This is a genomic window from Rahnella rivi (assembly GCF_019049655.1).
In the GTDB taxonomy this organism is placed as follows: Bacteria; Pseudomonadota; Gammaproteobacteria; order Enterobacterales; family Enterobacteriaceae; genus Rahnella; species Rahnella rivi.
This window is the reverse complement of the sequence record NZ_JAFMOX010000048.1, coordinates 57,672-115,342: the sequence shown is the minus strand read 5'-3', so window position 1 is coordinate 115,342 and position 57,671 is coordinate 57,672. Positions and strand designations below refer to the sequence as shown.

The window sequence follows — 57,671 nt, the reverse complement described above, 5'->3', positions numbered from 1 at the left end:
ATTTTCTTACCACGGAACAGGCCGACAAAACCGGAGCCCAGATTCTGACGGGTTTTGACCAGACTGCGTTTGAGACGGGCGAAGAAGCCTTCTTTGGTCGGGCGTTCCTGCTCGGTTTCACCGGCGGGCAGCACAACGATCGGCTCCAGCGCCACAAGCGGTTCATCGTCAACCGCCACGCTGTCGTCGATGGCATCAAGAACGTCTTCGCGGGCGTCTTCTGCCATCTCGGCGGCTGACTCGACGAAGTCGTCTTCGACAATCTGCGATTCCTGCACCACCGGCTCTTCCACCACCGGCGCGGCAATGATGATCGGCTCTTCGATTTCAGCTTCAATGACGACCGGCTCAGGGACGGCGGTTTCTTCGGCCACCACCGGCTTAGCAGCAACCTGTTCGGTGATGTGAACGATGTCGTCTGCCAGTTCCTCAGCGGCGGCTAAAGGTTCAGGCTCCCTGACCTCGGGCTCAGGTTCTTTAAGAGGTTCAGGCTCGATAACCGGCTCGGGTTCAGTGACCGGCTCCGGTTCAACGGGGACGCCGGGCTCTTCGACAACCGGCAGTTCTTCGCGTGTTTCTTCTTTCTGCTGCTCTTCTTCCTGACGGCCACGGCCAAACCAGGAGAAGAAACCGCGTTTTTTGTCTTTTGCCATTTTACAACTTCACTCCTCGCCGCTAATGATTGGCGAACGGATTATTAATAGGGTTATGATCGGGCAGTCTATCACTTTCCCCTTCCGGCAACACGCCCGCGTGTTGAATTCCGCTGGTTTTTCAATCGCCAATGTTAAACATTTGCCCATTGCCCGCACACCGGTAGAATAGCCCTCCAAACGATATGCAACGAAGCCCGACGGCTTCGGATTACTGAAGTGAACTATGGCAAAGAAACCTAACACGCCCGCAGCAGGCCAGATACGCATTATTGGCGGCCTGTGGCGCGGACGCAAACTTCCGGTTCCACACAGCCCGGGGCTACGTCCGACCACCGATCGCGTGCGCGAAACGCTGTTCAACTGGCTCGCACCGGTTTTACAGGGCGCGCATTGTCTGGACTGTTTTGCAGGCAGCGGCGCACTGGGTCTGGAAGCGTTGTCACGCTATGCCGCCAGCGCCACCCTGCTCGAGTTTGAACGCCCGGTTGCACAACAGTTAGAGAAGAACCTGGCGCTGCTAAACGCCAGAGATGCGAAAGTATTCAACGTCAACACATTGAACTGGCTGGCAAAAGCCGGGAATGCCTTTGACGTGGTTTTCCTCGATCCGCCTTTTCGCAAAGGCATTCTGCAAGACACCCTGAATCTGCTTGAGCAGAATCAGTGGCTGGCCGATGAGGCCTGGATTTATGTCGAAACAGAAGCCGAGCACGACACTCTCGACGTGCCCGCCAGCTGGCGGTTACACCGTGAGAAAGTCGCCGGACAAGTTGCTTATCGCCTTTACCATCGCGATGTGACGCCTGAAACCGGCTCACCTGAACAGGAGCAGTAAGATGTTGATCAATATTGGTCGGTTGTTGATGTTATGTATCTGGGGGTTTCTGGCGTTTAACCTGATCCACCCGTTCCCGAAGCCGATCAAATATTTTCTGGATGTGGCGATTGTGTTCATGTTTTTCATGCACGGCCTGCAGGTCATGCTGCTGAAAGCCACGCAGGGCAAGGACAAAGACACCATCGGCCCGTGGCTGCAAACGCGTATTTTCCTGTTTGGCGTGTTTGAACTGATGGCATGGCAGAAAAAACAGCCACCGATGCCGGGCAAAAAGTAATGCCTGCTTTTACGGCGTGCTCTGCGCCGTAAACGCTCCCTTCCTAAACCCACGGTCACCAAACCTGCCGTTACGGGGATTTCTGATTGTCGCCGGTGCGCCCTCTCTCCTACACTGAAAGCAAGTACCGGAAAACAGGATGTGTTTTCCCGAAGGCAGACCTTGCATCGGTTTTATGTTCTGTTCTGAAAGATAAAAGGATAAACAATGAGTTGGCCATTCCTCGCTGTATTTTTCTCCGGCTGGTTGTTCGTTGATGCCAGTTACCGCGGCCTGCGCTGGCAACGCTGGGTCTTCAAACCTGTCACCCTGTTGCTGCTGCTGTTACTGGCGTGGCAGGCGCCCACGCTGAATGTTTACAGCTATCTGATCCTGCTGGGTCTGGCGGCAACGCTGGTGGCAGACGGTCTGCTGCTGCTGCCTGAAGAACGCTTTATGTACGCCATCGGGGCGTTCTTCCTGTCGCATCTGCTGTATACGCTGAGTTTCGCCAGCCAGATGACCATTACCTTCTTCTGGCCACTGCCGCTGGCGTTGCTGGTGATCGGCGCAATACTTCTTGCGGTGATCTGGACGCGACTGGCCGAACTCAAATGGGCAGTGACCACTTACATCGCCATGACGCTGCTGATGGTCTGGCTGGCAGGCGAACAGTATTTTGCGCGCAGCACCGACATGGCGTTCTCGCTGTTCTGCGGCACCGTGCTGCTTCTGCTGGGTAATATTTTCTGGCTTGTCAGCCGCTACCGCTTTAAATTCCGCGCCGCCGACGGCCTGGTCGCCGCCTGCTATTTCGGCGGACACTTCCTGATTGTCCGGTCGCTGTATCTTTAAATCCCTTCACCCGCGGAACCGTTCAGGTTCCGCGAGTTAAATACTTCTTGACCTTAGAGCTGACTCCAACGTTTAGACTGGGTGTAATTCCACTCGGTTTGAAACCGGAGGCTCTATGATCCCCCTTAAAAGAACGAACATGTGTCAGTGCGGTTGCCAGGGCAAACATACCCCGGCGTTGCATATCACTAAAATCAGCACCCTTTCCCCTGCGGGCACTTCCCCTGCCGGATGTTGCAGTGAAAGCGCCCCGCTGGCGGCCTCTGCCGGCAGCTGCTGCACGCCTAAAACAGCGGAACACGCACACTGTTCTGACGACAGCGGCACGGAAAGTTCGCCGGGTGAAGATGATCCCAGCGCGCCTCTTCCGGGTAACCAGCAATACAGCTGGCGCGTCGAAGGCATGGACTGCCCGGCCTGTGCACGCAAAATTGAAAATGCCGTTTCCGGCCTGAAGGGCGTCAGCCATGCGAAAGTGCTGTTTGCCACCGAAAAACTGGTGATTGACGCCAGCCACGACATCTCGCAAAACGTGCTGCAAGCCGTCACCGGCGCAGGGTTCACCCTGCAATCTTTGGATAAAAGCCGGAATCCTCCCGCGCAGGACGTCTCATGGCTGAAAGAATATCTGCCGCTGCTGGCGCTTTCGGCGCTGATGCTGCTGAGCTGGATACTCGACAGCGTCAATCCTCAGGCCGGTGAAATTGCGTTTATCGCCACCACGCTGGTCGGCCTGTGGCCGGTGCTGCGTCAGGCGATTCGCCAGACCCGCGCCGGATCGCCGTTTGCCATAGAAACCCTGATGAGCATTGCGGCACTGGGCGCGCTGTTTATTGGCGCGACCGCCGAAGCCGCCATGGTGCTGCTGTTGTTTATGGTCGGCGAACGCCTCGAGTCATTTGCCGCCAGCCGTGCGCGCAGCGGCGTAAAAGCGCTGATGGCGCTGATACCCGATACCGCCGTTCGCGTGACTGAGGGCAAAACGGAATCCGTACCGGTCGCCAGCCTGCGTCCCGGCGATATGATTGAAATCGCCGCAGGCGGACGTCTGCCTGCCGATGCGGTGCTGCACAGCGCGGCCAGTTTTGATGAAAGCGCCCTGACCGGCGAGTCCGTGCCCGTCGAACGTCAGCCCGGCGAGAAAGTCCCGGCGGGCAGCCTGTGCGTTGATCGTCTGGCCCGCCTGGAAGTGGCTTCCGCCCCCGGCAACAGCGCCATTGACCGCATTCTGCAACTTATCGAAGAAGCCGATGAGCGACGCGCGCCGATCGAGCGCTTCCTCGATACCTTCAGCCGCTATTACACACCGGTCATTATGCTGATGTCGCTGCTGGTCATCATCATTCCACCGCTGGCGATGGGGCTTTCCTGGGATACGTGGATTTATCGCGGCCTGACGTTACTGCTGATTGGCTGCCCTTGTGCGCTGGTGATTTCAACACCGGCGGCGATCACCTCCGGGCTGGCTGCGGCGACGCGTCAGGGTGCGCTGATCAAAGGCGGTGCTGCGCTTGAGCAGCTGGCTCTGATCGAAACCGTGGCGCTGGATAAAACCGGTACGCTGACCGAAGGTAAACCGGAAGTGACCCATGTGCAGGTGCTTAACGGCGCCAGCGAAGGCGAAGTGTTAAGCCTCGCGGCGGCGGTGGAAGAAGGCTCCCACCACCCGCTGGCGCAGGCGATTTTAGCGCGTGCGCGAGAACACAATCCGTTGCCGATAACCGCTCAGGACCGCCGTGCGCTGGCGGGTTCCGGTGTGGAAGGCGTTGTCTCAGGCAGAAGGATCCAGGTACTGGCTCCTGTGCGTGTGGCGTCAGGCGTGCTGAGTACGGACGCCACCGCGCAAATTGCGGGCTGGGAATCTGAAGGTAAAACCGTGGTAGTGGTGATGCAGGACGCACAGGCGATCGGTCTGGTGGCGATGCAGGACCGGCTGCGGGAAGATGCTGTTGAGGCGCTGCGCGATCTGCAGGCGCTCGGGGTTTCTGCGGTAATGCTGACCGGCGACAACCCGCGCGCGGCGAAAACTATCGCTGACCGGCTGGGTATCGAATTCCGGGCGGGCCTGCTGCCGGCAGATAAAGTCTCGGCGGTGACCGCGCTGAATGCCGTTAAACCGGTAGCGATGGTCGGTGACGGGATTAACGATGCGCCGGCGATGAAAGCCGCCACTATCGGTATTGCCATGGGCAGCGGCACTGACGTGGCACTGGAAACCGCCGATGCCGCGCTGACGCACAATCGTCTGAGCGGGCTGGCACAGATGATCAGCCTGTCACGCGCCACACGGGCCAATATCCGTCAGAACATCACCATTGCGCTGGGGCTGAAAGCGATATTCCTGGTCACCACCATTATGGGGCTGACCGGATTGTGGCTGGCGGTGCTGGCGGATTCCGGCGCAACGGCACTTGTCACGGCTAACGCCTTACGGCTGTTGCGCAATAAATCACGTTAAGGATGTCGGGCTGGGTTCGGCCTACAGCCCTTTACACAGCAGATAGCGGTATGGCAGGTTTTCGGTATCGGACGCCAGCAACCTGTGCTCCATAAAGCGGCAGAAACCCGGAATATCGCGGGTGGTTGCCGGATCATCGGCGACGATCAGTAGGGTTTCGCCGTCTTTCATGGTACGTATCGCTTTGCGAACCATCATTACAGGTTCCGGGCAACGCAGGCCCAGCGCATCAAGCTGATGGTCCGGGTTGATAAAGGGATCGTTCATTTCGTTTCTCAACATCTGGGTGCAGGAATGCGCGGTTGTCTGGCAAAGGCGAACAGTTTAACCCGCAGAATTTCTGGTGCAACTCACGCGGCTCATTGCGCTAAAATTAACCGTTGGATCTGTTGCGCAAACGGTGCGCAAACAGGTACTATGCGCGCCGCACCGAATTATCGGCGCGAAAAGTCACAATATTCTTGGGTTCCCTCACCCCAATTCACTAAAAAGGTCACATCTATGTACTCTTTTACTGCTCAGCAGCGGTTTTCCGCGCTGATATGGCTTTCGCTATTCCACATCGCCATCATCACCTCCAGTAACTATCTGGTTCAGTTGCCCGTCTCCATTTTTGGTTTCCACACCACCTGGGGCGCGTTCACCTTTCCGTTTATTTTTCTGGCCACCGATCTGACCGTCCGTATTTTTGGTGCTCCGCTGGCGCGGCGAATTATTCTGTCGGTGATGGTGCCGGCACTGGCGATCTCCTACGTGATTTCCGCGCTGTTCTTTGAAGCGCAATGGCAGGGTGCACAAGCGCTCAGCAGCCTGAATATCATGGTCGCGCGCATCGCCACCGCCAGTTTTATGGCGTATGTGCTGGGGCAAATTCTCGACGTTCACGTGTTTAACCGCCTGCGCCAGAACCGCCGCTGGTGGATAGCGCCGGTCGCCTCGATGTTCCTCGGCAACATCAGCGATACGCTGTCGTTTTTCTTTATCGCCTTCTACAAAAGCAGCGATGCGTTTATGGCCCAGCATTGGGTGGAAATCGCGATGGTGGATTACACGTTCAAAGTGCTGATCTGTCTGGTGTTCTTCCTGCCGATGTACGGCATGCTGCTGAACATGCTGCTCAGGCGTTTGTCCGCACAGGGAAATCACAACCACCCGGCCCTGCGCGCGCACTGAAAATTCGCGGGGGCAAATGGCCCCCCGCTCACCTCGCTAAAAACAAAAATCGCGCCATAATCTGACTTGCATTTGTGGCGTGAATAGGTTGCCATAAGGCCGTTAAATCAACATCTCAGCCTGATAAACAGGTCACTTAAGGAAGCCCGATGCGTAACTTCGCTAAAATGATGGGAATGGCAGTACTGATCGCCGGTCTGGCTGCGTGTGACGGGAAGTCCACTGATGCACCGGATGCCAATAAAGCCGCCGCCGCCGCCGCGACAACCGCGCCAGTCAGCCTGCTGGATGGGAAAGTGACTTTCTCCCTGCCGCAGGGAATGAGCGACCAGAGCGGTAAGCTGGGCACGCAGGCAAACAACATGCACGTGTATGCTGACAGCACCGGTCAGAAAGCGGTGATTGTGATCCTCGGCGATAACACCACCGAATCGCTGGAAGTGCTGACTGCCCGTTTGCAGGATCAGCAAAAAGCCCGTGATACCAACTTGCAGGTCGTGACCAACAAATCGATTCAGGTTAACGGACAGACCATGCAGCAGTACGACAGCGTCATCACCTCGGCCGGTCAGAAAGCCTATTCTTCTATCGTGCTGGGTAAAGTGGACAGCCATTTGCTGACGCTGCAAATTACCCTGCCAGCCGACAATCAGCAGCAGGCGCAGGCTGATGCAGAAGCCATTATCAATACGCTGAAAGTGCAGTAAATTCAGGGTCAGTGACACCCTCAGGCGGAGCTCAGGCTCCGCTTTTTTTTATCTTCCTCAGCCACTTTGCTTCCCCGCACGCTCCTCCGTAATAAAAATGTAACAATTCTGTCATAACTCACAGTTCGTTTGCGCGCAAACCGCTAACATGATGTTCGTTTTAGAACACACTTGCTCATGACGAGTCTGACCTGATTTATGCCATCGGAGGCATGTATGCTCAGTATTTTCAAACCCGCACCACACAAAGCTCCCGTGGATGAAAACCACGTCGACCCGCTTTATCGCCGTCTCCGCTGGCAGATTTTCATGGGGATTTTCTTTGGTTACGCCGCCTATTATCTGGTGCGCAAAAACTTCGCACTGGCTATGCCGTACCTTATCGATCAGGGCTTCTCCCGTGGCGATCTCGGTTTTGCGTTATCCGGTATTTCTATTGCGTACGGCATCTCAAAATTCATTATGGGGTCGGTATCAGACCGCTCGAATCCGCGCGTGTTTCTGCCCGCCGGTTTGATTCTGGCTGCGGCTGTGATGCTGTTTATGGGCTTCGTGCCGTGGGCAACCTCAAGCATTGCCATCATGTTTGTTTTGCTGTTCCTGTGTGGCTGGTTCCAGGGAATGGGCTGGCCGCCGTGCGGACGCACCATGGTTCACTGGTGGTCACAGAAAGAACGCGGCGGCGTGGTATCGGTATGGAACTGCGCACATAACGTCGGCGGCGGTATTCCTCCGCTGCTGTTCCTGCTCGGGATGGCATGGTTTAACGACTGGCACGCAGCGCTGTACATGCCTGCCTTCGGCGCGATCCTGCTGGCCGTATTTGCCTTCATGACCATGCGCGATACCCCGCAGTCCTGCGGTTTGCCGCCGATTGAAGAGTACAAAAACGACTATCCGCCGGACTACGTGAAAGAATCCGCTGAGCAGGAACTGACCGCGAAACAGATTTTCATGCAGTACATTTTGCCGAACAAACTGCTGTGGTATATCGCGCTGGCAAACGTATTTGTTTACCTGCTGCGCTACGGCATCCTCGACTGGTCACCGACTTACCTGAAAGAAGTGAAGCATTTCGCGCTGGATAAATCCTCGTGGGCATACTTCCTGTATGAATATGCGGGCATCCCGGGGACGCTGCTGTGCGGCTGGATGTCGGACAAAGTCTTCAAGGGGAATCGCGGCGCAACCGGCGTGTTCTTTATGGTGCTGGTGACCATCGCCACCGTCGTGTACTGGCTGAACCCGGTCGGCAATCCGGGCATTGATATGGCCTGCATGATCACCATCGGCTTCCTGATTTATGGCCCGGTGATGCTGATTGGTTTACACGCGCTGGAGCTGGCACCGAAAAAAGCAGCGGGCACCGCGGCAGGTTTCACCGGTCTGTTTGGCTATCTCGGCGGCTCGGTCGCCGCCAGTGCGATTGTCGGTTACACCGTGGATTACTTCGGCTGGGACGGCGGCTTTATCGTGATGATCGCCGGTTGTGTGCTGGCCGTGCTGCTGCTGGTTCTGACCATGCTCAGTGAAAACAAACACAAAGCGCAGCTGGCTAAAAGTGCCTGATTGAGGATCACCGGCAGCCAAAAGGCACCCCTGGGTGCCTTTTGGTTTTCTACGCCATGTCCTGTGGGATCCGCTTTCCCTGTGCATCAAACAGTAAAATACTGGCGGCATTAAACCCAAACCTGAGGGCGGTATGGCGGGGAAACGAAAGCTGTTTCGACGATTTCATCTTCAGGGCGTGCTCACCAAATGTTGCGTACACCAGCGTCGAATCTCCCTGAAGTTCCGTAAAATCGACCACAACGTCAAACGCATGATCCGTCGCTTCCTCCAGGCGTAACAGCTCGGGGCGGATGGCGAGCGACACCCTTTGTCCGTCCTGCGCCGCCGGGAATTTATCCCCCAGCGCAAACAGCGGCTGCCCGTTAACCCAAAGCTGGCGGCCAACGACCTGCGCCGGGATCACATTGATTTTCGGCGTACCAATAAAACCGGCAACGAAAAGGCTGGCGGGATGGTTATAAAGCTCAACCGGCGTGCCGATTTGCTCAATATTGCCCTGATTAAGCACCACAATCCTGTCCGCCAGCGTCATCGCCTCGACCTGATCGTGGGTCACGTAAATCATGGTATTTTTCAGGCGGCTATGCAGCTGACTGATTTCCTGTCGCATCTGTACGCGCAGCGCAGCGTCAAGATTCGACAACGGCTCATCAAACAAAAACACTTTCGGCTGCTGGACAATAGAGCGGCCAATCGCCACGCGCTGACGTTGTCCCCCGGAAAGATGCTGCGGTAACCGGTCAAGCATCTCGTCGAGACGTAAAATCAGCGCAGCCTCCTGAATGCGTCGCGCGATTTCTTCCGGCGGCGTGCGGATATTCTTCAGGCCAAAAGCCAGATTCTGCCTGACGGTCATGTGCGGATAGAGTGCGTAGGACTGAAATACCATCGACAGTCCGCGTTTTCCGGCAGGCAACCCGGTGACGTCGGTTTCCCCGATGCAGACAGTGCCGGCGCTGAGCTGATCCAGCCCGGCAATCAGGCGCAGCAACGTCGATTTCCCGCAGCCTGAGGGGCCGACCAGCACCAGAAATTCACCGGAACGGATCTCCAGCGACAAATCGGCAATGACGGTGATTTTGTCATAATACTTTTTGATATTCTTGAGCGTTAAGCCTGACATAACGTTGTCCTTTCAAACCAAAGGGAGCGCGATACGAGGAATTACTCCCCTGCCAGCGCCAGCAGTGCCCGGGTACTTTCGGCAAGTAATGCCGTGGAGTGACGGGTTTCAACATTGAGGCGTAAAAGCGGTTCCGTATTGGAAGCGCGCAAATTAAACCGCCACCGTTCGAATTCCATACTCAGCCCGTCAACGACGCTGACCGTCACGGCCTGGCTGGCATAATGCTCACGCACACGGCGGATGGCTTCTGCGGGCTGGCTGACGGTGAGATTTATCTCGCCGGATACCGGGAAAAGCGCTTTACGGGCGGCAATCAGACCGGACATTTTCTGGCCGGATTTGCTGAGATGTTGCAACATCAGCAAGGCGGGGATCATTCCGCTGTCGCAATAGCCAAAATCGCGGAAATAGTGGTGCGCGCTCATCTCGCCGCCGTAGATGGCGTTTTCGCTGCGCATTCTTTCCTTCATAAAGGCATGGCCGGTTTTTGTTTCCACGGCGATACCCTGACGCTCAGCGACAATGTCGCGGGTATTCCAGATCAGGCGGGGATCGTGAATGATCTTCTCGCCGGGCGAGTGTTGCAGAAACTGCGCCGCCAGCATGCCGACGATGTAATAGGCTTCAACGTAGTCCCCCTGCTCATCAAAAATGAAGCAGCGATCAAAATCGCCATCCCATGCAATACCGATATCCGCCTGATGCAGGCGTATGGCAGCCTGAGTCGCGTGGCGGTTTTCAGGCAGCATAGGATTCGGAATACCGTGGGGGAAGGCGCCGTCCGGCTCATGGTGAATTTTAATCAGGGTCAGCGGGATGTTGCGCGCCTGGAAGGCCTGCTCCAGCGCATCCAGCGTCGGACCTGCTGCGCCGTTGCCGGCATTCACCACCACACGCAGGGGGCGCCCAAAAGGCAACGTTAAATAACTGAGCAGGTGATCAAGATACGCGCTGCGGTTTGAACATTGCTGATAAAAACCGGCCTGCGCTGTGCCAGAGAAATGATGATTTTCGGCCAGAGCCTTAATCTCATGCAAACCGTTATCGCTGCTGACCGGCCTGGCATCCCGGCCAACCAGTTTCATGCCGTTATAATTGGCCGGATTATGACTGGCCGTGATCTGGATGCCGCCATCCGCCCGAAAATAGCGGGTGGCAAAATAAACCTCTTCACTGCCGGTCATACCGATATCGATCACGCCGACGCCCTGATCGCGCAGCCCGCACGCGACGGCCAGTTTGAGAGACTGCGAGGTCAGGCGAATATCATGGCCGAGCACCACCCGTTCAGGGTGATAAAAATGGGCAAAGGCGCAACCGATGCGGTAAGCAATATCCTCGTTAAATTCGGCGCCAAGAATGCCGCGTATATCGTAAGCGGTAAAACAGGTTAATAAGGCCATATTTCATCCTGAAAACAGACATAATTACTTTCGTCTTTATGGCCCCGCCGTATATCAGGTAGAGCCACGTATAATTAACGTAAATTCAAGATCGTGGTGAATGTTTTTCTTTCCCTCCAGCAACAGAGTGGCGGCAATCTCTCCTTTTTTAACCGGATCCTGCGCCACGGTAGTGAGCGCAATCTCATTATCTGACCGGGGAATATTATCGAAACCGGTAATAGCGATGTCTTGCGGAATACGTAACCCGGCGTTACGGCAATACTTAATTGCGCCCAGCGCAAAACGATCTGACAGGCAAATCAACGCCGTTATCTTCGGATTATTCTTTAGCAATGTCTCTGCGGCCATTTCTCCAGATTCTTCATGGTGGGCGGTTTCACAAAGAAAACATTTATCCAGATTAATATTCCGGCTCAGAAACTTATCCACACAGGATTTCACCCGGGTGATCATGACGTCATTATCCCCGGTTATCTCTTCACTTAAGGGATTAACGCCCTTGCGCCCCTGCAATGAAGGGAAAGAAATAATCCCAAATTCGCGGTGGCCTTTTTCAAGCAGATGCTGGCAAACCTCCTGCATCGCCTTGTAATTATCAATGGAAACGCTGCTGTGCGGCGGAATTTTAAAATCGGTCGTCACTACAGGCAGATTCTTCGACAACGCCTTGGCGATAATGTGATCGTTATTGTGCGTGGCATTCAGAATATAACCATCCACCGCCGTATTGATCACACCGGCCAGCGCTCCCTGGCCGTTATGCAACGGAATCAATATGATACTGACCCCTTCCCGGTCGCATTTTGCGGCAATTCCCTGCATCAACTGTACGTCATGGCTGTCCGTAAACACATAACTGAGCGTGTCATTAAAAATAATCCCCATGGCATCCGACCTGCCGGTGCGCAATGCGCGCCCGATATTGTCAGGTCCGTAAAAGTTAACAGAATGCGCATAATCTATTATTCTTTTTCTTAATGATTCTGATAACTTCCCCGGATGATTAAATGCATTAGATACCGTGGTGTGCGTGACACCTAATTCTTCGGCAATTGACTTCAATGTTATCTTGCGCAGTTTAAAAACTCCAAAACGCTTTTAATAATGGAACAGAGCCCGGCTCAACCCTATCAATTCGACAATATATACTCACAGAAAAAGTACTTTTGCAACGGACAATGCCAATAAAGTTTAACGTTAAACAAAATCATTTATGTGACCGCTATAACGTTTATTTATTGAATGTCCATGCTAGCGTTTAAATAGAAATCCATCCATAAAATAATAATATGAATACTCTGCAAGTATAATTGTGGATTATTAATTACAACCTAATGGAAACAGGAAATAAATAATGAAAACAATGAAACTGGCTGCGTTTGCGGCTATGGCGTTATTGTTATCAGGTTGCGGGCCTGAAGAGAAAAATCAGCAGAGTATAAAAATGTGGGTTGCGCCCAATGTCACTCAGGAAGTGTATTGGGGAGAAATTGTCAAAGAATGGAACAGTAATCCGGCAAATAGAAAAGTGGAATTCACGCCTATTCCCGCGGCGGGAAGTTCCGAAGAAGCGATTATGAATGCGTTGGCATCCGGTACTGAACCGGATATTTCCACCAATATTTTTATCGGCTTCGCAAGACAGTTAACTGAACTTAAACAGCTCAATGATTATTCCAAAATGCCGGGGTTTCAGGCGCTCGTCGAAACCCGTCACATGGGCAACGCAATGGCTTCGTGGAAGTTCGACGGGCAGCAAAACGTCATTCCAATTTATATCAGCCCGATAGTCTACTGGTGGAGAAGCGACCTTCTGGCTGACTATGGCTTCGATCACGTACCGGTCACTTATGACGAGATTTACACGCTGTCGGAAAGGATGACGCAGAGCCACAAAGGCTACAGCCTGCAAATCACCAGCGGCAAAAACTGGTGGGATCGCTGGTTCGATTTTGTCCCGTTGTATTACGCCGCCTCACAGGGCAGCCCTTACATCCAGAACAACAAAGCCACCTTTAATAACGATGCGGGCCTGCAGACCCTCACTTTCATCAACAAAATGTTCGCTAATAAATGGACCAGCTACGACTTCACCGCCTCTGACGACCCGCTGGCGGCAGGTACCGTGCTCGGCGCCGTGCGCGGACCATGGGATATCGATCGCTATCAGAAACAATTCCCTGAGGTGCTAAAAACCATCCGTATCGGCCAGATGCCGACACTGACCGGCGACGCTGAGGCGGCCACCATGGCTGACAGCAAAGGGATGGTGATGTTCAGCACCTCGAAGGTCCAGCCCGATGCCTGGAAGTTTATTCAATGGGTTTACAGCAATCCGAAAAATGACCTGCGCTGGCTGGAGCTGACCGGGATGCCGCCGGCGCGTGAAGATCTGCAAAGTCATCCTGTCTTTAAAAGCTACCTGCAACAGCATGAGTTAGTGAACGCTATTGCCTCCTTCGTGCCGAAAGCGGTTCCTCCGGCACCGATCACGAAAACGGTCGAAGTCCAGCGGACAATGACCCAGATGATTGAAAAGTTAGTGTTTAAAAACAACCCGATCCCCGAGGTCATTCAGGCGTCTTCCCAAGAGATCGACAACACGCTGGGGCAGTAAAGCGATGATCAAAATGAAAGAGTCATCACTCGGAGGCCTTTTGGCCTCCGGTTACCTGGGATATTCGCTGGTATTCTGGTTTTATCCTTTTATCTGGCTGGCCGTGCTGAGTTTTACTGACTGGAAATTTATTGGCACACCGTCGTTCAACGGCGTAAAAAACATTATTGCCGTTATGCAGAACCCTTTATTCTGGACGTCAATTTTTAATGTCTTTAAGTTTCTCCTTTATTATCTGCCGATAGTGTTTATCTCCTCATTATTATTCGCGTTCGGATTGCGGAAAATTAAATATGGTAAAGCTTTCGTCGCACTGAGTTTTTTACTGGCGAATGTTTCTTCCGGCGTCGCGTATTCTATTGTTTTTTCCAAACTGTTTAGCGAAACCGGACCGGTTAACCATTTCCTGATGTCGTGGTTTGGCATAAATGTGCCGTGGTTTACCCACCCCGACGTGGCAATGTTATCCATCGCGCTCATTGTGACCTGGAAGTTCGTGGGCTATTACGGCCTTATTTTTTACTCCGGGCTTATCACCATCCCGAAAGATATTTATGACGCCGCCGAGCTCGACCGTACGTCCGGCGCTGGAAAAATATGGCATATCACACTTCCTCTGATGAATGCGCAGATCGTGATGGTACTGGTGTTAGCCATTACCGTGGCGTTCAGTATTTTCACCGAGCCTTATCTCATCACCGGCGGCGGTCCGCTGGAGAGCACCACCACGCCGATGGTGGTGATGTACGAAGCCGCATTCCGGCAGATGCAACCCAGCTGGGCGGCCACCATGTCCATCATTGTCGCCCTGTTCAGTTTCTCTTTGATCTGGGTCGTGCGCCGGTGTCTGGAAAAGAAAATCGAGATCGTATGATGAGGACAACCCTGTGGAAACGTTAAATACAGCACTTGCCATAACGCATCGCCAAAAAATAAATATCCGTTCTGTGGTGATCCACCTGTTAATGTTTGCTCTGGCATTAACCTGGTTATATCCCTATTTATGGATGTTGATCGGATCGTTTAAGAAGACATCTGACATTTATACCACAGCACTTTTTTCCGGCCATCTGTCTCTGGATAATTATGCCTTTCTTTTCGATGGTACAAATAAATCGGAAAAACCGTTTCTGCGCACCTTATTTAACTCTGTATTCATCACGCTGACCATTACGATCTGCGTCACATTAACCTCCTCTTTCATTGGTTATGCACTGGCAAAAATGGAATTCAGAGGACGGGATATTTTTAAAAACCTGCTGATTCTGCAAATGGTGTTTCCCGTATTCATGTTTATCATTCCCCACTTTGTATTAATCCGTCAGCTGGGCATGATGAATTCCTACGGCGCACTTATTTTGCCTTTCGTAATGAATGGCTGGGGGATATTTATGATATCCCAGAGTTTTAAAGGCACACCCAATGACTATATTCATGCCGCGAGATTAGATCACGCCAGCCTGATAAAAATTCTGCTCCACGTCATGCTGCCGCTCAACAAATCTATTCTGGCTATCGTCGCGATTTTTACGTTTACCAGCGCCTGGGACAATTTCCTCTGGCCGCTGATTGTCATGCAGGACGTCAACAAAATGCCGCTTTCCGTTCTGCTGGCAACATTCAGTAAGTCGTATGGCATTTACGTCGGGCCGGTGCTGGCGGGGTCAGTGGTGCAAACCCTGCCGATCGTGGTGTTGTTTATTCTCTTCAGGAAGCATTTCCTGGAAGGGATGTCGCTTTCACTTAAATAGCAGGCATGAAGGATGAATAACCTGAAGACATGGCAGGACCGGGTATTTTATCAGGTGTATTTGCCGTCGTTTTGCGACGGCAATGCGGACGGATTGGGCGATTTTCAGGGTCTGATTTCAAAGATCGATTATCTGGCGGATCTGGGCATCGGCGGCATCTGGGTCACGCCGTTCTATCCCTCTCCGCTGGTGGATAATGGCTACGACATCAGCGATCACTGCGCCGTTGACCCGCGCTTTGGCACACTGGCCCTGTTCGATGCGCTTATTTCCGCCTGCCATCAGCGTGATATTTTGCTGGTGATCGACGTGGTGATCAATCACGTCTCCGATCAGCATCCGTGGTTCCAGGCGGCGCTCAGTCACCCCGACAGCCCGTTTCGCGACTTCTTTTTCTTTCGTGAAAAAATCAATAACTGGACCTCGTTCTTCGGCGGTCCGGCCTGGACGCAGGAACCCGGCGGAACCGCCAGTTACTACCATAAATTCTCGCCCCAGCAGGTTTGCCTGAACTGGTCGAATCCTGCCGTTGAGCATGAAATCAAAAAAATCTTCGATTTTTGGATCGCGCGCGGCGTCGATGGCTTCCGTTTTGACGTCATTAATTTTCTCACCACCGACGGCATCGGTGAAGACCATCCGCCCGCCGCACCGGGTGCAGAGCCGCCCCACGACAAGGATATCAATCAGCCCGGCGTGCTGAATGTGGTGAGAAAACTCTGCCAGCACATCCGCGAACAGGGTGAGTTTTTACTGATTGGTGAAGTGGGCAGTGACCTGTTACCGGTGATGGCACCTTATCAGGGGCCAAAACTGCTGGACGTGGTATTCAATTTTAACCTCGGCAGCCAGAAACGCTTCGATATCGCAGCGATCTTCGCCGAAATGAAAGCGATGGAAGCGACACTTTCCGGATTACCGACGCTCTTTTTCTCCAGCCACGATATGTCACGCATGATCAGCCGTTTTGGCGAATCACACCGCGATATTTCGCGCGCCGTGGCCGTTTTCGCCCTGCAAATGACCGCCAGCGGCCTGCCTTTTATCTATCAGGGTGAAGAAATCGGCATGACCGATTTCATCCCGCAGAGCGTGCAGCAAATGCGGGACATTCAGGGCATCACGCAATATCAGGCCGCAATTTCACGGGGCATGGACGAGAAGCAAGCGCTCACTTACGCATTACCCTTCTGCCGCGATGCCTCCCGTTTGCCCGTCCCCTGGACGCCTGCGGATGCCGGTGAGGGACAAATTAACGTTCAAACTGAGAGTAAGCACTCACCATCAATTCTGAATACCTATAAGAAGCTGATTAAATTGAGAAATTCTCATCTCTCTCTTCAGCGTGGCCGCTATGAGTACCTCACACTGTTTAAACAATGCCTGATATTTCGCCGCTTTCTGGCCGGGGAATGTCTGGAAGTGATGATCAATTTTGGCGCGCCGGTCGTCAACGTAGGCTGCGGCGATGGCAACCCCGTCTTATTCGGCACGGATGCACCGCTGCTGGAAAAAAACGCTATTCTTATCAAGAAGGTAAACCATGAAAATGATCCGAAGTGATAAAAACCCGCTGTTAACCCCCGCCGATGTGGTGCCGTCTCAGCCCGGCTGGAAAGTGGATTGCGTGTTTAACGCGGGCGTCTGTGCGTATCAGGGGGAAACCCTGCTGCTGCTTCGCGTGGCGGAAAGCGTGATATCGACCGACGCCAACTGCCTGGAAGTGCCGCTGTTGCTGAATCAGCACAACGTCTGGCAGGCAGGCACCAAACGTTTTTACCGAGATGACCTGGATTATGATTTCAGCGACCCAAGAATGATTGCGCTGAAGGCTGACCCTTCGGTGATCTGGCTGACCTCCATGTCGCATCTGCGTCTGGCGCGCAGTACGAACGGCGAAGATTTTGTGGTGGATGCTCAGCCATTTTTGACCGCCGATACGCAATACGAACAGTTTGGCTGCGAAGACCCGCGCATTACGCTGATCGACGGCATTTTTTACATCAACTATTCGGCCATTTCGCCTTACGGCATTTCCACCGCGCTGGCCACCACCCCTGATTTTGTGACCGTGGAAAAAAAGGGCGTGATTTTCTGCCCGGACAACCGTGATGTCTGTTTCTTCCCGGAAAAAATCAACGGCAAATATCAGGCGCTGACCCGCCCTTCGCCGAAACATTTCGGAAAGCCTGAGATCTGGATGTGTGAGTCTCCGGACATGCTGCACTGGGGCAATCACCGGCATTTATTGGGCAGCGCGTCCGGCGACTGGGATGCGCTGAAACTGGGCGGCGGCGCACCGCTTATCAAAACGGAGCGCGGCTGGTTGCAGATTTACCACGGGGTAGACAAAGATCAGCGTTATTGCCTCGGCGCGATGCTGCTCGACCTGAATAATCCGTTCAACATCCTCGCCAAATCCTCCGTACCCCTCTTACAGCCGGAAGCCATTTACGAAAAAGAGGGATTTTTTGGCAACGTCGTCTTTACCTGCGGCGCGCTGCTGGAACGGGACGTGCTGAAAATCTACTACGGCGCAGCCGATGAATGTATTGCGCTGGCGACCATGCCGCTCGATGCGTTATGGGCGCATCTCGGAATGACGCAGTGAACACGATTGACGCTTTATTGCGGCAATTTCATGACCTGAAATTGCCGCTGCCCGCCGGAGAAAAAATTCGATTTTCCGGTGTGGGTAACCATGATGTCTATAACCTGACCGCACCGTTTCGCTGCGGCGACCTTATGGTCATTGCCGCACGCGTCGAACCAAGACACTCCGAATTATCGCAGATCCGTTTTTTCGAATTTGATGGCTTCCGTCAGTGCACATTACTGCCGGACGCGCCGGTCTTCGCCTTACAGGATCCGTTTTTCACCTGTATCAACGGGGAGTTTATCTTTGGCGGAGTCTGCGTTGAAGCCGATGAAGACACCGGTGAAATTCTGCGCTGGAAAACCCTGCTTTACCGTGGCGCGGATATCTATTCCCTGCGCCTGTTTTTCATCGGGCCGGAGGGCATGAAAGACATCCGTCCGGTGGGTTTACCGGATGGAAAAGTGTTGCTGTTTACCCGCCCGCAGGGGGAAACCGGCGGGCGGGGCACCATCGGTTATATCCTGCTGGATTCGCCCGACGATCTGACCCTGCACAACGTGGCGCAGGCGACGTTATTACACGGGCAGGTGAGTGCCGAAGAATGGTGTGGCGTGAATGCCGCTTACGTTCTTGAGGAGCATCGCGTTGGTGTGCTGGCCCATGTCGCCCGTTTTGATGCGCAAGGGCACCGGCACTATTACGCCTGTTCGTTTATTTTCAACAGCCAGACGCACCACTGTTCAGCCCTGAAAATCATCGCTGAACGCAGCCAGTTCAAACCCGGAGCAACCAAACGCGCCGCTCTGGAAGACGTCATTTTTCCCGGCGGTCTGTGCTTCTCGGCTTCGTCCGCGCCCCGCTTATATTGCGGTACCAGCGATTGTGAAGCGCAATGGACAGAGATTGATGACCCTTTCAGATGACAGGCATGCAGAGAAGTGCCCCGGACAGGGCATAAAGCCTTGTCCGGGGGTGACGCGGATCAGATATCTTCAGACAAATACATCTTGCGCAGGTAATGCGGTACGGCGTCGTCGGCGTTGGAACCGATGATTTCTGCGTCCGGCATGGCGGCTTTCAGACGCGGCAATGAACCGCTCATCAGGCAGCCTTTACCGGCCATTGTCAGCATTTCAAGGTCATTCAGACCATCACCAAAGGCGATGCAGTCTTTCAGCGTATAACCCATCAGTTTTGATACGTACTCCAGCGCATGACCTTTCGAGACGCCGCCCGCCATCACTTCCAGGCAAACCGGCAGTGAGAAGCTGACGTTAACGCGATCGCCCCAGCGTGCGTTGATCGCCTCTTCGAGCGGCAGCAATTTCTCGTGATCTTCACAGGTGAAATACACTTTGCAGATGCCGTCAGTTTCCAGCAGGCCCGGTTCATAGAGCTTGTATTTGAACACTGATTCGCGGAAGAAATCGTCCTGGTCGGCACGGTCGCGGTTCATGTACCAGTCGTCATTGCGATAGACGTTGGTCAGAATATCCGGGTTGTTGTGCATGATACCGAACAGATCTCTGGCGATGTCTTCATCCAGATTGTGCGAAAAAATCAGATCGCCGTCGGTGTTGTGCACGCGCGCACCGTTGGATGTGATCATGTACGCGCTGATGTCGAGATTGTCGCGCATCTGCGCCACATCGATATGGTGACGCCCGGTGGCGAACACGAAGTGCACGTCGCGCTGGGTCAGCAATTTCAGCGTCTCTTTCGCGAACGGGCTCAGGGTATGGTCAGGTGATAGCAGTGTGCCATCTAAATCGGAAGCAACAACATGGTACATAGCGTAGGTTCTAACCTCTGATGGAGTTGTGCGCGGCGAACCGCGGATTAATGCTGTCGCGCAAAAAAGCGCATGATAGCGTCCAGCGCCTGTGCCCGAAGGTCGTCCCGCTCGAACAGGATCTCATGGCGCGCGCCTTCAATGACCAGCGGTTTGTCCCCTTCACAAGGGTGACCCGCCACGGCCATGGCCTGACAAAAAGCAAGGTGCGACCGGTTATCGACCACGCGGTCTTCGCTTGCCTGCAATAAAAGGACCGGGGTGGTGATTTTTTCCGCTTCTTTCAGGATATGCATCCCGGCGTCAATGCCTTCACGCACCCAGTGATAGGTCGGCCCGCCGACCTGCAGTTCCGGATAATCCGCGTAATAACGCAGATTACGACGATAACGCTCGCGGCTGTGGGTCAGGCGATTCACCACAAACGGCAGCGGACGCCAGTGGCCGGTACCGAGCGCATAGCCGTCGCGGCGCACCGGACGGTTTTCCGCCCAGTTGAGGATCCGGCGGGATATCCAGCCCGGCATCGGCAAATAGATGCCGGTCATCGGTGCAAGCAGTGCCGCCGCGTCAAAACTTTGCGGATTTTTCGCCAGATAAAGCGCCAGGATCGCGCCGCCCATGGAGTGTGCCAGTGCGAACTTTTTCGCATACTGACGTGGGGCAATCTCCCGCTGATAAAAGCGTTCGAAATCTTCAACATAATCGTCAAAGTGCTGAACGTGGCCGCAATGCGGATCGTCCAGCATGCGGCCGGAACGCCCCTGCCCGCGATGATCCACAATCATCACATCGTAACCACAGTGGAATAAATCGTAGGCGACTTCGGGGTATTTTACGTAACTTTCGATACGCCCCGGTGACACCATAATGACTTTATCATGATCGGGAGAGCAGAACCGGACGTAGCGGATCGGGACATCGTCAACGCCGTTAAACTCACCTTCCTCACGCTGCCGCCAGAAATCGAGCAACGGCCCGGTAGCAAAGGCGGAAAACTCCTTTTCACGTGTTAACCACCTTGCGTAATTCGCAGACATTCAGTTGATCCAAAATTGTTAGGCAGAGAGGAGAAAAGTGTTATTTGTGAGCTATAGCGCAAAGACAGACAATGGCGTATTGTGCCACAAAACAACATAAAACGTATTCAGGGAGTCTCGCAATGACACTGGACTGGTGGTTAACCTACCTGCTCACTACTTCTATCTTAAGTCTTTCTCCGGGTTCCGGTGCCATCAATACAATGAGCACGGGCATCAGCCATGGCTATCGTGGCGCCGTGGCGTCAATCGCCGGTTTACAGCTGGGATTATCGATCCACATCGTGCTGGTCGGTGTCGGGCTGGGCGCGCTGATCTCATCCTCGCTGCTGGCCTTTGAGTTTCTCAAATGGTTTGGTGCAGCCTACTTAATCTGGCTCGGCATCTGCCAGTGGCGCTCTGCCGGGGCGATTGACCTGAACGCCCTCGCCAGCAGCATGCCGCGCCGCCGTTTATTCAAACGCGCCATTCTGGTGAACCTCACTAACCCCAAAAGCATAGTGTTTCTTGCCGCATTATTCCCACAGTTTATCATTCCTCACCAGCCGCAGGCTGCGCAATACGTGGTACTCGGCGTCACTACGGTCGTGGTCGATATCATTGTGATGATTGGTTACGCCACGCTGGCAACGCGTATTGCCGGTTGGGTTAAAGCGCCGAAACAAATGCAGTTGCTGAACCGCATTTTCGGCTCGCTGTTTATGCTGGTGGGGGTTTTGCTGGCGAGTGCCCGCAAGGTGTAAGTGTTAAGAATACAAAAAGGGTCCGGTGGTAAGCCGGACCCTTTTTGTGCAGAATCGCTGATTAACGGTTCACGATAAGCGCAATACCAAAGCCTGCAAATACCACGCCTGCCACGCCATCAATCCATTTCGCTAAACGCTGATACCCGCGACGCATCGCTGGCAAGGCAAACACCAGCGCGACGAGAGTAAACCAGGCCAGTGTCTCGGCGATGATCAGGATAAACAGACCCCAGCGCTCGCCGCCTGTCACGCTGTCGCCGACAAACATGGAGAATACGCTGCCGAAGTAGATAACGGCTTTCGGGTTGGAAAGATTGGTCAGCAGGCCGCGCATAAAAGTGCGTCCGTTTGCTGGCAACGCCACGGCGGTTTCAACCACTTCCGTTTCGCCCGCCTGTTTTTTAGAGCGCGCTGATTTCAGCAACTGCCAGCCCATCCAGCACAGGTACAGGCCACCGCCGACGGTGATAATCTGGTGCAGCCAGGCCATTTTTTGCAGGATCAGATGCAGACCCATCAGCGCCACTGCCGCCCATACCGCAACGCCGAGCGTAATCCCAATGACACCCATCATGGCTTCTTTACGCGAGCGGCTGGCTGCCGTTTGCGAAACAAAGAAAAAGTCCGGGCCCGGACTCGCCAGCGCGATCATGTGCATCATCGCAACCATCAGGAACAGCATCAGCATGATTTACTCTCTTTATGGTGTGTGGGGAATTCTTGACTGTCAGTCGTCGCCGTTATCAATGTGATCGCGGATCATCGCCATAAATGGCCGCCCGAACTTCTCCAGCTTACGCTGGCCGACGCCAGTGATATCCAGCAAATCGCTCGGGCTTATCGGCAGATGTTCAGCCATTTCCAGCAGCGTGGTGTCGTTAAACACCACGTATGGCGGCACATTATTGTCGTCGGCCAGTGACTTACGCAGCTTGCGCAATTTGGCAAACAGCTTGTGATCGTAATTACCGCCGTACGTTTTCTGGCGGGACGGACTTTTAATTTTCAGCGTCTGAATACGCGGTACCGCCAGCTGTAACGGGATCTCTCCACGCAAAACCGGACGCGCTGCTTCTGTCAGCTGCAAAGCCGAGTGCATGGCGATATTTTGCATAATCAGCCCGAGGTGGATCAGCTGACGCACCACGCTGGTCCAGTGTTCGTTGCTGTGTTCTTTACCGATGCCGTACACCGTCAGTTTGTCGTGGCCGTATTCGCGGATACGCTGGTTATTGGCGCCACGCAGCACTTCGACCACGTAACCTAAACCAAAGCGTTGCCCGACGCGTGCCACGACTGACAGCGCTTTCTGCGCATCCAGCAGGCCGTCGTAGCGTTTCGGCGGATCGAGGCACACGTCGCAGTTTCCGCAGGCGTTTTGTTTGCCTTCGCCAAAGTAATTCAGCAGCACCAGACGGCGGCAGGTTTGCGCTTCGGCAAACGCGTTCATCGCATTCAGCTTGTGGCGTTCAACGTCCTGCTGCGCACCCGGTGGTTTCTCTTCCAGGCAGCGACGCAACCAGGCCATATCCGCCGGATCGTAAAGCAGTACCGCTTCCGCCGGCAGGCCATCACGCCCGGCACGGCCAGTTTCCTGATAGTAAGACTCGATGGTGCGCGGAATATCAAAGTGCACCACAAAACGCACGTTGGGCTTGTTGATGCCCATACCGAACGCCACGGTAGCCACCACGATTTGCAAATCATCGCGCTGAAAACCTTCCTGCACCCGTGCACGGGTGTCGTTATCCAGCCCGGCATGGTACGCGCCGACGCTCAGGCCACGGCTTTGCAGACGCGCCGCCGTGTCTTCCACTTTGGCGCGGCTGTTGCAGTAAATAATGCCGCTTTTGCCGCGCTGGTCTTGCACGAAGCGGATCAGCTGATCGAGCGGTTTAAATTTCTCCACCAGCGTGTAACGAATATTTGGGCGGTCAAAACTGCTGACCTGAATCAGCGGATCGTTAAGCTCGAGCAGACGGACAATGTCGTTGCGCGTAGCTTCATCCGCGGTCGCGGTCAGCGCGATCACCGGTAACTGCGGATAACGCAGTTTCAGCTGGCCGAGCGCACGGTATTCCGGGCGGAAATCGTGGCCCCATTGGGAGATACAGTGGGCTTCATCCACGGCAAGCATCGCCGGATTCCACTGTTGCAGCTGTTCGAGGAAATCACCCAGCATCAGACGTTCCGGCGCGATATACAGCATTTTGATGCGGCCGGTACGGCAGCCCGCCATCACTTCCTGTTGCTGCTCGCGGGTTTGCGTCGAATTGAGGCAACCGGCTTCCACACCCGCCGCCATCAGCTGATCGACCTGATCTTTCATCAGCGAGATGAGCGGTGAAACCACCAGCGTCAGGCCGTCCATCACCAGCGCAGGGATTTGATAGCACAGCGACTTACCGCCGCCGGTCGGCATGACAACCAGACAATCCCGGCCAGAAATGGCGGTATTGATGATCGTTTGCTGACCCGGTCTGAATTGCTGATAGCCGAAGGTATCGCGTAATACCTGATGAGCCAGCTCTTCTTTATTTATCACTGCCGCCGTAGACACTCAATTCCCCAACTGTTCAAACCACCCGGCTAAGCCCTAAAGCCGCCGGGGCTGTACTGCAATGACATAATATACCCGAAAGGCGGCAAGCGAGGGCATCCCGCTGCGCCTGCCGGAGTCAGTGCTCCGGGGCCGGGTGCCGCAAACGCACCTGCAACCTGAAGTAAGACGGGTATTTTTACATCATATCGTTAAGCATGATACCCACACCGACGCGAGTCTGCTTGTGGTTGTAGTCAATTAATGACTCACCGTAGCCGCTGAACACTTGCGTGTAGAAGCGTACGTGCTTGGAAATCGGATAGCTCCAGCCCGTGGTTGCGCCGCCGTAGCCGGTGTTCCAGTTGTAACGGCTTTCCACGCTAAAGACGCTGTCGCCCCAGGCGTAGCCTACTTTCAGACGGTAATAACCCATGTATTTGGTGATGTCGCGGTTATCGTCGTTTTCATCGCTTTCAGGAATACGGTACCAGGGCTTGAGATCCACCTGCCAGTTACCGTTTTGCGCCATAAAGCGGGCATACACGCGGTTCCAGCTGCGGGACGTCGGGTCTGAGCGACCGTTTGACTGGTGGCTAACACCGTACTCGGCTTCACGCAGCGTCCAGCCCAGGAAATCGTAGTCCGTCGCCCACGCCAGGAAAAGCTGTGGTTCGTAATTGGTTTCACGGAAAGGTGAAGACTGGCCACTGTTCGACAGCTGCCAGAACGATTTCTGCGTGTAGGACGCGCCAAGCACCGAGTTGTCACCGGCAATACCGCGCCACAGCGGGAAGGCCAGGCTCAGCTGGAATGCCACTTCGTCATGACGGGCTTTATCCGCCCAGTCATAAGACTCAATGGCTTTCTTATTGATATTGCTGGTGTCGGTGTAAAGCAGGTAGTTCGACTCATAAGGGTAAAGCGTAAAAGGGTTATCGTGATCCTGCAACATGCTGGCGACGATGCTGCCACGCACGGCGGGCTTATCATGCACTTCTTGTACCGTTGCTTCTTCTGCATGTCCCAGTAATGGCAACGCCAACATGGTGGCCCCGACAGCCCAAATTTTACGCATTTGTCCTCACCCTTTAGTGTTAAATAATGTTGTTAGTCTTTGTGGTTTAAAATAGCCGGCTGCCGGCCGGTATTCAGAAACTGAGAAAGCAGAGCATTTTACACACATATACATTCCGACAAGAGTATTGAATAGATTTATCGCGCACGAGGTAGAATTCCCCGCCTCCGGCACTTAAGATCAACATTCCATTAACTCTTTGCGCGACTATAGCGCTCTTGTCGTTTGGATCAGGAAACCTTTCATGTCTGCGTCATCCCTAAGCCACGAAGCTGCTCTGCAACTGATTGGTAATATTTTCGTTTATGACATGCCTTTTAACCGCGAACTCGGTCTGGAACTTAAACGTCTCGACTGCGATTACGCGGAGCTGAAATTTGCCAATCAGACCAAACTGGTCGGCAACGCTGCGCAAAAAATCTTACACGGTGGCGTTATCGCGGCCGTGCTTGACGTCGCGGCCGGGCTGGTGTGCGTGACCAGCTCGCTCATCCGGCGCGATAAACCCGATCATCCTCTGCTTGAGGCTGAAATGCGCCAGCGGTTAGCAAAAATGGGCACCGTCGATTTACGCGTCGATTATCTTCGCCCCGGCCGTGGCGACTTCTTCATCGCTTCTGCCAGCCTGATCCGCGCCGGAAATAAAATCTCTGTGGCCCGCGTCGATCTGCACAACGACAGCGGCATTCATATCGCGACCACCACCGCGACCTACATGGTCGGCTAAAATCTGCTTAACACGTTGCTGAAAAAGAAATCTGGCAGCGTAAATCAGGTACACTCGCGATCCGTTAATCTCTTTCTTTTCAGGTACCCACATGGATGCACAACGTACCCGGCAAGGCGTTATTTTTGCCTTTATCGCCTATTTGATTTGGGGGATCGCACCGGCGTATTTCAAGCTGATCAAAGAAGTGCCCGCCGATGAAATTCTAACCCATCGGGTGATCTGGTCCTTCTTCTTTATGTTAGTGCTGCTGTCCGTCAGCCGCAGCTGGGGCGATGTCCGGCGGGTGCTGGCACAACCTAAGAAAGTCGGCATGCTGCTCGTCACCGCGCTGTTTATCGGGGCGAACTGGCTGATTTTTATCTGGGCGATCAATAACAATCACATCCTCGAAGCCAGCCTCGGTTACTTTATCAGCCCGCTGGTGAATGTCGTGCTGGGCATGCTGTTTTTGCGCGAAAGGTTCCGAAGTTTGCAATGGCTCGCCGTGGTTCTGGCGTTCGCCGGTGTGCTGATCCAGGTCTGGATGTTTGGCTCAGTGCCGATTATCGGGCTGGGACTGTCGCTCACCTTCGCTTTTTACGGGCTGTTGCGTAAGAAAATCGGCGTGGATTCCCAGACCGGTATGCTGATCGAAACGCTTTGGCTGCTGCCGCTGGCGGGCATTTATCTGTTCTTTATCGCCAACAGTCCGACCAGTAATCTGTCGGCTAATCCGTGGTCACTGGATTTACTGCTGATGGCTGCCGGGATTATCACCACTATCCCTCTGCTGTTCTTCACGGCGGCGGCGGCGCGTCTGAAGCTGTCGACGCTGGGCTTTTTCCAGTATCTCGGCCCGACGCTGATGTTCCTGCTGGCAGTGGTGTTCTACGGCGAAACCGTAAATACCTCGCAGCTCATCACCTTCGGCTTTATCTGGGTGGGGCTGCTGTGCTTTATCACTGACGCGCTCTATACGCAGGGCCGCCTGCGCCGGGGCGTGACGGCAAAAGCCTGACCGATCGAAAAAGCCCCTCTCCGTTTTTGCGGTGAGGGGCTTTTTTATTGGCTTAATAACAGAACGTTACAGCCAGTTTTTGCGCTTGAAATACAGGTAAGGCGCCAGACCCGCGAGGATCATCAACCCGATCGCCCCCGGATAGCCGAATGCCCATTTCAGCTCAGGCATGAATTCGAAGTTCATCCCGTAGCTGGATGCCACCAAGGTTGGCGGCAGGAAAACGACCGATACCACCGAGAAAATCTTGATGATGCGGTTCTGCTCGATGTTGATAAAGCCCATCGCCGCCTGCATCAGGAAGTTCACTTTCTGGAACAGGGATTCGTTATGGGGCAGCAGGGATTCGATATCGCGCAACACTTCACGCGCCTGCTCCAGCTGGCCTGCCGGTAAACGCGCTTTTCGCACCAGGAAATTCAGAGCGCGCTGGGTATCCATCAGACACAAACGGACTTTCCAGCCGATATCTTCCAGCTCTGCCAGCGTGGAGAGCGCGGCGTCATACTCATCGCCCTGATGCCCTTCCATGATCACGCGGCTGAGTTTTTCCAGATCGCTGTAGATGTTTTCGATTTCATCCGCCAGCTGTTCGATTTTGGTTTCGAACAAATCCAGCAGCAGTTCGTAGGCATTGCCGTCGACCAGCGTCTGGTTGCGGGCACGCATACGGTAAAGACGAAATGCCGGTAATTCGCGCTCACGCAGGGTATACAGGCGGCCTTCGCGCACGGTGAATGCGACGGTGCTGTTACCGGCGTGGTCTTCGGCATCTTCATAATAAAAGAAGGAGTGAATGTGCAGGCCGTCTTCATCTTCGAAGAAACGCGCCGAGGCTTCAATGTCATCCAGCTCGGGACGTGTTGCCAGGCTTTGCCCTAATTCATGTTGAACGCGTTCGCGCTCTTGCTCATCAGGCTCGACTAAATCTACCCACAATGAGGTTTTGAGATCGTCTGCCTCGTCCAGCTCTAAACGGGATAAGCGGCTGTTTTCTAATTTAAAAGCACTCAGCATGTGCCCGTTCTCCCAAGAATTACAGAAAGTGGACAACGCGTTGAAGCACAGAAAATCACGGGGCGAAAAGAGTCACCGGCGTAATTCAGACCAAATTCAGATCTGACTCACAGCGACAGAACGGGGGTCGCTGACAACCACTAAGGCCATCAGCAAAGAGGAGGGCCTTAGAAGTGGTACCTAATGAACAGGTTATTGAGCCAGTATCTACTGGGTGTGTCCAAGGCGAAGTTCCTCATTGATAATAGTGCGCGCATGTTACGCCGGGAATAAAAAGACTGTCAACCGCCAACAAATCTAATCTGGCAACATTTCGGCATAAAAATCTTGCTCAGATGATAACCTTTACTGACTTATGTCTGACCGGTTTTTTGGCTACACTCAGAGGCCTGATCCCTCCTCCTTTCCAGAAGCCAACAATGATTAAGCAGATTTCCCAAGACACACTGTGCGACCTGATCACCCAGGCTGCGCATTCTCCCCGCCTGCGTCAGAATCTGAACATTCATCCTGCACCGGAAGATGACGTACAGCGCCTGGCGATTGCGATGGAGCCGGGCACTTACGTGCGCATTCACCGCCATCCGCATACCTGGGAAATGCTGACCGCGCTGCGCGGGCGTTTTCTGGTACTGATTTACGATAACAGCGGCAAAGTCACCGAACGTCTGTGGCTCGGCGCAGAAACCCGTCTGCTGGAAATCCCGGCCAATACCTGGCACAGCGTATTATCCCTCGACGAAGGCGGCGTGATTTTTGAAGTGAAACGCGGCGCGTATCAACCGGTTCAGGAACAGGACTGTCTGCCAGGCACCCCGCCGGAAGGCGAAGAAGGCGTAAAAGACACGCTGAAATGGTATGCGACAGCGGAAGTGGGTGAGGTTTTTAGCCTTTAGTTATTTGCTCCTCCCCCTGCAAAGGGAGAGGAGTTAAAAATCAAACGACTTCGAGGCGAGCATAAGCGGCGACCAGCCACTTAATCCCTTCCCCCGGGAATGCGACTTGCAGACGGCTGTGTTCGCCGCTGCCTTCCATATTGACGATGGTGCCTTCACCGAATTTAGGATGCACCACGCGCTGGCCAAGTTTGAAACCGGTGTCGCTGACGCTGGTCGGCGTGCCGACGCTGCGGTTGCTCATCGGGCGCGAGACGTTAGCCCGCATTCGTACTTCCTCTACGCAGTCCTCGGGCAGTTCACCGACAAAACGTGAAGGACGGTGCGACACTTCCTTGCCGTACAAACGTCGGGTTTCGGCGTAGGTCAGGGTCAGTTTTTGCATGGCGCGGGTTACGCCCACATAGGCAAGACGGCGTTCTTCTTCCAGACGGCCACTTTCTTCCAGCGACATCTGGCTCGGGAACATGCCCTCTTCCATACCGACGATAAAGACCTGCGGGAACTCCAGCCCTTTGGCTGAGTGCAGCGTCATCAGTTGTGCAGCATCCTGATTCGCATCGGCCTGACCTTCGCCCGCTTCCAGCGCGGCATGAGACAGGAACGCCTGCAACGGCATCAGATCTTCGTCTTCATCCTGATAGCTGAACTGACGCGTTGCCGTCACCAGTTCCTCTAAGTTTTCGATACGTGCCTGCCCTTTCTCGCCCTTTTCCTGCTCATACATGATGAACAGGCCGGAATCTTTAATCACCCGGTCAGTCTGCACGTGCAGCGGCATATCGGCGGTTTCATGTGCCAGCGCATCCACCAGTTCGGTAAAGCGTTGCAGCGAAGAGGCTGCACGGCCCGCCAGGGCTTTGTCCTGCAACAAGGCACGCGTTGCCTGCCACATCGTCAGCTGACGGTCACGCGCGGTATGCCGCACCACGTCAAGCGTCCGGTCGCCAATGCCGCGCGTCGGGGTATTCACCACGCGTTCAAAGGCAGCATCGTCATTGCGGTTCGCCATCAGGCGCAAATAGGCCAGTGCGTCTTTGATTTCCTGACGATCGAAGAATCGCTGACCGCCGTAAATGCGGTACGGCATCGCCATCTGCAATAACGCTTCTTCCAGCACACGCGACTGGGCGTTGCTGCGGTAAAGAATGGCGCAATCTTTCAGCGCGCCGCCGTTGTCCTGCCAGGTTTTGATGCGGTTAACCACAAAGCGCGATTCATCCAGCTCATTGAACGCGCAATAGAGGGAAATCGGCTCGCCCTCGCCGTCTTCGGTCCACAGGTTTTTGCCCATACGGCCGCTGTTGTTTTCAATCAGCGAGTTGGCGGCTTTCAGAATGGTGCTGGTGGAGCGGTAATTCTGCTCCAGACGGATAGTTTCCGCATTCGGGAAATCTTTCAGGAAGCGCTGAATATTTTCGACCTGCGCACCGCGCCAGCCGTAGATAGACTGGTCATCGTCGCCGACGATCATCACGTTATTGTTGTCGCCTGCCAGCAGGCGGATCCACGCGTACTGAATGCTGTTGGTGTCCTGGAACTCGTCCACCATCAGGTTGGTAAAGCGTTCGCGGTAATGTTGCAGGATATGCGGCTTGTTGAGCCAAAGCTCATGGGCGCGCAATAACAGCTCGGCGAAATCCACCAGCCCGGCGCGGTCGCAGGCTTCCTGATAGGCCTGATAAATCCGCAACCAGGTCGCTTCAATCGGGTTGTTATAGGTTTCGACGTGCTGCGGGCGCAGACCTTCATCTTTTTTACCGTTGATGTACCACATGGCCTGACGCGGCGGCCATTGTTTATCGTCGATGTTCAGCGCTTTGATCAGACGTTTTATCAGACGCATCTGGTCGTCGCTGTCGAGGATCTGGAAATCCTGCGGCAGTTTGGCATCCAGATGATGCGCACGCAGTAAACGGTGTGCAAGCCCGTGGAAAGTACCGATCCACATGCCGCCCTGACTGGTGCCGATCAGCTGATCGATACGGTGGCGCATTTCCGCCGCCGCTTTGTTGGTAAAGGTGACGGCCATTATCGAATACGGCGAGCAATTCTCCACCGACAGCAGCCACGCAATACGGTGAACCAGTACGCGGGTTTTGCCACTGCCTGCCCCGGCCAGCACCAACAGATTGCTGCGCGGCGCGGCCACGGCTTCACGTTGTTTTTCATTGAGGCTGTCGAGCAGGTCAGAAACGTCCATAGGCACCGTTTGTCAGAATGAGAAAAGCACTCACGCGATCAATGTCGCCGTGAACGCTTTTCTACTGTGAATTTATACAGAGTATTTAATGAAGGGATTATAGCAATGCTGTCAGCGATGCCAACTGCGAAATCTCAATATGCGGTAACAGACGGGCATCGCGGACGTGCATCAGGTTGCCTTCACGCAGATTTATCCAGCACGCCTGCATCCCGCAGGCCACGGAACCCGCCACGTCGGTGGTGAGATCGTCTCCCACATGCAGAATATTTTCCAGCGGGATATCGAGTTTCATCGACGCCTTTTTATACATGTCGGCGTAAGGTTTTGCCCGGCCATGATCGCCCGCGCGCAAGGTGAACTGGAAATACTGCGCCAGACCGCAGGCGTGCGGATCGGCATTGCCGTTTGTGATCGCCACTAAAGGCCAGCGTTCGGCCAGCGCCGCCAGTGCGTCATGGTTTTCGCCGGGAACATAAATCCGGCTGCGCCATTTCGCGAAGGTTTCCATCGCCACTTTAGTGCCATGCTTCGCATCGTCATCACTCAGGCCCGCACGGGTCATGGCCAGATGCACCGCCTGACGTCGCCATTCGGTCACGTCGTGATAAATCTCAGCGTCCTGCGCCAGTAATTCTGTACGCATCTGACGGATCGCATCCGGCGACATGTCTGCCAGCGCGGGGTGAAAGCCCTGAATAGACTTCAGGGTTTCAGTATCGGTACGGCGGATAACGTCGTAGTTGTCGTACAGCGTATCGTCTAAATCGAAAGTGATCGCTTCAATGCGTTTCAGCGGCCGATAGAACTTCATCAGGTTTTGCCTCGTTTTGCGCGGGGATGGGCGGCATCGTATACCGTCGCCAAATGTTGAAAGTCGAGGTGGGTATAGATCTGGGTCGTGGACAGATTCGCGTGACCCAGCAATTCCTGCACGGCTCGCAGATCGCCACTCGATTCCAGAACGTGCGTCGCAAAGGAGTGCCGCAATTTATGCGGATTAATGTGGCTGTTCACACCCTGTTTGACGCCCCACTCAGCAAAGCGTTTCTGGACGTTTCGCGCTGAAATGCGGTTGCCTTTACTGGATAAAAACATCGCGTCGTCCTGCGGACCAAACAGCGGGCGGCGCGCCAGCCAGTGTTCGAGCCAGGTGACCGCGGTACGGCCAATCGGCACTTTACGCTCTTTGCTGCCTTTCCCCAGCACGCGGACTTCACCGGATGCCATATCGACGTGTTTGCAGTCGATGCCGACCAGTTCCGATAAGCGGATCCCGGCGCCGTACATCACTTCGAGCATTGCGCGGTCGCGGACGGAAAGCGGATCGTCGAGATTGATTTCCAGCAGCTTATTCACTTCATCGACGTCGAGATTTTTTGGCAGATGCTTGGGGGACCGCGGCGTTGAGATGCCTTTCGCGGGATTGGCGCTCAGGACGCCCTGACGTACCAGCCAGTCCAGAAGACTGCGCAGCGAAGACATCCGCAGCGCCAGACTCGCCGGGCCTAACCCTGCGCGTTTGCTGCGCGCCAGCAGCATGCGGACTTTGGGCGCGTCAAGCTGTTGCCAGTCGGAAACACCGATTTCAGCGGCCATCGCGATCAGCGCATCTAACTGACGGCTGTAATTGGTGGAGGTCAGCGGACTGAGCTGACGCTCGACGTGCAGATAACGCAGAAACGCCTCGACTGCGGGATACAGAGGCGATTCGGTATGATTCATACCCGTTCGATCCAGCGTTCCAGTAAACCGGGCAACATTTTTGCCAGCTGGTCGAGCAACACGGTGCCCATGCCAGGCTGATAATGTTGCGGGTCGCGGCTGCTGAAAATCAGCACGCCCAGTTCACCCTGTTCGCCCATCAGCGATAACGCGACTGAACCGACCGCTTTTGCTTGCGGTAAAAGCAGCAGTAATTCCGGGCCGTTCAGGCTGCCGAGATAATGCGGCGTTTCACCCAGCCGCTGAATGCGCATGGATTCGAACGCGCTGCGACTGACGGCCAGATGAGTAAAGTCAGACGGCGCGCCAATGCGCCAGCTCTCGCCGAACAGGCGCACGTTAGCCCCCGCCAGGCCGAGCGTACGGGCCCAGCGTTGCAGGCGGTTCAGCATATCCTGCAAACCGCTGGCGGCGGCGAGCGTGGCCTGGAGTTCGATCATTCGCCCGAAAAGGGATTCATTGATCGAGGCCTGCTCCATCAGCAGCGTAATCTCTTCTTCAAGCTGAGCAATCTGATGACGCTGACGCCCGAGTTGCCACTCCACCAGCGAAGTGCTGCCTTTCACCGGATGCGGTACGTGCATTTGCTCGACGCTGCGCGCATTGCGAATAAAGAAATCCGGGTTTTGCAGCAGATACTGCATCACGCTGTCGTCGTCGAGTGCTATCACCGGGTCAATCTGGTCATCAAGATTGTTCATAGATGAATAAATCCGTCGTAAACATGAGTGGCAGGTCCGGTCATATACAGCGGATGACCCGGCCCTTGCCAGCGAATATCGAGGCTGCCTCCCGGCAGTTCCACCTGTACTTCCTCTGCAAGTAAACCTTGCTGAATCCCGATAGCGACCGCAGCACAGGCACCGCTTCCGCACGCCTGTGTTTCTCCTGCACCACGCTCGTACACGCGCAGTTTCACGCTTTCCGGGCTGATTATCTGCATGAATCCTACGTTCACGCGCTCCGGGAAACGCTCATGGCTTTCAAGTATTGGCCCGAGCAGCTCCACTTCCGCTGTCAGTACGTCTTCAACCTGCAATACGCAGTGCGGGTTACCCATCGAGACAACACCGCAAAATACTGTGCGCTCTTCAGCCCGCAGAATATAGGTCTTTTCCGGTTTCGCCGCGCGGAAAGGCACCTGCTGCGGTTCGAAAACAGGTTCGCCCATGTTCACCTGCACGGTTTCATCTTCGGTGACGGTCAGCGTCATGCGGCCGGTCTGTGTACTGACGCGGATATCACGTTTGTTGGTCAAACCTTTGATACGGACAAAGCGGGCGAAACAACGCGCGCCATTGCCGCACTGCGCAACTTCGCTGCCGTCAGCGTTGAAGATGCGGTAATGAAAATCTAATTCAGGATCGTAAGGTGGCTCTACCACCAGCAGCTGGTCAAAACCTACGCCACGATGGCGATCGGACAAACGGCGGATCAACTCAGGGGAGAAATAGACATTTTGAGTCACGGCGTCAACAACCATAAAGTCGTTGCCCAGACCGTGCATTTTGGAGAACTGCATAACTGACTCCGTTTACCGCTGGTCAAATCCAGTCGCGATGATCCCTTCATAATGTGGACCCGGCAGAAAACTGCCGGAACCTTAGCCCGCAGGCTGATTAATCTCTGGAATTCGTCGAGAGGTTTTCTGGTGATACACCTTTTTGCTGCGAAGAACCGTCGTTGCTGGTTCCCGGAACCTGACTGGTTTTCTGCGTAGAAGATTTATCCGCAGGCGGGAAATACAACGGCCCTTTCAGTCCGCAACCGGAGAGAGAAAATAATATCGTCGCGGCCAGAGACCAGCGTAAAGCGTTTTTCATTTTATGAATGCCCGTAATTCATGCGACCAAGGCCTCTATAATCGCAGGTGGATCATGAAAAGCAACAGGAATCGACAAAACCCGCAGGCACACTTTCAGGATTTAAAGAGAAGGAAAGCCAGAGAATCTGCCGCGTGCAGGCGGTACATCACGCTTTTCTAATGCAGCTGGAATTGCTGTTTCAGCCGCGAAGGTTCGATCTCGCTCTCGGGCGGGGGAGCGCAGACTGCGGATAACGCATTGCTGCGAAAAGGGATCACCTGAATACGATCGTCGAGCGACACAATCTGGTAGAACTGCGGCAAGTTGAAGTTAATAAAGCTGGAGCCGTAAGTGAAACGATCATGGGAGGACGAATAGAAACGGCTGACGTCACGTACCAGGTCTTCTTTGCTGCCTTCGCAATGGTGATAAACCTCGACGCGGTTCGACTCATCGAGAATATAGATGTTAAAGCCGATATCGTCTGAGCTGTCTTCAAAGAAGAACTGAATGATCCCTTCACTGGCATAACCATCAATCACCGCCGGCAGGTGCGCCTGATCGGTCTGTAACTTCACGGATAAACCGTGCAGCTTGTTGTTAGAAATCGCACCATAGAATTCAATCGCATTTTCCAGCTTCTGCACCGACACGCTCAGGCGCTCGAAGAACAGACCCCAGGTTTGCCCGGCAACGCGCACGGCTTTGAACCGGCCCGGTTCGAGGCGTTTGCTCGACAGACGCAGCTCGATGCACTCGGTGACCAGTTGCTGAATACGCGTGCGGATAAGACCGCGCAGATGCTGGCTGTAGCAGAACACTTCCACGGACTCCGGCGGCGCAGCGTCCTGATGCATTTTGCCCAGAATGGTTTTCAGCGCTTCAAGAACCGCCTGCTCGCCGCTGAAATGCAGTGTTCGCACTTCATTCCACGAGTTGCGATAAAGCAGATCAATGCTGCCCACCATGCATTCCTGATTCTGCCCAAAGCTGAAGACATCCAGCTTACGGAAATCAAAATGCACAACCTGATTACGGAAGGCGGCAGTCGGATCATGCTCAAGGTTGACGATAATCGCCAGATGCCGGATTTCACACGGGCTGTACAACGCTTTCGGCGTCGGCGCCGCTAAACGCAGCGGGAAGTTGTGTGAAACATCCGCCACCAGCTCGCGCAATTTGGCGATATCACACAGGCCGCCACTTTTAATGTGCAGCCGCGTAGTGGAGGTCAGCAGGCCATTGAAATAGGCCCATGCCACCAGTTTATTCAGGTAACGGTTATATTCCAGCGGCTGATGACTGACGATCGATTCCATCGACGGCGACTGATTATACAGATACCAGCCCGTGCGGTTGGCGCGGCCAATCGGCACGTGAATAAAGGTTAAATCGTTCTCTGACAGGTCGGGCGAAATCTGCGGGTTAACCAGCGTGACTTTTCCCGGCAGCGCTTCGAAGGCGGCGTACAACTTACGGGTCAGCACGCCAATATCCTGCGGGCTGGCACTGACGCTTAAATTGTTGCGGCGGGCAAAGCGGATCAGATTGCGATAACTTTGCATCATCGCATCGAGCAATTCGTTGTGAGCTTCGCGCACCCGTTCGATTTTCCAGTTCGCCCGGTTATCCAGAATCGCCAGACGCTCTTCGTCCCAACCCCATTCCGCCACCAGCTGGCTGAGAATTTCACGACGCCAGCCCACCGACGCACGGGCGCGGGAGAGTTTTTCGCAGACTTTTAAATAGAAACAGCGGCGGACTAAATCAAGGCGGGTCGTATCTTCAATCTGGGTCAGGTAACGGGTCACGCGGTCGAGCATCATACAATAGGAATCAAGCCCGAAGCAGACGATTTCCCCCTGATGCAGACGCTGTTTGATGTCCATTGCCAGTAACTGCGTTTGAGGATATTCCCAGGAATAGGCTTCCAGCAGCAGGGTTTTCAGCACGGCTTTGTAGGGCGAATCGATGCTTTTATACAGCTGCCACAGGCTGGCGCCGAAATACTCTTCCGCCGACAGGGTACTGAGCCCGCCAAGATCGAGCCATTCATTTGGCGTCAGCGCACCCTGCGCGTAAAGCGAAAGCACGTATTCATCGTAATGCGCTTCTTCTTCACCCGGCACCATATTCCACAGAATACGCTTACCGCCCATCCGCACCGCGGTACGGTAGAATTCATCAAGCAATAAGATGTACTGAGTGGAACCGCAATCCTCACCGCCCAGACTGCCACTTTCATTGTGGCGGAAACGGTTTTCGTCGATCAGGAAGAAGCTGACTTCCACGCCCAGCGAGGCAGCCCATTTTTCCAACAGGCTGCATTTCTGCTGTAAGCGGTTGCGTTCTTCATTATCAAGCCAGGACTGATGGCAGACCCAGATATCCAGATCGGAACTCTGACTCTGGCCAATAGATGAGGTGCTGCCCATCGAATAGACGCCGGTGATCGGCAATTCGCCTTTCGCCAGAGGCTCAAGCGCGCTGCCCCATTTGTCTTCGAGGTCAGTCAGATAGTTTTTTTGAGAGTCATCAGGCGTGAAAAGGCAGATACCATGCGGAACCTTACCTTCAAGGTATCCCGGTATCAGAGGGTGATGATGATGTAGAAAGACGGGAAGCAACGTGTAGACCTGTTGAAACGCAGGACCCATTGCCGCCAGTGCACGATCGACTCGTAACTGGTTGATCGCATCCAATCTTTGCTTCAGTGTCTCGATGTAGAGGTACAAGACGTTTCGCCTGATTATTCAGTGTCTGGAAAGAACCCCGTTCCAAATCCGTCATTTATCGTGATGCTTATGCTTTGAACAACCGCGATTGTGCAAATAGTTGACGAATTATTGCTGGAAACGTGATCAATTTAACACCTTGCTGATTGACCGTAAAGAAAGTAACGCACCACAATTACTCTTCCGCTTCTCTGGATTTTACCGTTTGCCGTCAAACAGAACAAATCTCCTTTACGACCGTTACCCTTCTTTTACGAATGGCTTCTTACGCTGACAGCTTTCTATTGTCAGTGGTAGGATGGTCACAGAGACAGATAAACGGTAACAAAAATGTTAGACAAAATCATTCGAATTGCCACCCGCCAGAGCCCGCTGGCTCTGTGGCAGGCACAATATGTTCAAACTCAGTTAATGGCTTGTCATCCCGGTTTGCAGGTCGAACTGGTTCCTATGGTCACGAAAGGCGATATCATTTTAGATACTCCTCTGGCCAAAGTGGGCGGCAAAGGTTTGTTTGTAAAAGAACTTGAGCTGGCGATGCTCGATGGCCGCGCGGATATTGCCGTACATTCCATGAAAGATGTACCGGTAGAATTCCCTGAAGGCTTAGGTCTGGTGACCATTTGTGAACGTGAAGACCCGCGCGATGCGTTCGTCTCCAATCACTACGCCAGTCTGGCCGAGTTACCGCACGGCAGCGTGGTCGGGACCTCAAGCCTGCGCCGCCAGTGTCAGTTGCGTCAGCAACGTCCCGATCTGCACATCCGCGATTTACGCGGCAACGTCGGTACGCGTTTATCCAAACTGGATAACGGCGATTATGATGCCATTATTCTGGCGGTCGCCGGGCTGAAACGCCTTGGCCTGGAGAGCCGTATCCGTACTGCGCTGACGCCGGAAGAGTGTCTGCCTGCGGTTGGACAAGGTGCTGTCGGTATTGAATGCCGTCTCGACGATCATTTCACCCGCGAATTGCTTGCTCCTCTGGCGCACCGTGAAACGACCTTGCGCGTTCAGGCGGAACGCGCCATGAATATGCGTCTCGAAGGCGGATGTCAGGTGCCTATTGGCAGCTATGCCGAACTCGACGGCGACGAGCTGTGGTTACGCGCACTGGTTGGCGCGCCGGACGGCAGTCAGATGGTGTGCGGCGAACGTCGCGGCCCGGCAGCCAATGCAGAAAGCATGGGCATTGATCTGGCGGATGAATTGCTGGCGAATGGCGCGCGTGAAATTCTGCAAGAGGTCTATCAGGGGAACGCACCAAAATGACCATTCTGGTAACCCGTCCTTCTCCGGCAGGAGAAACGCTGGTCAGTCGGCTGCGCGCTCTGGGCCGGGTCGCCTTCCATTCTCCGCTCATTGAATTTGCGCCGGGGAACCAACTCGCATCGCTGCCGAACCTGCTATCCTCATTAGATCAGCAGGATCTGGTGTTTGTGCTTTCACAACATGCCGTGAATTACGCCGATCGCGCATTACGACAGTCTGCTACCCGCTGGCCGGACACACTTTGTTATTACGCGATTGGCCGTACGACGGGCCTGCTGTTCCATCGTGCCAGCAGTCTGCCGGTTCTCTATCCTCAGGACAGCGAAACCAGCGAGACATTACTGAATCTCCCGTCATTGCAACGCATTCAGGGCAAGAAAGCGCTGATACTGCGCGGCAACGGCGGGCGCGAAAAGCTGGCGGAAACGCTGACTGAACGCGGTGTTGAAGTGTCGTACTGCGAGTGTTATCAACGCAGCCCGATTCACTACGATGCCAGTGAGCAAAGCGCCGTCTGGCAACGCGCCGGCGTAGATACGCTGGTGGTCACCAGCGGCGAAATGCTGCAACAGCTGTACCAGTTAGTTCCTGATTACTACCGACATTCATGGTTACTGCGCTGTAGCCTGGTGGTGGTCAGCGAACGTTTGGCAACCCTTGCCCGCCAGCTCGGCTGGCACGCTATTCGGGTTGCCGAGAATGCAGACAATGATGCGCTGATTCGCGCATTACAATTACCTGACTAAGGGATGTGCCAAAATGACGGAACAAAAAAATCCTTCCGTACCGGATGATGAGATTGTTATCGCCCCGGCGGTTGAGAGCCCCCAGCCAGATGCTTCCGTACGGGATCAGGAGCTGAAGACGTTGCGTAAAAAACAGCGTACCGCACCGGTATTAGGCGCTATCGCCATTGTGTTAGTGATCGCGCTTGGCGCCGGTCTTTACTATCACGGGCACCAGCAGGCGCTGGCCAAAGCCGCTTCTGATGAAGCACTTTCTGAACAACTCGACGCCCTGCAAAAAAGCCAGCAACAGGACAAACAGCAAATCGCGACCTTGTTGGCTCAACAGGATAAAAACCAGCAAACCGCCGATCGTCAGCAGGCCTCATTTGGCCGTCAGCTGAATGAACTCCAGGATAAAGTCGCCAGCATTTCCGGCAGCGATGCCAAAACCTGGTTACTGGCTCAGGCTGATTATCTGGTGAAACTGGCGGGCCGCAAATTGTGGAGCGATCAGGATGTCACCACGGCCGCAGCGCTGCTGAAAAGCGCGGATGCCAGCCTGGCAGATATGAATGATCCAAGCCTGATCGACGTGCGTCGCGCACTGAATGAAGACGTCAGCAGCCTGTCTGCGGTAACGCAGATTGATTTCGACGGCATCATTTTGAAACTCAACCAGCTGTCTAATCAGGTGGATAACCTGCGTCTGGCCGACAATGATAATGACGATTCGCCGATGGACAGCGACAGCACCAGTCTTTCTGGTTCACTGACCGAATGGCGTCAGAACCTGACCAAAAGCTGGCACAACTTTATGGATGATTTCATCACCATCCGTCGTCGTGATTCCACCGCAGAACCCCTGCTGGCACCTAATCAGGACGTCTACCTGCGTGAGAACATCCGCTCAAGACTGCTGATTGCCGCACAGGCCGTACCGCGCCATCAGGATGAAGTGTACAAACAGTCGCTGGAGAGCGTATCGACATGGGTACGGGCGTACTTTGATACCACAGACCCTTCGACCAAAGCCTTCCTCGAGGAGCTGGACAATCTCAGCCAGCAATCCATTTCGATGGACGTGCCTGATCAGCTGAAAAGCCAGCCGATGCTGGAAAAACTGATGCAAACCCGCGTGCGTAACCTGCTTCAGCAGCCCGCCGCCGCAACGCAGGGGGAATAACGCATGTTACGAGTTTTCGTGTTATTCCTGATTGTGTTTGCCGGGATTATCGTCGGCCCGATGCTGGCCGGTCATCAGGGTTATGTGCTGATCCAGACCGATAACTACAACATTGAAACCAGCGTGACCGGCTTAGTGATTATGCTGATCGTTCTGGTTCTGGTGCTGTTCTTTATCGAATGGATCCTGCGGCGCGTTCTGCGCACCGGCGCACGCACACGCGGCTGGTTTGCCGGGCGTAAAAGTTCTAAAGCGCGTAAGCAAACCAAAGAAGCCATGCTCAAACTGGCAGAAGGCGATCACCGCAAAATGGAGAAATTGCTGGCGCGTAATGCTGACCATGCCGATCAGCCGGTGGTGAACTACCTGCTGGCAGCAGAGGCGGCGCAACAGCGTGGTGATACCATTCGCACCAATCAGTATCTGGAACGTGCTGCTGAAATTGCGGATACCGACCAGATGCCGGTGGACATCACCCGCGTACGCATCCAGCTGGCGCAGGGCGAAATCCACGCTGCACGCCATGGCGTGGATCGTTTGCTCGGCCAGTCGCCGCGCCATCCGGAGATCTTACGTCTGGCAGAACAGGCATTTCTGCGTACCGGTGCCTACGGGTCATTGCTGGAGATTCTGCCTTCTATGGCGAAAGCGGATATTCATACCGATGACGAAATCCGCGTCCTGCAGGAGCAGGCTTATATCGGCATGATGAACCAGCTGATGGCGGAAGAAGGCAGCGATGGCCTGAAGCGCTGGTGGAAAGACCAAAACCGTAAAACCCGCCATGAAGTAGCCCTTCAGGTGGCAATGGCGACGCATCTGATTGAATGTAACGATCAGGATCTGGCGCAGGAAGTGATTCTCGACGGGCTGAAACGCCAGTATGACGAACGTCTGATCGCACTGATGCCGAAACTGCGTTCCGGCGATCCGGAGCAGCTGGAAAAAACATTACGGAATTTGATCAAGCAAAATGGCACATCGCCATTGCTAAGCAGCACGCTCGGTCAGTTGCTGATGAAGCACGGGGAATGGCAACAAGCGAGCGAGGCCTTCCGTGAAGCGCTGAAACAGCGTCCTGATGCGTATGATTACGCCTGGCTGGCAGATGCGTTGGATAAGCTTCATAAACCGGCTGAAGCGGCGGAGATGCGCCGTGCAGGGCTGATGTTAACCCTGAACAATTCGCAGCAACCGTAATAATCTTGCTGTCTGTTAAGGCTCCTTCGGGAGCCTTTTTTTGTGGCGCCGCACCTAGTCACAGCAATAAAATCAATAAGTTAATCGACACTACAGGCAACTATAATCGACCTCAAGCACCTGTAGTGTGGTCAAGATGTGGACGCTATAAGCTGGCATTACCCTTTAACGGATTAAAGGTAATTGCATCCTGCAAAAAGTCTGGTGAAAAGTGCGCATACACCATTGTTTGCTGTATTGATGAATGCCCTAATATCCGTTGCAAGGTAATAATATTCCCCCCATTCATCATGAAATGAGTGGCAAAGGTATGGCGTAAAACATGTAAAGACTGCCCCTTTGGGAGATCAGGTTTAACTTCCCTCAACAGCTCTCTGAACTGGTGATAGTCGGCTTTTGGAAATAAAAGTCCTGAGTCACGCTTTATCGTGTCGTCAGCAACGCTTTGCGAGATTGGAACGGAACGTTTCTTGCCAGCTTTCGTCTCAACGAACGTTACCCGATTTTTCACAACGTGTTCGGCTTTAAGATTCGCAACCTCACCCCAACGCCCTCCAGTGCTTAAACACATTATCGCGATCAGCCTGTTATCGCCTTTAAGCAATGCCAACATTTTGGCTATTTCGTCATTAGACATAAATGACATAGCTGTTTCAGATTCCTTTAGTTTTCCTATACCGCGGATTGGATGTTCGCCGTGATAGAAACCACCATCGATAAGGAAAGTGAAAAGCCCGCCTAAGACGATGAGATTACGATTTACAGTCGAGGCTTTAACCCCGCTCGCTAAGCGTTTAGCTCTAAATCTGGTTATGGCATTTTTATCTAATTGGAATGCACAAGGGTCATCAAGATGCTTGTTTATAAATTCAAGCTTGACCTTGTCCTGAGCTCCATACTTCGAATGTTTACCGCAGTACAACCACCACAAATCAATTAGTTCTGAAAGTGATCGTTTATCTGCTGGTTTAGATAACCATTCTTTATCGTGGTAATTAACCGCGACATATTTTTCGTATGCTACCGCTTCATGTTTGCGGTCGAACTTACGCCGGATGCGCTTTCCATTGCGCCCCTGCGGTCTTATGTCCACTTCATAGCGACCATCGTCAAGCTTCTTAATCGACATATTGAAGCCCTCCGATTTTGCAATCGTTACAAATACTTTGACACTCTATGTAACAAATAAACTCGTTGTGAAGCGTTAGCCAGTCTTTTGGTCTGAGTGCTGCGAGGTTGTTTCGGCCTGCCCAAAGTGTGCGAGAACCGGCGCAATCTGGCCGGCTTCAGGCGCAATCTCCTCTGACATAAACCACATCAAATACTTCTTAAATCTTGCGTGGTTAAGCAATTTCATAACAACCGTGACATCAGGTGTTGTTCTCCCAGATTCATAGTAAGAAAGCGATGAATAGGGAATATCAACAATTTCAGCTAGTTGCTTGCGATTAAGCCTTTCTGACTCGCGAATAAGCTTGATCTTGTCTGCTATGGAAGTTGACACGTTATCGATACCTCGTTATTTTAATCCGAAATTGATTAATGAAACCGAAAGCTACAAATTACTGGAAGCAATTACAAGCCATTGACGGAACCACCAAAGAGGTTAGCAGATGAACAAACAAATCGTAAGTGTCAGTGATGTGCTGCCTTATCCCGAATTTGCTAAGGCAATTGGAAAAACACCCGAAGCGGTGAAAGGGATGATTGAAAAAGGCAAATTACCAATCGTTGAAATGCGAAATCCCGAGAATCCAACCGCCCGCGGGGAATCTTGGGTTTACCTACCGGCATGGAATGCAGGCATGAAATTAGCCTTTGAAAGCCGCCCTAAAGAAATTCGCGACGGCTGGCTAATGTGGCTTGGCCTCGGTCAACCAAACTGAGGGAAATTGACTATGACTAACGGTACTTGTATAGCGAAAATGCTCAGAAATCATCAAACAACAAGCCCTATTGATTTCACAATCACTCATGGCAAAGGTCGTCAGGGTGTCATCATTTGCCAGCATCGTCGCTTCGCTAAGTTTATTGGTCTTCGCAACTTTCTCAAACGCATTACGGGAGGCTTGAAATGACAGTAATCACAGCAGCATTAGTTATGAAACAGCCGCAGGGTTTGCGCCGTGTTGTCGGCGAGCGTCTCGCGCAGACTCGCTGGATGAAAACGTGTGAGCTTTACAACCGGATGACAGAGCGCGAACGGCTGACGGTGTGTTTTCACGCTCAATTAAAACAGTCTCATTCAGTTATGAATTTGGAAGAAATGAATGAAGCTGACCGCGAGCTTATTGTTTGTGCTATTGATGAGTTGCGTTGTGCTTTTGATAAATTCCGCAGTGTTGGAATGACGAAAACCCGCTTTATATCTCGTCTGAGTATTAGCGAACGCCGGACTTTATATTTACACGCTGGTTTAACATCCGAAGAATTCAGCATGCCGCATTGGCGTATTGATGATAAAGCGTGTACTTGGCGGGAGGATTTATTCCGGGCATTACGGGAGTTATTCAGCTTGTTTGAAAATGCCCCGACTGTATTAACATCGGTTCGTCCAGAAACTTACCTTCACTAATAGTTTAATTTAAATAGTGCGCTTGACGGCGTAGGGTTTCTTTTTGTCTGGAGTTAAAGAAATGGCTTTAACAGTTGGCCAAGAAATGAGAAATAAAGCAGCCAGCGAAGCGAACGATTGGATGTTACAACAGGCGCGCAATGAAGCACGTAACGATGCAGCTGTTATTTTCTCATCGCATCTTGATGCGTTAATCAGTCACGCAATAAAAGATGATTTGAATAAGGTGGAGATATTAGAGCTTCTCCAACAAGAGTCTATTCGTTTTCATAATGTAGGATTAGAAAATCACGAGGTTATTTAATGCCAGATTTAATGGATTCAATACAAGAAAGAAATCTCGATGTTTTGGCTAATCAGGTTGCTGCACATCGAATCAATAATAGTGGAGTTTCTGCCTCTGTCTGCGAAGACTGCGACCAGCCAATCCCAGAGGCACGTCGCGCAGCGTTCCCCGGCGTGGTGCGTTGTGTATCTTGCCAAGAAATCACCGAGCAGAAACAGAAGCACTATAGGAGCTAATTATGATTCGTATTGAAGTGGGAGACTCTTGGGTAATAACCAGTGACTCATTACAGTTTATATTGAATAAAAAGAAAGTGGTTCTTTCTGGAGAAAAGAAAGGTCAGGAGTATTTAGAGTCTGTTGGTTATTACTCAAAGATTGAGCAGTTGGTGGGTGGCCTTATTCACTTTGATATTCGCGCGTCAAAAGTGAAAACCATTTCAGAGCTTGCTTCATCTATAGAAAGTATTGGTGAAATTTGCCAAGAGGCGTTTTCCGCTGCCTCGGTGAATAAATAATAATGCAGTTAATTACAAGGGGGCGCGTCGCCCCCTCGCCGCCGCCAAAAATTAACAACACCAACAAAATTAAATTTGTTGGTGTCTACTCTTGGAATGCGCCAAAAGAAGCTATCGGCAAAGAAAGACCGCTTACCCGTGATGAATTCCATCAGGGGCAAGCGATTTTAAATAAAATTCATTCCCTTCCTCATTTTCTGAGCGGCATCTTTGCCGGTCGTCATGAGTATCTACGTAAAACCTCCGGCTTGCTGACCGCGCATCGTTTCCTGTTTAACGTTTTTATGCCACGCATCTGGCCACGCATTGAGATTGTTAACCATAAATTCGCGAAGGAATTCGACGGTAGAGCGTTGCAATTATTTAGCGAACAGGCCGAAATCTATCGTCAGTTGCCGGGCATGAATGACCGCGAACTTAAGCAGCTGTCCATGCAGATATCATCACGGCTATTTACCGAATACGAAGATTTAAGCGATCAGTACATTGCCCAGCACGATGGCGAGCAATCAGCACTATTTACTGATCGGGCACAGCAAGAAATATACGGGCAGATTGCCGGGATTGCCCGTCACTTTAATGTCCGCCCTTTACACTGGAAAAAATATTGTAAGCGCAAAATGAACATGCGCGCAGCGTTCTCCAGTATTGCGCGACTGGTAAATGACGAATGGTGGGTTCGCCAGTTCAAAGCGCAGCGGATGCAGTGGCGTGAAGCACTGCTGATTGCCGTTGGTGAGGTCAATCTGCAAAAGTCAGGCTATGCCAGCAAACAAGCCATTCGCGATGTTCGTGCGCGCCGCTTGGCCGCAATGGAATATCTGAAATCCTGCGATTTGGAGAACGTCGAAACCGGCGAGCGCATCGACCTGATTGATAAAGTCATGGGGAGTATTTCTAACCCTGAAATCCGCCGTATGGAACTGATGAGCACCATTGCAGGAATAGAAAAGTATGCAGCGAGCGTGGGACATATCGGTATGTTTACCACCATCACTACGCCGTCTAAATATCACCCTACACGTCAGGTCGGAGCAAAAGAAAAGCGCCAAGTTAATTTTAATCACAAGTGGGATGATGCGGCGTTTTCACCAAAAGATGGCCAGCGCTATCTGGTGAAAATCTGGAGCAAAATGCGCACGGCGTTCAAGGATGCCGGTATCCGTGTTTATGGTATGCGCGTTGTTGAACCGCACCACGACGCCACGCCCCACTGGCACATGATGCTGTTCTGCGACCGTGCGCAGCGTCAGGCGGCTGTCGATATCATGCGTCGTTATGCACTAAAAGAAGACGGCCAAGAGCGCGGCGCTCAAAAACAGCGTTTTCAGTGTAAGCACATGAATAAAGGCGGTGCAGCAAGTTACATCGCTAAATATATTGCGAAAAACATTGATGGTTACGCCCTTGATGGCGAACTGGATCACGACACAGGACGCCCATTATCTGAAACGGCCGCAGCAGTTACCGCATGGGCTTCTACTTGGCGCATCCCCCAGTTTAAATCTATCGGCGTTCCTACCATGGGAGCCTATCGCGAACTGCGTCGTTTACCGCGTGGTGTGAGTATCGCCAATGAGTTTGACGAATTGGTCGAAGCTGCCCGCGCAGCAGCCGATACGGGCGATTTTGCTGCATATATTTCGGCACAGGGTGGAGCAAACGTACCGCGTGATATGCAAACCGTCAGAACTGCTCGGCATGTTGTTGATGAGCTCAACGAATATGACGAAGAGATCCAGAAGGTCATCGGTATTTATGCCCCGCATCTTGGCGCTGGCCATATCCATGAAACCCGTACAACACAATGGCGCATTGTCTCTAAGGCCGTTGACGTTGCTGTTCATCCTTTGAATTTAATAAGCGCCTCCGGCGCGCCTTGGAGTCCTGTCAATAACTGTGGGGAGGTCGAGACTGGAGCCGGACAGTTATTGCCTGCCACACCTCCTGAGTACACTGCTGCGGTGATAAATCTTATAGAGACCGGCGCTGTGAGTTGGAATGAGCCGGATGTTGCCAAGGTGCTAAGAGACACTTTAAAAGGGCAAGTCTCAAAGGTTAATCACCATCAGCACACATTCAATCCGTCAAAAGCGCGAGATTGCGCACCATCTGCACGCATGACGCGGCGAGAACGCGAAAGAATGCCGCAAATTGCGAGAGATTTAGAACAAAACGGTATTACCCCTGAACGGTGGGAGCTTGAGGTACTGGCTCGCGGGGCGGAAGTAATGTTTGATGATAATAAATACTCATATTCGTGCCCGGTTGAGTGGCCGGGTTTTGATTGCTAAACAACATTGGAGATGTTCACTGTGAGATGCATTCCTTTTCCACGACCAGTAGAGCGAGAGAGTTTGATTGATGTAGTTAATCAGCTGCATAAGCTGATTATCAAATCAGGCATTACGCCTGACCACCTCGTCACTTGCTCCGAAATGGTCAGGGACAACATTAAGAAAATCGATGGCATCAAAGAGGGGGATGATTTGGGCGTTTAAGTCTTCATTCGTCCGTTCAGATGTCACCATACGGTTATTAGCCGTATGGCTTGACGGAGAGGTTTAGAACGGGTAGATTAACCTCATACGGTTAATAGCCGTATGACAATTTATCTATAGAACTGCTTACCGTTTTATCAAACGGTTTAAATGAGACGGCGTAAGAAACACGCCAATAAAAACTAAGTTAAGTGGAGCATTAAATGAGAAACCAATCTAAAGCGCTGAATTTTAGTAGGTTTATAAAACTGTCATAACACTTGAATAAGGAGGTGTTGGTAAATTAAAAGCGAAAACGAGGTAGCGAATATGTCAAAAGTAACTGAATTTCCTACAGATGTTCGGTATGTGAAAAATGCTCGAGTAGAGCTTAAAACAAGTCCTGACCTAAAAGATGTGCTTCGTGAAGCGGCTGCGGCTGCGGGATTGGATTTGAGTGCATTTATCTTGAGTGCGGCTTTGGAACGAGCGGAAAGTGTGCTGGATAACCAGCGTCGTAGACAGCTTTCTTCCCAAAGTTGGCAACAAGTAAATCAACTCCTTTCTGAACCTGCTGCGCCAACGCTGGCTTTACAAGCGTTAATGAGGAGAAAGAAAGATGGTGGCAAAAAGTGATCAACAGCAAGATGTGATGTTCTGCGCTTATCAGGCAGACATCACTTATCCGGGTAATAAGAATTTCGATTGCGGCAACGCAGTGATCAACTCTTATGTGCGTAACTCGTTAAAGAAAAGCGTTAAAGATGGCTATTGTGCTGCCAAAGCGCTGATTGACGCTACAACGGGCGAATTGTTAGGTGTGTGTACCTTCTCTGGGTATTCTCTCGATAAAGCCAAGTTATCGGGAGTGGTAACAGGGTCAATGCCTAATGACATAAGTGTTGTGCGTCTGATTATGTTAGGCGTAGCCACTAATGAACAAAATAAAGGCTATGGGCAAGATTTGCTCTTTGAGTTTTTTGAGCAAGTAAAAATTATCCACGAATCACTTCCAATCAAGGGAGTGTATCTGGATGCAGATCCCGCAGCGATTAATTTCTATGCGCGCTTAGGGTTTGTGGAACTTAATGAACCACCTAATGCTTATGGGGCGGTTCCGATGTTTCTGGCTATTCAGCACATCCTTGCTGCTGCATAGTAAAAAAGACCCGCTTCGGCGGGTTTTTCTTTTTGCATTCATGGTGCATGGATTCGCATTTTTTCTAAAAATTATTAAACACCGCGCCGCGCCTGTATTGGTGCGGTTCTCGGCGGATCAGGCAACTGCATAAAAAGCGACATATAAAGCGGGCAGGCGTGGCGGGGATAGCATTGCGCGCAAATACACTTTTTTATATTCATTCTGAACCTGAGCGAGCCTTCGTTGTATCGTATCACTTAGTTGAACATGAGTGTAGCAAGTTGCATGTAGAGGTTCTCATTACACTTGTTAAGATGTAACAGTTTTGAAGCCAAGTGACACTTTTGGCTCAGAAATATACTTAATCTGATAGTCAGAATCGAACGATGTACATATGAGAGAATTTAAAGACAGGAGCACTGACTAGGAGAATTAAATTACGATAATTTTTTTCATATTGGCTTAAGCTATTTATAGTGTTATTTAATTAATCAGATGAGCAATGCACTATATTATGAAATAAAGCCTAGAAAAAAACACCCTTGATGATCAATGGTTTTTTCTTAATATGCAAAGCATAAATTATATTGTTAAAAGGAATGAGAATGGAAGATTTAGTAAAAACATTAGATTTATTTTTTCAATCAGAAGATAGGGTTATTGTAATAAAAGGAGATTGGGGTGTAGGCAAAACCTTTTTTTGGGAAAACTATCACCTCAACCAAAAAAAACAACTGAATAAAATAGCGTATTCCTATGTGTCTCTTTTTGGGAAAAACTCTATTAATGACATTAAGAAGGAAATATTCCACTATGCAACACCTATTGACATGCATAAATATAAAGAAGTAATGAATGGACAAGATAAAGATATTAATGGCAAGTTCTTGCCAAGAATAAAAGCATTTGCAAAATACAATCGTGGCTCAAAGTTTATAATTAAATATTTCGATAATACATCTTTTGGGTTTAGAGCTAGTTCCTTAATTTCTGCATTGGAATATGGCTTTATTAAGGACTATATCATCTGCTTTGATGACTTGGAAAGAAAAGGAAAATCTTTAGAAATAAAAGAGCTCATGGGCCTGGTAGACGAATTGGCAAGGAAAAAAAACTGCAAAATCATCCTGATATTTAACGAAAGGAATCTACATGACGATTTGCAAGAGAAACAATTTTCCGAATACCGTGAGAAAGTAGTTGATCTTGAAGTAATGTATATACCTTCTGTTTATGATAATTTAGAAAAAGTGTTTTTTAGAAAAGATAAAAACTTACTGCGAATTCAGAAAGTAGCACAAGACTTAAATATAGTAAACTTACGAATAATTAGAAAAATAAAGCTCTTACTTGGCACCTTTGATGTATACCTAAATAATGCAGTTGAGGGTGTTAAGCAGGACTTCGTAAATAGAGCAACCTTATTTTCTTTGGTATATTACTCTGGCGTTGAAAATGTTACTTACGATGACTTCAAACAAGAATTGAATGCGGGATTAATTAGGCTATTGGATATCGAAGAAGAAGAGAAAAAACCAGTGCAAAAATTTATTGATAAACTTGATGTCACATACGATGCGAGTGGTCAAAGTTTCGACAATGAGATTGATCTTTATCTTAGAAATGGTTTTATAAACCCTAACAATGAAATGAATGAAATTATAAAATCAAAAAATAATGAATACTCTAATATAGAGCTAAATAATAAAATGAATAAAATATGGTCCATTTACACTGAGTCTTTTGAAGATAATGATGATTTTTTCATTTCTGAAATTGAATCTTTATTAAACGAAAATCTTCATGTGATTCCTGTTAACCGACTAGGTAATTTTATGGATATGCTAGAGTCATTAGGTAAGAATTGTGATCATTATATAGAAAAATTTGTTTCTGAAGCTTTCCCACAAGGTGACCTTAGCAAGGTTGGGTTAAGTAAAACTACGTGGTCAGACTTACATTCTGGATTCGATAAGCTAGATGAAGCAATAAGTAGAAGAATCTCTTCATTGCAGGATAGCCCCTCAATAGAAAATATACTAATTCGCTTTAGTTCTAATGACTCATATAATGGCAGGGATATTATCGCGCTTAATTCATTTTCTGAGGATGACTATTATCAATGGATAATTAGTTGTGAAATTGACACCATGAATTTAATACGGCATGGCTTATTAAAATTCGATGGATTAACTAACCCTAGCCCCGAACAAATACAAATAACTGAGAAAGCAAAAGGTGCGCTACGAAGAATATCAAAAATATCTACTTTAAACAATTTAAGAGTGAGGCACATTATAAAAGTAAATTGAATATACATGAAATTAAGGAATTGCCTCTGTATATAATAAAAAATAAACATACAGAGGCTGACTTTTCAATGGCCGTAAAATATTTTTCATTGTCCTCGCTAGATACCTTTTCACTTACGCACTGTAACAACTTGTTGATTTTTAGGAATAACCATCATTCTCCTCAAAGAAAACCATGCGGAAAATTGATTGATCACCACCAATTAAAAATTTATTTTAATTAACAAAAAAAATTATCTCTTTCCGATTAAGTCCTAACATCACGTTTATTCATATCCTGCAAATGATACTTTTCACGTAAAATTGTGCTCATACAGTTTTAGAGCATAATATAGCTGCCAGTATTCTGGCAGCTATATTATGCATGTGATGGATTACAACTCGTAATTATTAAACCGTACCACCTCCGCCCCTGCCCACTCGTTCAACTCTTTCATACGTTCCTGCAACGGAACCAGCTCATTACGCACAAATACCTTTGCCGCTTTCTCAACGTCCCCAAACCCGCCGGTGTTGCTGGGGATGATGCCCATCATCTGCGGAGGAACCCGGTGCGCGCTGAGCAGGTCGTCGCGTGTCGCATTCTTGATGTTAAAGAAATCATCTTTCGTGGCCACCTCACTGAGCGGGATGATTTTAATGGCGTCAGCTTTCCCGCCGGGAGCATGGTAGAAAATATTTTTAAAATTACCTGAGCCCTTAGATTTGGTCATCATATCGCGCAGTGCGGTCACGTCCTGTGAGTTTTGCGCCGGGTCGGTCACGTACATGACATAGCCCGCGTGAGCCCCGTTGAGAAAATACTTGCGGCGATACAGTGTGGCGGATTCATTCAGCCACGCGCTGTTTAACGCGCTGAGGTATTCCGGCAGGCCGTAGAGCTCCTGATTAATGTCCGGCTCTTGCAGGTGGAACACGCCTCCTTGGTCGAATGTGTGCGGGGTAGTCATGTCCTCCACAAACCAATAGACATCACCCTCAACGCCTCGGCGGGTGTATTTGGCCGGTGAGGTCTCAAGTTTGAGCAGCTTGCCGGTCACGCTCATGCGCTTCTCAATAAATGCATTACCAAAAACAATATAATCCAGCGCATAGCGGCTAAATTGCTGCTGTGAAAGCATTGGGTGCGGGATAAACGTGCTGGCCAGAATGTTGCGCTTAACGTACATCGGCGAACTGTGATGAACGGCGGCGCGGAAGCTTTTAGCCAGCCCGGAGAATGTCACCGGCGGTTCGTACCACTTCCCGTTACTCATACACTCCAGATAATTGAGAATGTCGCGCCGGTCCATCACTGTGGCCGGTTCATCAAAGCGAAACATCTCGCTTTTCTGCGTATCATTATTCGCTGTCAGTTTTTTTGCCCTGCGGTTTCGTTTACTCATATCAGTACATCACCAATGTGGATTTCATTTGTCTGCCGGAGGCGGCTGTCAGCGGCTCGTTGATTAATACGTGCATGGTTGCCCACGCCACGTCAGCGTGGCTGGCTTCTTCACTGCGGCTGGCTCGGAAAGTGGATTTAGCACCGCTGGCGGTCATTGTTTTTTGAATGGCCATAAAAGAAGCGGTGATATCGGTGTGCCCGGCGTCATATTGCAGGCACCCTCGATGGATAGTGTTTTTGGCTTTCAGCACCATTTCGGTTTTGATTTCCGGCGTGTATTTAATTTCGCGCGCAGCCGGATAAAACTGCCTGACGAGCTGGTAAACACCCTGCCCTACGGTGGTTGCGTCAATGCCGATGTACTCGACGTTATATTTTTCCGTCAGTGCCTCAATTGCCTTAGCCTGTGCATCAAAATCCATGCCCTGCCACTGGTGCCGCTCCAAAATGCGGAATATGCCGCCCGGCTGTTCCGGTGGAGCTATGACGACGCAACCGGCACTGTCGCCGCCGTTCGCCTCCGACGGGTCGTAACCAATCCACACAGGATTATTATCAAACGGATGGTGAACGTAGGGATTAAAGTCCGGCCACTCTTCCAGACTGTCCACCATGCAGCCCTGCAATGATTCAAATGGAAAAACCGACGCTTTATCATCGACAAATTCGCACATCAGCAGGTTCTGATATTCCGACGGGGCATATTCCAGACAAAGCTGGTCGAGGTCGAACAGGTCGCAGCCACCGGCCAGCGCATCATCTATGGTGACAATCTGCCGCCACTGGCCGTCGTCACATTTAACACCTGCGGCCAAATGACTGTGGCTGAGGTCAAGCTGAATGCGCTTGCTTTTATCGCGCTGGCCTTTGTTAAAGAGCTCTCCCGACCAGAACGGGTAAGCGCTGTGGGCAAGGCTCGACGGCGTAGAGAAATACGTGGTACGCCATTTTTTATGCAGCGACATCCCGGAGGCCACCTTGCGCAGCTCCTGAAATTTCGGGATCCAAAAATATTCATCCAGATAGAGATTGCCGGTGTAGCTCTGCGCGGTGCGGATGTTTGTCCCCAGAAAGAACAGGCGCGCCCCGTTTGAAAGCTGCATCGGGTCGCCCTTAAGGTCTACGTCCACCTGACGGGCAAAGTCGATGATGTAATTTTTAAAGACGTGCGCCTGCGATTTACTGGCCGAGATGAATATCTGATTACGCCCGGTGGTCAGCGCATCAAGCAGCGCCTCGCGGGCAAAAAAGAAGGTCGCGCCAATCTGGCGGGATTTAAGAATATTGCGAATGCGGTGCTGTAACCCCGCCTGATGCCAGACGCGCTGATAATCAAACGCATCATCGAGAAAGATATCGCTGAGTTTCGCGATCGCCTCGTCAGAGAAAACATTTTTCTCTACCTTCTTACGTTCGCCTTTGTTGCGGTTGGCCACGTTGGGATTTAAATCCGCCTCACTGCCGGTGGACATGTAGCGGTTTACCCTTGCCAGACGTTCGATCTGTCGGCCTAGCAGGTCGATTTCTTTAAAATCCTGCCCCTCTTTTTTACTCTTCATTACCAGTTGGATGACCCGCGCCTCAATGCTGGTTTCAATGCGTGAAATCGGGGCAACGGCGTCCCATTTCTCGCGCTGCTTCCAGCTTTGCACTGTGGGTTTTTTCAGGCTTAGCATTTCCGCTATTTGCGTGACGGAAAAACCCTGCCAGTAAAGCAGTGCCGCCTGTCTGCGAGGGTCGCTGATTAATCCTGCGTTGTTCTCGGTCATTATGTCGCTCCGCTGAATGGATGTGCGTCACGCTACGCAACCGCCCGCCCCCTCGCATTAAGCCCCTGTTGTGTAACAGATCGTCAGACGGCAACCGCTGGCCGTTGTGGCGTCTGGTCGGGAAACTAAGCCCGAACCTAACCCACACAGGACAGCGAATAATGGCAAAGAAAGTATCTCAATGGTTTCGTATCGGCGTTGAGGGGGACACCTGCGACGGGCGCGAAATCGACGCCAACGATATTCATCAAATGGCGGCGTCATTTGACCCGCGCGTCTACGGTTGCCGCATCAATCTGGAGCACTTCCGGGGGCTGATGCCAAACGGCGACTTTAAGCGACTCGGCGATGTCGTCGAGCTGAAAGAAGAACTGATTGATGATGATTCAATCCTCAATGGCAAATGGGCATTGTTCGCCAAAATGACCCCCACTGACGAGCTGGCTGCCATGGTCAAAGCCGGTCAGAAAATTTATACCTCCATGGAGATTCGCCCGAATTTCGCCAATACCGGTAAAGCCTATCTGGTCGGTCTTGCCGTCACTGATGACCCGGCAAGCCTCGGCACTGAAATGCTGGAATTCAGCGCACGCGCCAAGGTGAACCCGTTCGCCGGTAAGAAAGACCACCCCGATGATTTGTTCTCGGTAGCCACGCTCGCCGAGCTGGTATTCGAAAATCAGCCCGACAGCGCGATTTCCAGCCTGACCGGAAAAATCAAAGGGATGTTTAAAGCGAAGCAGACCAGCGATGACGCACGTTTTTCTGACGTGCAGGGAGCAATCACCATCGTCGCTGAAGAGCTGCAAAACGCGGGCGAAGCCACCGCACAGCGTTTCAGCGCTATGGAGCAGGAAATCACCGAGCTGAAAGGTCAGGTCACTGCCAGCGAAACGGCGCTTTCTTCCCTGCAATCGTCTCTTGACGATACCGAAAGCTTTAAGCAGCCGAAGCGTCCGGTATCTCCCGGCGGCGATGGTGCCAGCACCTTTATGACCAACTGCTGACCGGCAGCGTTATCCCTGAATTCCTGATAAAAAAAGAGAGAAATATGCGCAAGAATACCCGCTTTAAATTCAATGCTTACCTGTCCCGCGTGGCTGAACTCAACGGCGTTGACGTGGAAGACCTGAGCCACAAATTCAGCGTTGAGCCGTCGGTCACGCAGACCCTTATCACTACCGTGCAGGAGTCATCAGAGTTTCTGACCCGCATCAATATGGTGCCGGTGGATGAGCAGGAAGGTGAAAAAATCGGCCTCGGCGTGACAGGCTCTATTGCCAGTACCACAAATACCGACGGCGACAAAGAGCGTAAAACTGCTGATTTCCAGTCGCTGACCTCGCGTAAATATAAATGCGAGCAGGTGAACTTCGATTTCCATATCCGTTACAACACCCTTGACCTGTGGGCGCGTTATCAGGACTTTCAGATCCGTTTGCGTGACGCTATCGCCAAACGTCAGGCGCTGGATTACATCATGGCCGGTTTCAACGGCGTGAGCCGCGCGGCAGACTCAGACCGCAGCAAATACCCGATGTTGCAGGATATCGCGGTGGGCTGGCTGCAAAAAATGCGCAACGAAGCCGCCGAACGTGTGATGGATAAAATCACCGATGATGACGGCGCAGTGGTCTCCGCCACCGTGCGTATCGGTAAGAATGGCGACTTCGAAAACATCGACGCCGCCGTTATCAACGCCACCGATTTTCTGCTGGACGCATGGCACTCCGAAGATCCGAATCTGGTTGTCGTGTGTGGCCGCAAAATGCTTTCCGATAAGTATTTCCCGCTGATTAACAAGTCACAGGAAAACAGCGAAAAACTGGCCGGTGACATCATCGTCAGCCAGAAACGCATCGGTAATTTGCCTGCGGTTCGCGTGCCCTACTTCCCTGACAATGCCCTGCTGATCACCCGTCTGGATAACCTGTCCATTTACATCATGGACAGCTCGCACCGCCGCCATATCGAAGAAGTGGCGCGCCGTGACCGCATCGAAAACTACGAGTCACTGAAAATTGACTATGTGGTCGAGGACTACGGCTGCGCGGCGATGATTGAAAACATCCAGCTAGGTGATTTCACCCCGGAAGAAACCCCAGCCGAAACAGAAAGCGAGGCATAACCATGCTGAGTCCCGCACAGCGTCACATGATGCGGGTCTCTGCTGAAAAAGCCTCGTCGCAGCGGGTGAGTAATCCGCTGCGTTCGGCACTGCCCTACGGCCAGATGCTGATGAAGCTGCGCGGAGACCGCCAGATATTGAAAACAATTTATTCCGTGGAAGACAAAGCCCGGCGTAAGCGCGACATGTTGCCGTCGTATGCGCCGTGGATTGCCGGTGTACTGGCCAGCAATGCGGGCAGTCAGGACGACATTCTGATGACCATGCTCCAGTGGTCGCTGGATGCCGGAGACATTCGCGGGTCATTTGACATGGCGCGCTATGCGCTGAAACACGGTCTGACCGTCCCTAACAACAAACGCCCCGCGCCGTACCTGTTTGCCGAAGATGTTGCGCTGGCGGCAATGCGTGCCCGCAGTGCCGGTGAGCCCGTCAGCGTTGATGACCTGCTGACCGCCATAGATATGACGCTACCGTTTGATATGCCAGACCCTGTGCGCGCCAAGCTGCACAAAATCACCGGTCAGGTTTTGCGTGATGACGGCCACCCTGAGCAGGCACTGATTCACCTGCAACGTGCGATGCAGCTCGACAGCGCCGCCGGTGTGAAAAAAGACATAGAACGGCTGGAGAGAGAATTGCGGCCAGCGCCCGAAGCTGTGAAGCCTAAAGCCGCCCCGGCTAAGCGCGGACGTCCGGGCAAGGCCGCAAAGCCTGCGGCGAGGCAGGCCAAGCGTGGACGCCCACGCAAAACCGTACTCTCCGGCAGTTAACCGAAAGCGCCCCGCGCCGGACGGCACGCAGGCTGATGCAGGTTTTTACCTCGTCTGACGCCTGCGTCCACCGTCCACCTATTTGAGGTTTAAGAAATGGACATTGTTATGACCACCGCCCCGGCGCGATCCGCTGTGGTTATTCCGCCTGATGCGCTGGTGAGTCCGATTATCACCAATACCTTTTTTTTCCCTGACGTTGACCCGGAGCAGGTGAGTGAAAACATCCGGCTTGGCCACGTCGTCACGCCTGCGCGTTTTCGCCGGGCAATTAAGGCCGCGATGGCCGAGGTGAACGCCGAGCTTTACCCCTATCGCGATGCGCAGATTGAAGCGGGTTTTAAAACGCTGGCGGAGGTTCCCGCCGAGCAGCTCGACGGTGAAAGCGTGAAATGTTTCCACTACCTGAGCGCGGTGTGCGCGATGACTACCGCCGTGATTTATGAGCGTTACCGCAGCTATGACGCCAGCGCGAAAGGGGACAAAAAGGCCGAAGCGCTGGAGGTTTCTGTGGATGACCAGTGGCGCGATATGCGCTGGCACGTCTCCCGGTTGCAGGGTCAGGCGCGCGGCATGGTGAGCCAGCTCTGATGCAGGTTATCG

At 52.3% G+C, this 57,671-nt stretch carries 58 protein-coding genes (2 of these 58 cut by a window edge); 36 read left to right on the top strand and 22 right to left on the bottom strand.

Annotated elements, in window-relative coordinates; all coding sequences use genetic code 11:
* Positions 1-653 carry the start of a signal recognition particle-docking protein FtsY gene (gene ftsY, locus J1779_RS05105; protein WP_217203019.1) on the bottom strand. Its footprint begins 826 nt before the window's first position, so 653 of the gene's 1,479 nt are visible here — the first part of the coding sequence; it begins with the start codon at positions 651-653; the stop codon falls past the left edge of the window.
* A 226-nt stretch (positions 654-879) separates the two neighbouring features.
* Here ftsY and rsmD point away from each other — a divergent pair, with 226 nt between their 5' ends.
* From rsmD to J1779_RS05085, 4 genes are all read left to right on the top strand, one after another.
* Complete coding sequence (rsmD, locus tag J1779_RS05100) at positions 880-1,491, top strand: 16S rRNA (guanine(966)-N(2))-methyltransferase (protein WP_217203018.1); 612 nt, start codon at positions 880-882, stop codon at positions 1,489-1,491.
* Position 1,492: 1 nt separating this feature from the next.
* On the top strand, positions 1,493-1,771 hold the full coding sequence (locus tag J1779_RS05095; RefSeq protein WP_056772188.1) for a DUF1145 family protein: 279 nt from the start codon (positions 1,493-1,495) through the stop codon (positions 1,769-1,771).
* 207 nt (positions 1,772-1,978) lie between these two features.
* The gene (locus tag J1779_RS05090) at positions 1,979-2,605 is read left to right on the top strand and encodes a lysoplasmalogenase (RefSeq protein WP_056772191.1); all 627 of its coding nucleotides are present in this window, start codon (positions 1,979-1,981) and stop codon (positions 2,603-2,605) included.
* Positions 2,606-2,720: 115 nt separating this feature from the next.
* Positions 2,721-5,063, top strand: a complete 2,343-nt coding sequence (locus J1779_RS05085) for a zinc/cadmium/mercury/lead-transporting ATPase (RefSeq protein WP_217203017.1) — start codon at positions 2,721-2,723, stop codon at positions 5,061-5,063.
* Positions 5,064-5,084: 21 nt separating this feature from the next.
* On the opposite strand, the gene tusA is transcribed toward J1779_RS05085, so the two are convergent.
* Positions 5,085-5,330, bottom strand: coding sequence for a sulfurtransferase TusA (tusA, locus tag J1779_RS05080; protein WP_217203016.1), 246 nt, complete (start codon positions 5,328-5,330; stop codon positions 5,085-5,087).
* Between the two features lie 234 nt (positions 5,331-5,564).
* Here tusA and J1779_RS05075 point away from each other — a divergent pair, with 234 nt between their 5' ends.
* The 3 genes from J1779_RS05075 (at position 5,565) to glpT (ending at position 8,512) form a co-directional block, all read left to right on the top strand.
* Positions 5,565-6,236, top strand: a complete 672-nt coding sequence (locus J1779_RS05075) for a 7-cyano-7-deazaguanine/7-aminomethyl-7-deazaguanine transporter (protein WP_056772202.1) — start codon at positions 5,565-5,567, stop codon at positions 6,234-6,236.
* A gap of 149 nt (positions 6,237-6,385) precedes the next feature.
* A complete protein-coding gene (locus tag J1779_RS05070) occupies positions 6,386-6,943 on the top strand; it encodes a DcrB family lipoprotein (RefSeq protein ID WP_056772204.1) in 558 nt (185 codons plus the stop codon).
* A gap of 216 nt (positions 6,944-7,159) precedes the next feature.
* Entirely contained in the window at positions 7,160-8,512 is a 1,353-nt protein-coding gene (gene glpT / locus J1779_RS05065; RefSeq protein ID WP_056772207.1) for a glycerol-3-phosphate transporter, read from the top strand.
* Between the two features lie 49 nt (positions 8,513-8,561).
* On the opposite strand, the gene J1779_RS05060 is transcribed toward glpT, so the two are convergent.
* The 3 genes from J1779_RS05060 to J1779_RS05050 are packed head-to-tail and all read right to left on the bottom strand — an operon-like array spanning position 8,562 to position 12,115.
* On the bottom strand, positions 8,562-9,638 hold the full coding sequence (locus J1779_RS05060) for an ABC transporter ATP-binding protein (RefSeq protein ID WP_217203015.1): 1,077 nt from the start codon (positions 9,636-9,638) through the stop codon (positions 8,562-8,564).
* Between the two features lie 41 nt (positions 9,639-9,679).
* A complete protein-coding gene (locus tag J1779_RS05055; protein ID WP_217203014.1) occupies positions 9,680-11,044 on the bottom strand; it encodes a phosphohexomutase domain-containing protein in 1,365 nt (454 codons plus the stop codon).
* A gap of 54 nt (positions 11,045-11,098) precedes the next feature.
* The gene (locus tag J1779_RS05050; protein ID WP_420804202.1) at positions 11,099-12,115 is read right to left on the bottom strand and encodes a LacI family DNA-binding transcriptional regulator; all 1,017 of its coding nucleotides are present in this window, start codon (positions 12,113-12,115) and stop codon (positions 11,099-11,101) included.
* A 286-nt stretch (positions 12,116-12,401) separates the two neighbouring features.
* Here J1779_RS05050 and J1779_RS05045 point away from each other — a divergent pair, with 286 nt between their 5' ends.
* The 6 genes from J1779_RS05045 to J1779_RS05020 all read left to right on the top strand — a co-directional run bounded on the left by J1779_RS05045 (position 12,402) and on the right by J1779_RS05020 (position 18,937).
* A complete protein-coding gene (locus tag J1779_RS05045) occupies positions 12,402-13,664 on the top strand; it encodes an ABC transporter substrate-binding protein (RefSeq protein WP_217203013.1) in 1,263 nt (420 codons plus the stop codon).
* A gap of 4 nt (positions 13,665-13,668) precedes the next feature.
* On the top strand, positions 13,669-14,538 hold the full coding sequence (locus J1779_RS05040) for a carbohydrate ABC transporter permease (protein WP_217203012.1): 870 nt from the start codon (positions 13,669-13,671) through the stop codon (positions 14,536-14,538).
* A 91-nt stretch (positions 14,539-14,629) separates the two neighbouring features.
* A complete protein-coding gene (locus J1779_RS05035) occupies positions 14,630-15,415 on the top strand; it encodes a carbohydrate ABC transporter permease (protein ID WP_217203023.1) in 786 nt (261 codons plus the stop codon).
* 12 nt (positions 15,416-15,427) lie between these two features.
* Positions 15,428-16,978 carry an alpha-amylase family glycosyl hydrolase gene (locus tag J1779_RS05030; RefSeq protein ID WP_217203011.1) on the top strand — a complete coding sequence of 517 codons (1,551 nt, stop codon included), beginning with the start codon at positions 15,428-15,430 and terminating at the stop codon, positions 16,976-16,978.
* Positions 16,965-18,026 (top strand): glycoside hydrolase family 130 protein, encoded by a 1,062-nt coding sequence (locus J1779_RS05025; protein WP_217203022.1) that lies wholly within the window; start codon positions 16,965-16,967, stop codon positions 18,024-18,026. Before J1779_RS05030 ends, J1779_RS05025 begins: the two co-directional genes overlap by 14 nt.
* Positions 18,023-18,937, top strand: a complete 915-nt coding sequence (locus J1779_RS05020) for a DUF1861 family protein (protein WP_338019850.1) — start codon at positions 18,023-18,025, stop codon at positions 18,935-18,937. Before J1779_RS05025 ends, J1779_RS05020 begins: the two co-directional genes overlap by 4 nt.
* Before the next feature lie 59 nt (positions 18,938-18,996).
* Here the strand turns inward: J1779_RS05020 and yigL are convergent, their stop codons facing one another.
* Positions 18,997-19,806 (bottom strand): sugar/pyridoxal phosphate phosphatase YigL, encoded by an 810-nt coding sequence (gene yigL, locus J1779_RS05015; RefSeq protein WP_183850366.1) that lies wholly within the window; start codon positions 19,804-19,806, stop codon positions 18,997-18,999.
* 47 nt (positions 19,807-19,853) lie between these two features.
* Entirely contained in the window at positions 19,854-20,846 is a 993-nt protein-coding gene (gene pldB / locus J1779_RS05010) for a lysophospholipase L2 (RefSeq protein WP_056772234.1), read from the bottom strand.
* 122 nt (positions 20,847-20,968) lie between these two features.
* On the opposite strand from pldB, the gene rhtB reads away from it, so the two are divergent.
* The gene (gene rhtB / locus J1779_RS05005) at positions 20,969-21,589 is read left to right on the top strand and encodes a homoserine/homoserine lactone efflux protein (protein WP_056772238.1); all 621 of its coding nucleotides are present in this window, start codon (positions 20,969-20,971) and stop codon (positions 21,587-21,589) included.
* A 61-nt stretch (positions 21,590-21,650) separates the two neighbouring features.
* Here the strand turns inward: rhtB and rhtC are convergent, their stop codons facing one another.
* The 3 genes from rhtC to pldA all read right to left on the bottom strand — a co-directional run bounded on the left by rhtC (position 21,651) and on the right by pldA (position 25,209).
* Positions 21,651-22,280, bottom strand: coding sequence for a threonine export protein RhtC (rhtC, locus tag J1779_RS05000; protein WP_056772241.1), 630 nt, complete (start codon positions 22,278-22,280; stop codon positions 21,651-21,653).
* 39 nt (positions 22,281-22,319) lie between these two features.
* The gene (gene recQ / locus J1779_RS04995) at positions 22,320-24,152 is read right to left on the bottom strand and encodes an ATP-dependent DNA helicase RecQ (protein ID WP_056772243.1); all 1,833 of its coding nucleotides are present in this window, start codon (positions 24,150-24,152) and stop codon (positions 22,320-22,322) included.
* A gap of 178 nt (positions 24,153-24,330) precedes the next feature.
* On the bottom strand, positions 24,331-25,209 hold the full coding sequence (gene pldA, locus J1779_RS04990) for a phospholipase A (RefSeq protein ID WP_122096518.1): 879 nt from the start codon (positions 25,207-25,209) through the stop codon (positions 24,331-24,333).
* Between the two features lie 244 nt (positions 25,210-25,453).
* Here pldA and J1779_RS04985 point away from each other — a divergent pair, with 244 nt between their 5' ends.
* Together J1779_RS04985 and rarD are read left to right on the top strand one after the other, a co-directional pair.
* A complete protein-coding gene (locus tag J1779_RS04985) occupies positions 25,454-25,936 on the top strand; it encodes a thioesterase family protein (RefSeq protein WP_056772249.1) in 483 nt (160 codons plus the stop codon).
* 91 nt (positions 25,937-26,027) lie between these two features.
* On the top strand, positions 26,028-26,936 hold the full coding sequence (gene rarD, locus J1779_RS04980; protein ID WP_122096517.1) for an EamA family transporter RarD: 909 nt from the start codon (positions 26,028-26,030) through the stop codon (positions 26,934-26,936).
* Positions 26,937-27,002: 66 nt separating this feature from the next.
* Here rarD and corA read toward each other — a convergent pair whose 3' ends face one another.
* Positions 27,003-27,953, bottom strand: coding sequence for a magnesium/cobalt transporter CorA (gene corA / locus J1779_RS04975; RefSeq protein ID WP_056772255.1), 951 nt, complete (start codon positions 27,951-27,953; stop codon positions 27,003-27,005).
* A 419-nt stretch (positions 27,954-28,372) separates the two neighbouring features.
* Between corA and J1779_RS04970 the strand changes: the two genes are divergently transcribed.
* On the top strand, positions 28,373-28,849 hold the full coding sequence (locus J1779_RS04970) for a WbuC family cupin fold metalloprotein (protein WP_056772260.1): 477 nt from the start codon (positions 28,373-28,375) through the stop codon (positions 28,847-28,849).
* Positions 28,850-28,889: 40 nt separating this feature from the next.
* Here J1779_RS04970 and uvrD read toward each other — a convergent pair whose 3' ends face one another.
* The 7 genes from uvrD to J1779_RS04935 all read right to left on the bottom strand — a co-directional run bounded on the left by uvrD (position 28,890) and on the right by J1779_RS04935 (position 37,317).
* Positions 28,890-31,052, bottom strand: a complete 2,163-nt coding sequence (gene uvrD / locus J1779_RS04965; protein WP_217203009.1) for a DNA helicase II — start codon at positions 31,050-31,052, stop codon at positions 28,890-28,892.
* Positions 31,053-31,149: 97 nt separating this feature from the next.
* The gene (yigB, locus tag J1779_RS04960; protein ID WP_217203008.1) at positions 31,150-31,866 is read right to left on the bottom strand and encodes a 5-amino-6-(5-phospho-D-ribitylamino)uracil phosphatase YigB; all 717 of its coding nucleotides are present in this window, start codon (positions 31,864-31,866) and stop codon (positions 31,150-31,152) included.
* On the bottom strand, positions 31,866-32,777 hold the full coding sequence (gene xerC / locus J1779_RS04955) for a tyrosine recombinase XerC (RefSeq protein ID WP_136374663.1): 912 nt from the start codon (positions 32,775-32,777) through the stop codon (positions 31,866-31,868). The genes yigB and xerC overlap by 1 nt, the downstream gene beginning before the upstream one ends.
* Positions 32,774-33,478, bottom strand: a complete 705-nt coding sequence (locus J1779_RS04950; protein ID WP_056772269.1) for a DUF484 domain-containing protein — start codon at positions 33,476-33,478, stop codon at positions 32,774-32,776. The genes xerC and J1779_RS04950 overlap by 4 nt, the downstream gene beginning before the upstream one ends.
* Complete coding sequence (gene dapF, locus J1779_RS04945) at positions 33,475-34,299, bottom strand: diaminopimelate epimerase (protein ID WP_056772273.1); 825 nt, start codon at positions 34,297-34,299, stop codon at positions 33,475-33,477. The genes J1779_RS04950 and dapF overlap by 4 nt, the downstream gene beginning before the upstream one ends.
* A gap of 97 nt (positions 34,300-34,396) precedes the next feature.
* Complete coding sequence (gene lptM / locus J1779_RS04940) at positions 34,397-34,600, bottom strand: LPS translocon maturation chaperone LptM (protein WP_072158057.1); 204 nt, start codon at positions 34,598-34,600, stop codon at positions 34,397-34,399.
* Between the two features lie 158 nt (positions 34,601-34,758).
* Complete coding sequence (locus tag J1779_RS04935) at positions 34,759-37,317, bottom strand: class I adenylate cyclase (protein WP_217203007.1); 2,559 nt, start codon at positions 37,315-37,317, stop codon at positions 34,759-34,761.
* Positions 37,318-37,647: 330 nt separating this feature from the next.
* On the opposite strand from J1779_RS04935, the gene hemC reads away from it, so the two are divergent.
* The 4 genes from hemC to hemY are packed head-to-tail and all read left to right on the top strand — an operon-like array spanning position 37,648 to position 41,700.
* Entirely contained in the window at positions 37,648-38,589 is a 942-nt protein-coding gene (gene hemC, locus J1779_RS04930; protein ID WP_217203006.1) for a hydroxymethylbilane synthase, read from the top strand.
* Positions 38,586-39,335 carry a uroporphyrinogen-III synthase gene (gene hemD, locus J1779_RS04925; protein ID WP_056772283.1) on the top strand — a complete coding sequence of 250 codons (750 nt, stop codon included), beginning with the start codon at positions 38,586-38,588 and terminating at the stop codon, positions 39,333-39,335. Before hemC ends, hemD begins: the two co-directional genes overlap by 4 nt.
* A 13-nt stretch (positions 39,336-39,348) precedes the next feature.
* Positions 39,349-40,500 carry a uroporphyrinogen-III C-methyltransferase gene (gene hemX / locus J1779_RS04920; RefSeq protein ID WP_056772286.1) on the top strand — a complete coding sequence of 384 codons (1,152 nt, stop codon included), beginning with the start codon at positions 39,349-39,351 and terminating at the stop codon, positions 40,498-40,500.
* 3 nt (positions 40,501-40,503) lie between these two features.
* A complete protein-coding gene (hemY, locus tag J1779_RS04915; protein WP_056772290.1) occupies positions 40,504-41,700 on the top strand; it encodes a protoheme IX biogenesis protein HemY in 1,197 nt (398 codons plus the stop codon).
* Between the two features lie 145 nt (positions 41,701-41,845).
* Here hemY and J1779_RS04910 read toward each other — a convergent pair whose 3' ends face one another.
* Entirely contained in the window at positions 41,846-42,829 is a 984-nt protein-coding gene (locus J1779_RS04910) for a phage integrase (RefSeq protein WP_217203005.1), read from the bottom strand.
* A 75-nt stretch (positions 42,830-42,904) separates the two neighbouring features.
* Positions 42,905-43,204, bottom strand: a complete 300-nt coding sequence (locus J1779_RS04905) for a helix-turn-helix transcriptional regulator (protein ID WP_217203004.1) — start codon at positions 43,202-43,204, stop codon at positions 42,905-42,907.
* Positions 43,205-43,313: 109 nt separating this feature from the next.
* Between J1779_RS04905 and J1779_RS04900 the strand changes: the two genes are divergently transcribed.
* From J1779_RS04900 to J1779_RS04855, 10 genes are all read left to right on the top strand, one after another.
* Positions 43,314-43,586 (top strand): Cox family DNA-binding protein, encoded by a 273-nt coding sequence (locus J1779_RS04900; RefSeq protein WP_217203003.1) that lies wholly within the window; start codon positions 43,314-43,316, stop codon positions 43,584-43,586.
* Between the two features lie 12 nt (positions 43,587-43,598).
* A complete protein-coding gene (locus tag J1779_RS04895; protein WP_217203002.1) occupies positions 43,599-43,778 on the top strand; it encodes a hypothetical protein in 180 nt (59 codons plus the stop codon).
* The gene (locus J1779_RS04890; protein WP_217203001.1) at positions 43,775-44,275 is read left to right on the top strand and encodes a replication protein B; all 501 of its coding nucleotides are present in this window, start codon (positions 43,775-43,777) and stop codon (positions 44,273-44,275) included. Before J1779_RS04895 ends, J1779_RS04890 begins: the two co-directional genes overlap by 4 nt.
* Positions 44,276-44,336: 61 nt before the next feature.
* Positions 44,337-44,579, top strand: a complete 243-nt coding sequence (locus J1779_RS04885; protein ID WP_217203000.1) for a DUF2732 family protein — start codon at positions 44,337-44,339, stop codon at positions 44,577-44,579.
* Positions 44,579-44,797, top strand: coding sequence for a TraR/DksA family transcriptional regulator (locus J1779_RS04880; RefSeq protein ID WP_217202999.1), 219 nt, complete (start codon positions 44,579-44,581; stop codon positions 44,795-44,797). Before J1779_RS04885 ends, J1779_RS04880 begins: the two co-directional genes overlap by 1 nt.
* A gap of 2 nt (positions 44,798-44,799) precedes the next feature.
* On the top strand, positions 44,800-45,078 hold the full coding sequence (locus J1779_RS04875; protein ID WP_238485068.1) for a DUF5405 family protein: 279 nt from the start codon (positions 44,800-44,802) through the stop codon (positions 45,076-45,078).
* 2 nt (positions 45,079-45,080) lie between these two features.
* On the top strand, positions 45,081-47,372 hold the full coding sequence (locus J1779_RS04870) for a replication endonuclease (RefSeq protein WP_217202998.1): 2,292 nt from the start codon (positions 45,081-45,083) through the stop codon (positions 47,370-47,372).
* A 516-nt stretch (positions 47,373-47,888) separates the two neighbouring features.
* Positions 47,889-48,194, top strand: coding sequence for a type II toxin-antitoxin system TacA family antitoxin (locus J1779_RS04865; RefSeq protein ID WP_217202997.1), 306 nt, complete (start codon positions 47,889-47,891; stop codon positions 48,192-48,194).
* Positions 48,178-48,717, top strand: coding sequence for a GNAT family N-acetyltransferase (locus J1779_RS04860; RefSeq protein WP_217202996.1), 540 nt, complete (start codon positions 48,178-48,180; stop codon positions 48,715-48,717). The genes J1779_RS04865 and J1779_RS04860 overlap by 17 nt, the downstream gene beginning before the upstream one ends.
* Positions 48,718-49,304: 587 nt before the next feature.
* Positions 49,305-51,011, top strand: a complete 1,707-nt coding sequence (locus tag J1779_RS04855) for a P-loop NTPase fold protein (RefSeq protein WP_217202995.1) — start codon at positions 49,305-49,307, stop codon at positions 51,009-51,011.
* A gap of 374 nt (positions 51,012-51,385) precedes the next feature.
* On the opposite strand, the gene J1779_RS04850 is transcribed toward J1779_RS04855, so the two are convergent.
* The gene (locus tag J1779_RS04850) at positions 51,386-52,396 is read right to left on the bottom strand and encodes a phage portal protein (protein WP_217202994.1); all 1,011 of its coding nucleotides are present in this window, start codon (positions 52,394-52,396) and stop codon (positions 51,386-51,388) included.
* A 1-nt stretch (position 52,397) separates the two neighbouring features.
* The gene (locus J1779_RS04845) at positions 52,398-54,167 is read right to left on the bottom strand and encodes a terminase ATPase subunit family protein (RefSeq protein ID WP_217202993.1); all 1,770 of its coding nucleotides are present in this window, start codon (positions 54,165-54,167) and stop codon (positions 52,398-52,400) included.
* 161 nt (positions 54,168-54,328) lie between these two features.
* Here J1779_RS04845 and J1779_RS04840 point away from each other — a divergent pair, with 161 nt between their 5' ends.
* From J1779_RS04840 to J1779_RS04820, 5 genes are all read left to right on the top strand, one after another.
* Positions 54,329-55,174: a GPO family capsid scaffolding protein gene (locus J1779_RS04840; protein WP_217202992.1), complete on the top strand. Its 846-nt coding sequence runs from the start codon at positions 54,329-54,331 to the stop codon at positions 55,172-55,174.
* 44 nt (positions 55,175-55,218) lie between these two features.
* On the top strand, positions 55,219-56,295 hold the full coding sequence (locus tag J1779_RS04835) for a phage major capsid protein, P2 family (protein WP_217202991.1): 1,077 nt from the start codon (positions 55,219-55,221) through the stop codon (positions 56,293-56,295).
* Positions 56,296-56,297: 2 nt separating this feature from the next.
* Positions 56,298-57,068, top strand: a complete 771-nt coding sequence (gene gpM, locus J1779_RS04830; protein ID WP_217202990.1) for a phage terminase small subunit — start codon at positions 56,298-56,300, stop codon at positions 57,066-57,068.
* A 96-nt stretch (positions 57,069-57,164) separates the two neighbouring features.
* Positions 57,165-57,659 (top strand): head completion/stabilization protein, encoded by a 495-nt coding sequence (locus J1779_RS04825; protein ID WP_217202989.1) that lies wholly within the window; start codon positions 57,165-57,167, stop codon positions 57,657-57,659.
* Positions 57,659-57,671, top strand: partial view of a tail protein X gene (locus J1779_RS04820; RefSeq protein ID WP_217202988.1) — the 5' portion only. Its footprint extends 191 nt past the window's final position; only the first 13 of its 204 coding nucleotides appear in the window; it begins with the start codon at positions 57,659-57,661; its stop codon lies off the right edge, out of view. The genes J1779_RS04825 and J1779_RS04820 overlap by 1 nt, the downstream gene beginning before the upstream one ends.

Coding starts and splice junctions, on each gene's coding strand:
- rsmD (WP_217203018.1), top strand. CDS start 880: ATGGCAAAGAAACCTAACACGCCCGCAGCAGGCCAGATACGCATTATT.
- J1779_RS05095 (WP_056772188.1), top strand. CDS start 1,493: ATGTTGATCAATATTGGTCGGTTGTTGATGTTATGTATCTGGGGGTTT.
- J1779_RS05090 (WP_056772191.1), top strand. CDS start 1,979: ATGAGTTGGCCATTCCTCGCTGTATTTTTCTCCGGCTGGTTGTTCGTT.
- J1779_RS05085 (WP_217203017.1), top strand. CDS start 2,721: ATGATCCCCCTTAAAAGAACGAACATGTGTCAGTGCGGTTGCCAGGGC.
- tusA (WP_217203016.1), bottom strand. CDS start 5,330: ATGAACGATCCCTTTATCAACCCGGACCATCAGCTTGATGCGCTGGGC.
- J1779_RS05075 (WP_056772202.1), top strand. CDS start 5,565: ATGTACTCTTTTACTGCTCAGCAGCGGTTTTCCGCGCTGATATGGCTT.
- J1779_RS05070 (WP_056772204.1), top strand. CDS start 6,386: ATGCGTAACTTCGCTAAAATGATGGGAATGGCAGTACTGATCGCCGGT.
- glpT (WP_056772207.1), top strand. CDS start 7,160: ATGCTCAGTATTTTCAAACCCGCACCACACAAAGCTCCCGTGGATGAA.
- J1779_RS05060 (WP_217203015.1), bottom strand. CDS start 9,638: ATGTCAGGCTTAACGCTCAAGAATATCAAAAAGTATTATGACAAAATC.
- J1779_RS05055 (WP_217203014.1), bottom strand. CDS start 11,044: ATGGCCTTATTAACCTGTTTTACCGCTTACGATATACGCGGCATTCTT.
- J1779_RS05045 (WP_217203013.1), top strand. CDS start 12,402: ATGAAAACAATGAAACTGGCTGCGTTTGCGGCTATGGCGTTATTGTTA.
- J1779_RS05040 (WP_217203012.1), top strand. CDS start 13,669: ATGATCAAAATGAAAGAGTCATCACTCGGAGGCCTTTTGGCCTCCGGT.
- J1779_RS05035 (WP_217203023.1), top strand. CDS start 14,630: ATGTTTGCTCTGGCATTAACCTGGTTATATCCCTATTTATGGATGTTG.
- J1779_RS05030 (WP_217203011.1), top strand. CDS start 15,428: ATGAATAACCTGAAGACATGGCAGGACCGGGTATTTTATCAGGTGTAT.
- J1779_RS05025 (WP_217203022.1), top strand. CDS start 16,965: ATGATCCGAAGTGATAAAAACCCGCTGTTAACCCCCGCCGATGTGGTG.
- yigL (WP_183850366.1), bottom strand. CDS start 19,806: ATGTACCATGTTGTTGCTTCCGATTTAGATGGCACACTGCTATCACCT.
- pldB (WP_056772234.1), bottom strand. CDS start 20,846: ATGTCTGCGAATTACGCAAGGTGGTTAACACGTGAAAAGGAGTTTTCC.
- rhtB (WP_056772238.1), top strand. CDS start 20,969: ATGACACTGGACTGGTGGTTAACCTACCTGCTCACTACTTCTATCTTA.
- rhtC (WP_056772241.1), bottom strand. CDS start 22,280: ATGCTGATGCTGTTCCTGATGGTTGCGATGATGCACATGATCGCGCTG.
- pldA (WP_122096518.1), bottom strand. CDS start 25,209: ATGCGTAAAATTTGGGCTGTCGGGGCCACCATGTTGGCGTTGCCATTA.
- J1779_RS04985 (WP_056772249.1), top strand. CDS start 25,454: ATGTCTGCGTCATCCCTAAGCCACGAAGCTGCTCTGCAACTGATTGGT.
- rarD (WP_122096517.1), top strand. CDS start 26,028: ATGGATGCACAACGTACCCGGCAAGGCGTTATTTTTGCCTTTATCGCC.
- corA (WP_056772255.1), bottom strand. CDS start 27,953: ATGCTGAGTGCTTTTAAATTAGAAAACAGCCGCTTATCCCGTTTAGAG.
- J1779_RS04970 (WP_056772260.1), top strand. CDS start 28,373: ATGATTAAGCAGATTTCCCAAGACACACTGTGCGACCTGATCACCCAG.
- uvrD (WP_217203009.1), bottom strand. CDS start 31,052: ATGGACGTTTCTGACCTGCTCGACAGCCTCAATGAAAAACAACGTGAA.
- yigB (WP_217203008.1), bottom strand. CDS start 31,866: ATGAAGTTCTATCGGCCGCTGAAACGCATTGAAGCGATCACTTTCGAT.
- xerC (WP_136374663.1), bottom strand. CDS start 32,777: ATGAATCATACCGAATCGCCTCTGTATCCCGCAGTCGAGGCGTTTCTG.
- J1779_RS04950 (WP_056772269.1), bottom strand. CDS start 33,478: ATGAACAATCTTGATGACCAGATTGACCCGGTGATAGCACTCGACGAC.
- dapF (WP_056772273.1), bottom strand. CDS start 34,299: ATGCAGTTCTCCAAAATGCACGGTCTGGGCAACGACTTTATGGTTGTT.
- lptM (WP_072158057.1), bottom strand. CDS start 34,600: ATGAAAAACGCTTTACGCTGGTCTCTGGCCGCGACGATATTATTTTCT.
- hemC (WP_217203006.1), top strand. CDS start 37,648: ATGTTAGACAAAATCATTCGAATTGCCACCCGCCAGAGCCCGCTGGCT.
- hemD (WP_056772283.1), top strand. CDS start 38,586: ATGACCATTCTGGTAACCCGTCCTTCTCCGGCAGGAGAAACGCTGGTC.
- hemX (WP_056772286.1), top strand. CDS start 39,349: ATGACGGAACAAAAAAATCCTTCCGTACCGGATGATGAGATTGTTATC.
- hemY (WP_056772290.1), top strand. CDS start 40,504: ATGTTACGAGTTTTCGTGTTATTCCTGATTGTGTTTGCCGGGATTATC.
- J1779_RS04910 (WP_217203005.1), bottom strand. CDS start 42,829: ATGTCGATTAAGAAGCTTGACGATGGTCGCTATGAAGTGGACATAAGA.
- J1779_RS04900 (WP_217203003.1), top strand. CDS start 43,314: ATGAACAAACAAATCGTAAGTGTCAGTGATGTGCTGCCTTATCCCGAA.
- J1779_RS04895 (WP_217203002.1), top strand. CDS start 43,599: ATGACTAACGGTACTTGTATAGCGAAAATGCTCAGAAATCATCAAACA.
- J1779_RS04890 (WP_217203001.1), top strand. CDS start 43,775: ATGACAGTAATCACAGCAGCATTAGTTATGAAACAGCCGCAGGGTTTG.
- J1779_RS04885 (WP_217203000.1), top strand. CDS start 44,337: ATGGCTTTAACAGTTGGCCAAGAAATGAGAAATAAAGCAGCCAGCGAA.
- J1779_RS04880 (WP_217202999.1), top strand. CDS start 44,579: ATGCCAGATTTAATGGATTCAATACAAGAAAGAAATCTCGATGTTTTG.
- J1779_RS04875 (WP_238485068.1), top strand. CDS start 44,800: ATGATTCGTATTGAAGTGGGAGACTCTTGGGTAATAACCAGTGACTCA.
- J1779_RS04870 (WP_217202998.1), top strand. CDS start 45,081: ATGCAGTTAATTACAAGGGGGCGCGTCGCCCCCTCGCCGCCGCCAAAA.
- J1779_RS04865 (WP_217202997.1), top strand. CDS start 47,889: ATGTCAAAAGTAACTGAATTTCCTACAGATGTTCGGTATGTGAAAAAT.
- J1779_RS04860 (WP_217202996.1), top strand. CDS start 48,178: ATGGTGGCAAAAAGTGATCAACAGCAAGATGTGATGTTCTGCGCTTAT.
- J1779_RS04855 (WP_217202995.1), top strand. CDS start 49,305: ATGGAAGATTTAGTAAAAACATTAGATTTATTTTTTCAATCAGAAGAT.
- J1779_RS04850 (WP_217202994.1), bottom strand. CDS start 52,396: ATGAGTAAACGAAACCGCAGGGCAAAAAAACTGACAGCGAATAATGAT.
- J1779_RS04845 (WP_217202993.1), bottom strand. CDS start 54,167: ATGACCGAGAACAACGCAGGATTAATCAGCGACCCTCGCAGACAGGCG.
- J1779_RS04840 (WP_217202992.1), top strand. CDS start 54,329: ATGGCAAAGAAAGTATCTCAATGGTTTCGTATCGGCGTTGAGGGGGAC.
- J1779_RS04835 (WP_217202991.1), top strand. CDS start 55,219: ATGCGCAAGAATACCCGCTTTAAATTCAATGCTTACCTGTCCCGCGTG.
- gpM (WP_217202990.1), top strand. CDS start 56,298: ATGCTGAGTCCCGCACAGCGTCACATGATGCGGGTCTCTGCTGAAAAA.
- J1779_RS04825 (WP_217202989.1), top strand. CDS start 57,165: ATGGACATTGTTATGACCACCGCCCCGGCGCGATCCGCTGTGGTTATT.